A 57,671-nucleotide genomic window follows, 5' to 3' on the forward strand; every position below is an offset into this window, starting at 1 on the left:
ATGGATGCCTGGTCCCGTTGTCTCGAACGCCTTGAGGCGGAGTTCCCGCCCGAAGATGTTCACACCTGGTTGAAGCCGCTGCAGGCGGATCTGCGCGCGGACAGCCTGGTGCTTTATGCGCCAAATGCCTTCATCGTCGACCAGGTACGCGAACTGTACCTGCCGCGGATCAAGGAACTGTTGACGCACTTCGCCGGTTTCGGCGACGTTTTTCTTGAAATCGGCTCGCGCCCCCGCCCCGTAGAGGCGCAGATCGCGCCGAATCCGGGCGCTTACGCGCCGTCGGTGCCAGCCGGGCCGCTGGTGCCGTTTGCCGGCAACCTGGATTCGCACTACACCTTCACCAACTTCGTGGAAGGCCGCAGCAACCAGCTGGGCCTGGCCGCCGCGTTCCAGGCGGCGCAGAAACCGGGCGACCGCGCGCACAACCCGCTGTTGCTGTACGGCGGCACCGGGCTGGGCAAGACCCACCTGATGTTCGCGGCCGGCAATGCGATGCGTCAGGCCAATCCTGCGGCGAAGGTGCTGTACCTGCGATCCGAACAGTTCTTCAGCGCGATGATCCGTGCGCTGCAGGAAAAAACCATGGACCAGTTCAAGCGCCAGTTCCAGCAGGTGGACGCGCTGCTGATCGATGACATCCAGTTCTTCGCCGGCAAGGACCGTACCCAGGAAGAGTTCTTCCATACGTTCAATGCCCTGTTCGACGGCAAGCAGCAGATCATCCTGACGTGCGACCGGTACCCGCGCGAAGTCGAGGGCCTGGAAGCACGGCTGAAGTCGCGCCTGGCCTGGGGCCTGTCGGTGGCCATCGAACCGCCGGACTTCGAGACCCGCGCGGCGATCGTGCTGGCCAAGGCCCGTGAACGGGGTACCGATATCCCTGACGATGTCGCGTTCCTGATTGCCAAAAAAATGCGCTCCAATGTGCGCGACCTCGAGGGTGCGCTGAATACCCTGGCTGCGCGCGCCAATTTCACCGGCCGTGCAATCACCACTGACTTCGCCCAGGAAACCCTGCGCGATCTGCTGCGCGCCCAGCAGCAGGCCATCAGCATTCCGAACATCCAGAAAACCGTGGCCGACTACTACGGGCTGCAGATCAAGGATCTGCTGTCCAAGCGTCGGACCCGGTCGCTGGCCCGTCCGCGCCAGGTTGCCATGGCGCTGACCAAGGAACTGACCGAGCACAGCCTGCCTGAAATCGGCGATGCCTTTGCCGGCCGGGACCACACCACGGTGCTGCATGCCTGCCGGCAGATCCGGACATTGATGGAGGCGGACGGCAAGTTGCGGGAAGACTGGGACAAGCTGATCCGGAAGTTGAGCGAATAGTGCATGGTCGCCGCACAGGCGTCATCGCATAAAACGGTGCAGAATCCGGTAGTAAGCAGGGGACAGGATGTGGATAAAAAAGCCGGCTGTTTTCGCGGTAGATTTATCCACAACTTCCCCTCCCCCTTGGGGGCTGGTAGTGCAGAGGGTTTCGAGGCGTGAAATTCCTTTGTTTACAAAGACTTAGTTGAGTTTTCCCGCGAATCTGGCTCTACCATCACCACCAAGCTTTTGATTTATTCCTTATTTTTTTAAAGCATAGGGGCACGGAACCACATGCGTTTCACACTGCAGCGCGAAGCCTTTCTCAAGCCGTTGGCACAAGTCGTCAACGTGGTCGAACGCCGCCAGACCCTGCCGGTTCTGGCAAATTTCCTGGTCCAGGTGCAGAACGGGCAGCTGTCGCTGACCGGAACGGACCTGGAAGTGGAAATGGTGTCGCGGATCGCGGTGGAAGATGCCCAGGACGGCGAGACCACCATCCCCGCCCGCAAACTCTTCGAGATCATCCGCGCCCTGCCCGATGGCAGCCGGATCACCGTCTCCCAGACCGGTGACAAGATCACCGTGCAGGCCGGCCGTAGCCGCTTCACCCTGGCGACCCTGCCAGCCAACGACTTCCCGTCGGTGGACGAAGTGGAAGCCACCGAGCGTGTCACCATCGGCGAAGCCACCCTGAAGGAACTGATCGAGCGCACCGCGTTCGCCATGGCCCAGCAGGACGTGCGCTACTACCTCAACGGCCTGCTGTTCGACCTGCGCGGCGATGCCCTGCGTACCGTCGCCACCGATGGCCACCGCCTGGCGCTGTGCGAAACCGATCTGGAAAAGGCCAGTGGCGCCAAGCGCCAGATCATCGTGCCGCGCAAGGGTGTGACCGAACTGCAGCGTCTGCTGGAAAGCGGCGATCGCGAGATCGAGCTGGAAGTGGGCCGCAGCCATGTGCGGGTCAAGCGCGACGATGTGACCTTCACCTCGAAGCTGATTGACGGCCGTTTCCCGGATTACGAGGCAGTGATCCCGATCGGTGCCGACCGCGAGGTCAAGGTGGATCGTGAGGCCCTGCGTGCCTCGTTGCAGCGTGCGGCGATTCTGTCCAACGAGAAGTACCGCGGCATCCGGGTGGAAGTCTCGCCGGGCAACTTGAAGATCAGTGCGCACAACCCGGAGCAGGAAGAAGCCCAGGAAGAGATCGAGGCCGACACCACGGTCAGCGATCTGGCCATCGGCTTCAACGTGAACTACCTGCTGGACGCGTTGTCGGCATTGCGCGACGAACACGTGGTCATCCAGCTGCGTGATTCCAACTCCTCCGCGCTGGTGCGTGAAGCCAGCAGCGAGAAGTCGCGTCATGTGGTGATGCCGCTGCGCCTCTGACCAGGCGATGCGGTTCCACGTGGAACCGCAGCGATGAAGAAACCCGGCCTGGTGCCGGGTTTTCTTTTTCCGAGGTTTCAAACGTTCCACGTGGAGCATTCGCGCGGACGCTCGTTTTTCCCTGTCAGTCGGTTCCCGGGCTCGCATCGGAGCCAGCGCACAGATAGGCCCCGCCAGTGCCGCGCCCGCCGTCGGCTGTGATGCCCTGACGCGATCACCAACTGTGATCTGAGACTGGAGAGCTGTGCACTGCGCGATAGCGAAGTCAGCTGTTCGGTGTGATGTGGCGCGCATGGACTCGCGGTCTTGGATCTGCGTTGAATTGCACGGCGGAATCACAGCTCTATGCTTTAAAAACTGTATATAAATCTAAAGCTAGGTGGTGGTGGTAGGGCCAGATTTGGTTGAAAAGTACCTTATCTTGTTGAAATACATAGGGAAATAGGGGTTGAAACCCCCGGTAAAACAGGTGTTGAGCCTGGGGTTGAACCTGTGGATATCTCAAGAGTCATCCACAGGTCCTCCTTTTATCCACAGATTGCACATGGGTTGTGCATAAGTAATACAGAGTTGCTGTGGACAGTGAAAAAGACCCGCTGTGAAATGCTCGCTATCTGAATACGCCGCCTCCGCCCAGCCGCGCAGATTTCAAGAAATCGATGCCGTTTGCCGGCGGACGCCGGAGTCATACCGCGCAGAAACGCCTCGAATTCTTTGAAATCTGCACGGCTGCCCTGCTGCTGCCGCAACAGATTTCAAGAAATCCGACGCGATTTCTGTAGGAGTTACTGCGTCGGCTACCGGGTAGCTGCCAGGTGCATCACGCCGACCACGTGGAACCAGCCCAATGCAGTAAGCTGATCGGCTCCCCTTCCCCGACTGCCGCCCTTGGCGGTGCTGATCGAGCGCATGCACATTCGACGTTTGTCCCTGCACCAGGTTCGTCGCTTCGACAACGTGGAACTGGCCCCCCAGCCGGGCATCAATCTGATCACGGGTGACAACGGTGCCGGCAAGACCAGCGTGCTTGAAGCCCTGCATGTGATGGCCTATGGCCGTAGTTTCCGTGGCCGGGTACGTGATGGCCTGGTACGACAGGGGCATGAGGCGCTGGAAGTGTTCGTGGAATGGGACGAACAGCGCGAAGGTGCTGAAAGCCCCACGCGGCGCAAGGCCGGGCTTCGCCACAGCGGCCAGGAGTGGAAAGGCCGGCTGGATGGCGAGGACGTCGCCCAGCTCGGTAATCTCTGCGCGGCGTTGGCGGTGGTGACCTTCGAGCCGGGTAGCCATGCCCTGGTCAGCGGTGGTGGCGAACCCCGCCGTCGTTTCCTTGATTGGGGCTTGTTCCACGTGGAACCAGACTTTCTTGCGTTGTGGCGACGCTATTCCCGGGCGCTAAAGCAGCGCAACGCCCTGCTCAAGCAAGGCGGACATTCGCATGCCCTGGATGCCTGGGATCGGGAGCTGGCCGAGGCCGGCGAACCCTTGACCGCACGCCGCCAGCATTACCTGGAGCGCCTGCAGGACCGCGCCATCGCATTGGCCGCCTCACTGGCGCCAACGCTGGAGATACAGTCGCTGACCTTGAGTCCTGGTTGGCGAAAGCACGAAGTTTCCCTGTCGGATGCGCTGCTGCTGGCGCGTGAGCGTGACCGGATGGCGGGATATACCTCGGTGGGCCCGCATCGGGCCGACTGGAGCGTGGGTTTTGCCAGTATCCCCGGCCGCGATGCGCTGTCGCGCGGCCAGGCCAAGCTCACCGCCCTGACCTGCCTGTTGGCCCAGGCCGAGGACTATGCCGAACAACGCCGGGAGTGGCCGGTCATCGCGCTGGATGACATTACCTCCGAACTTGATCGTACCCATCAGGGGCGGGTGTTGGAGCGCCTGATGGCCGGCCCGGCGCAGATCTTCATTACTGCCACCGAGACGCCTGCCGCACTGCAGGACATTCGTGAAATCACCCGGTTCCACGTGGAACATGGCCAGATTCTGCCTGTGCCATAGTGTCGACGGGGCCGCCGTGCCCCGACTGGTATAATTGCGGTCGCAACCCCTTATTACTCGGCGCCCCGCCCTCCCGGCGGCGGCCCGACCTGCGGAGCCTATGGCAAGCGCAATGACTGAAGAACAGAACACCCCGGCAACGAACGGCAACTACGACGCCAACAGCATCACCGCACTGGAAGGCCTGGAGGCGGTTCGCAAGCGCCCGGGCATGTACATCGGTGACGTCCATGACGGCACGGGTCTGCACCACATGGTGTTCGAGGTGGTCGACAACTCGATCGATGAAGCCTTGGCTGGCCACGCCGACAACGTGTCGGTGATGATCCACGCCGATGGTTCGGTGTCGGTGTCGGACAACGGTCGCGGCATTCCAACCGGCAAGCACGAGCAGATGAGCAAGAAGCTCGATCGCGACGTCTCTGCGGCCGAAGTGGTGATGACTGTCCTGCACGCCGGCGGCAAGTTCGATGACAACAGCTACAAGGTTTCCGGCGGTCTCCACGGCGTCGGCGTCAGCGTGGTCAATGCGCTGTCGCAGAAGCTGGTCCTGGACATCTACCAGGGCGGTTTCCATTACCAGCAGGAATATGCCGACGGCGCGGCGGTGTACCCGCTGAAGCAGCTGGAAGCCAGCACCAAGCGCGGCACCACCCTGCGCTTCTGGCCGTCGGTGAAAGCGTTCCACGACAATGTCGAGTTCCACTACGACATCCTGGCGCGTCGCCTGCGCGAGCTGTCCTTCCTGAACTCCGGCGTCAAGATCGTCCTGGCCGACGAGCGCGGCGATGGCCGCCGTGACGACTTCCACTACGAAGGCGGCATCCGCAGCTTCGTGGAGCATCTGGCGCAGTTGAAGACGCCGCTGCACCCGAATGTGATCTCGGTAACCGGCGAGGCCAACGGCATCACCGTGGATGTGGCGCTGCAGTGGACCGATTCCTACCAGGAAACGATGTACTGCTTCACCAACAACATTCCGCAGAAGGATGGCGGTACCCACCTCGCCGGTTTCCGCGGCGCGCTCACCCGCGTGCTCAACAACTACATCGAACAGAACGGCATCGCCAAGCAGGCCAAGATCAACCTGACCGGCGATGACATGCGCGAAGGCATGATCGCGGTGCTGTCGGTCAAGGTGCCCGACCCGAGTTTCTCCAGCCAGACCAAGGAAAAACTGGTCAGCTCGGATGTGCGCCCGGCGGTGGAAAGTGCCTTTGGCCAGCGCCTGGAAGAGTTCCTGCAGGAAAACCCGAACGAAGCCAAGGCGATCGCCGGCAAGATCGTCGACGCGGCGCGTGCCCGTGAAGCGGCGCGCAAGGCGCGCGACCTGACCCGTCGCAAGGGTGCGCTGGATATCGCTGGTTTGCCGGGCAAACTGGCCGACTGCCAGGAAAAGGATCCGGCGCTGTCCGAGCTGTTCATCGTCGAGGGTGACTCGGCAGGTGGCTCGGCCAAGCAGGGCCGCAACCGCAAGAACCAGGCGGTGTTGCCGTTGCGCGGCAAGATCCTCAACGTGGAACGTGCGCGTTTCGACCGCATGCTGGCGTCGGACCAGGTTGGTACGCTGATCACCGCACTCGGCACCGGTATCGGGCGCGACGAGTACAACCCGGACAAGCTGCGCTACCACCGCATCATCATCATGACCGATGCCGACGTCGACGGTGCGCACATCCGTACGCTGCTGTTGACCTTCTTCTACCGGCAGATGCCGGAGCTGATCGAGCGTGGCCATATCTACATCGGCCTGCCGCCGCTGTACAAGATCAAGCAGGGCAAGCAGGAGCAGTACCTGAAGGATGACCCGGCGCTGGATGCTTACCTGGCCAGCAGCGCGGTGGAAAATGCGTCGTTGATTCCGGCCGAAGGTGAGCCGGGAATCGAAGGCATGAGTTTGGAGAAGCTGCTGCTGTCCTACGCTTCGGCGCAGGAAACCATCAGCCGCAACGTGCACCGCTATGATCGACAGGTGCTCGAAGCGCTGATCGATTTCACCCCGATGGACCTGGAACACCTGCGCAAGGCCGGTGCCGACGAGGGCTTGGCCGCGCTGGCCAAGCGCTTGAACCGGGGCAACCTGGGGTCGCCGCGTTTCAGCCTGGAACTGCAGGAGCCCACCGACGAGCGCCCGGCCGCGTTGCTGGTCACTCGCAAGCACATGGGCGAGGAGATGATCCAGGTACTGCCGTTGTCGGCGTTCGAAACCGGCGAACTGCGTGCGCTGCACCAATCCTCGCTGTTGCTGCATGGGCTGGTTCGTGGCGGTGCCAAGATCAGCCGGGGTGCCAAGTCCGCCGAGATCGAAAGCTTCTCCGAAGCACGCAACTGGTTGCTGGACGAAGCCAAGAAGGGCCGCCAGATCCAGCGCTTCAAGGGCCTGGGCGAAATGAATCCGGAACAGCTGTGGGACACCACCGTGAACCCGGAAACGCGCCGCCTGCTGCAGGTCCGCATCGAAGACGCGGTGGCGGCAGACCAGATCTTCAGCACCTTGATGGGTGACGTGGTCGAGCCGCGTCGTGACTTCATCGAAGACAATGCGCTGAAGGTCGCCAACCTGGATATCTGACACAATCGGGACAGTGTCGGCCGGTTGCTCCGCGCAACCTGGCCGGCCGTCGCCTCCCGATGTCAGGAATCCGATGTCCGCTACCGCTCCGGCGTCCAGCACGCCTCCTCTGCCTCCTGTCTCATCCTCGGCGTCCGGCAGGAAGCCGGGTTCACCGGTGGCAGGATTTTTCATCGACCTGGGTATCGCCGCGGTCGCGCTGTTTGGCATCAGCCTGATCAGCGGCTTGGCCTGGGGCGTCTATCGTGGTGCCGTGGTGGGTGCACAAGCCACACGCGAAGGCGCTGCGATCGATACGGCCACCCTGGCCCAGCAACTGGGCCAACCCGGTGCCCTGGCGCAGATCCTGATGGCGCTGGTGGCCACTGGCGGCGCCGCGCTGTTGCTGTACTTCCTGCGCCGCCGCGCCGACCGCGGCGAACGCCATGCGTCGCTGCAGGCCGCGCGACGTCCGTCCACCTGGGGTTGGACCCTGCTGGTGGCTGGCGGCGTGGTGATTGGCAGCAACCTGATCGCCTACCTGGCCAAACAGGCCGGGATCGAGCCGGTGCCGACCAACCTGGCCCTGATGGAACAAGCGCTCACCCGCTTCCCGTGGTTCCTGGCGGTGTTCGCGATCGTGTTGGCGCCCGCCTACGAAGAACTGTTGTTCCGCCGCGTGTTGTTCGGCCGCCTCTGGCAGGCCGGGCGCATGTGGCTGGGCATGCTGTTGAGCAGCCTGGCCTTCGCCCTGATCCATGAGATTCCCGGGACCAGCGCCAATGGCCCGTGGGAGATCGCCCAGCTGTGGCTGGTCTACGGCGGCATGGGGGCGGCGTTTGCCTGGTTGTACCAGCGCACCGGCACCTTGTGGGCGCCGATCGTGGCGCATGGCCTGAACAACGCGATCGCCTTGGCCGCCCTGGTGTTCCTTGGTCTTCACTGATCCTTGCCGCGCGCAGAAGAGACTGGCAAGGGCCGGCGGTTCCAGCCTGTCACCGCGCGGCGTTGATGTGGCGACAACAAAATTTTACGCACCGCAGTTCCACACTAGGCACATGAACACGGGGGGCTTGCCATGAAACCAGTGCTGTTCGGGGTTGCGCTTGCGCTGTTGGTCAGCGCGTGCGCCACCACCACCTCGCCGACCGGTCGGCGGCAGATGATCGGTGGTGTTTCCCAAGCCGAGCTGGACCAGCTTGGCGCCCAGGCGTTCAACGAGACCAAGCAGAAGGAAAAGCTCAGCACCGACGGCCGCCAGAACGGCTATGTGCAGTGCGTGGTCAATGCGCTGGTGGCGCAGCTGCCCCCACAGTACCGTGGCGTACGGTGGGAGACGGCGGTGTTCGTCGACAAGGAACCCAATGCGTTCGCCCTGCCTGGCGGCAAGGTCGGGGTCAACAGCGGCATCTTCACCGTGGCCAAGAACCAGGACCAGCTCGCCGCGGTGATCGGGCACGAGATAGGCCATGTGATCTCGCGCCACCACGAAGAGCGCCTGACCCGCCAGATGGGTGCGCAGACCGGCCTGTCCGTGCTGGGCGCGCTGGCCGGCGCCGCCTACGGCGATGGCGCGGCCAGCACCGTCAACCAGCTGGGGGGCATGACCGCGCAGACCGCCTTCCTGCTGCCCGGCTCACGGACCCAGGAAAGCGAGGCCGACGTGGTGGGCCAGCGGCTGATGGCCGAGGCCGGGTTTGACCCGGGCCAGGCGGTCAACCTGTGGCAGAACATGATGGCCGCCAGCGGCGGACGCTCGCCGCAGTGGCTCTCCACCCACCCCGACCCCGCCAACCGCATCCGTGAGCTGCAGCGCGACGCACCGGCGCTGGCCGGTGTCTATCAGCAGGCGCAGTCGGCCGGTCGCAAACCGAGGTGTGGTTGAGATGGCCGGTGACAGCTGCAATACGACCAAAGGATGCTGTATTGCAGCATCGGAAACGATTTCTCACGCCACCAGTTTCTGATACGTTTGGCGGCTCAGATTTTTCTGACAGTCCGTTTTGATGCCGCTACGGCGGTTCGATCGAGGTGAAAGATGATTTTCAGCAACCACAAGCAAGCCGTCCTTTCCGTCCTCATCGCGACCGCAATCGGTGGCGCCATGGTCACCGATGCCCTCGCGCAGTCCTCGCGCTCGGCTGAACGCTCCAATGAGCGCCGCGGCGGCAAGAACAAGGCCACCAAGGCCGAGCCGCTGTACCCGCAGGCCACCCGCCAGGAGCCCGAGGCCAAGTCCTCGCCGAAGCTGGGTGCCAAGCTGCAGAAAATGATTGACAGCTACAACGACCAGAAGTTCCCGGAAACCCGCGCGCTTGCCGACGAGATCCTGGCCAACAGCGCGGCCAACGAGTACGACAAGTCGCTGGCCGCCCAGCTGGCCTCGCAGGCCGCCTACCAGAGCGACGACACCGCCTCGGCCAAGAAGTACCTGCAGCAGGTGCTCCAGTTCAACGGCCTGGACAACAACGGTCACTACCAGTCGATGCTGATGCTCGGCCAGCTGCAGTTGCAGGATGACGAGACCGTCGCCGGCCTGGCCACGCTGGGCAAGTACTTCGCCGAAACCAAGTCGACCAAGCCCGAAGAGCTGGTGGCCAAGGGCCAGGCCCTGTACCAGGCCCAGCGCTACGCCGAGGCCATCCCGGTGCTGCAGCAGGCCATTGCCGGCGCCACCGAGCCCAAGGACAGCTGGAACCAGCTGCTGATGGCGGCCATGTCCGAAGCCGGCCAGACCGGTGAAGCGGTCAAGCAGGCCGAAGCCATCGCCGCGCGCAACCCCACCGACAAGAAAGCCCAGCTCAACCTGGCCAGCATGTACATGCAGGCCGACCAGATGGACAAGGCCGGCGCCGTGATGGCCAAGCTGTATACGGCCGGCCAGCTGACTGAAGAGCGTGAGTACAAGCAGCTGTACTCGATCTACGCCAACAGCGAGGGCAAAGAAAAGGAAGTTATTGCCGTTATCAATGAAGGGTTGCAGAAGGGCATCCTGAAGCCGGACTATCAGGTGTACCTGGCACAGGCCCAGGCGTACTACTACTCCGACCCGCAGCAGACGGACAAGGCAATTGAAGCGTGGCAGAACGCCGCCCCGCTCTCCAAGGACGGTGAAACCTACCTGAACCTGGCAAAGGTGCTGTATCAGGAAGGGCGTGTGCCGCAGGCCAAGGAAGCCGCCCGGCAGGCAAAATCCAAGGGTGTGAAGAACCCCAAGGATGCTGACAAAATCATCAACCTGAAGTAAGTAGGAATAACGCCTGAATGCCTGCACCAGTGATGCGCAGGCGCTCAGGATTGGTATAAGCTTGGAGGTTCCTGCGGTGTCATGCACCGCTGATCATGGGCTACCTGTCCCCGGGTATCCCGGCCCCACTATTGAGCTCTTGGCGCATGACGGAACAACTAGTCGTTCACAGGTACGAACAACGCGATGACACCGGCTTAAGCTGGCCGCGTATCGTGGGTATCGCTTTTGTAGTCGCACTGCATCTCGCCGCCTTCATGATGCTTCTGATTCCAGCCGTGGCCCCCAAGGCCGCGACGGAGAAGGAACGCAACATCATGGTGACCCTGGTGGACGCCCCGCCGCCGCCCCCACCGCCGCCGCCGCCGCCGCCGCCGACCGATACCCCACCGCCGCCGGTGAAGAATCTGTCGCCGCCGAAGCCGTCGCCGGTACCGCCGCCGCCGCAGGCCCCGGTCGTCGATATCCCGGACCCGCGTCCCACCGATATCGTCACGCCGCCATCGCCTCCGTCGCCGCCGGCACCGCCGAGCCAGATCGAGGCCAGTGTCGATATCTCCTCGAAGAACATGAACCCCCCGCGTTACCCGCCGGCAGCTTTCCGTGCAGGTATCCAGGGTGAAGTGATCCTGATCATTGATGTCGACGCCAATGGCAACGTCACCAATGTGTCGGTCGAACGGTCCAGCCGTAACCGTGACCTCGACCGCGCCGCGATGGAAGCAGCACGCAAGTGGAGCTTCCGTTCTGCGGAGTCGGGCGGGAAGAAGGTCGCAGGTCGCGTTCGCGTCCCGGTCAACTTTGCGCTGAACTGATGGTGCCGGTGGCCTGACGGCCACCGCTCCCTCGGTTATTCAAAGCAACATCATTCATCACCACACACAACAAAGGTAAGCGTCATGCTGCAGGAACTTTTCATCGCCGCTGCTGCCGGGGGCAACCCGTCGAACGCCCTCTCGCAGATGGGCTTCGAGCACTTGATCCACGAAATGACCACCAAGCCGGGTGATTTCGCCGTTTCCTGGGTCGTGCTGCTGACCCTGATCATCATGTCGGCCATGTCCTGGTACTGGACCGTCATCAACATCTTCCGTGCTACCCGCCTCAAGAGCGCTGCCGACAAGGTCGTGAGCCTGTTCTGGGATACCCCGAACGCCCAGGACGCCATCCGTGCGATGGAAGAACAGCCGGCTTCGGAGCCCTTCTCGAAGATCGCCCTTGACGCTGCCCAGGCAGCGGCCCATCACCAGCGTGCCGAAGGCGGCGCAACCGGTGGCGGCCTGGGTGAGAACCTGAGCCGTTCGGAGTTCGTCGATCGCGCCCTGCGTCAGGCCGTGACCCGCGAAAGCAACAACCTGCAGTCGGGCATGACCCTGCTGGCCACCGTCGGTGCAACCGCTCCGTTCGTCGGTCTGCTGGGTACCGTGTGGGGCATCTACGGCGCGCTGATCAAGATCGGTGCCACCGGTTCCGCCTCGATCGACGCCGTTGCTGGCCCGGTGGGTGAAGCACTGATCATGACCGCCATCGGTCTGTTCGTGGCTATCCCGGCCGTGTTCGCCTTCAACTTCTTCAGCAAGATCAACAGCGCCACGATCAGCAAGTTCGATACGTTCGCTCACGACCTGCACGACTTCTTCGCCACCGGCTCGCGCGTTCGCTAATTGCGACGCGCTTTCCCTGGCAAGAACGTAGTCAACACGATCTAGACGGAGCCCGTTATGGCTTTCAGTAGTGGTAACAGCGGCGGCCCCATGGCCGACATCAACGTTACGCCCCTCGTGGACGTGATGCTGGTGCTGCTGATCATCTTCATCATCACGGCGCCTCTGATGTCCCACAAGGTCAAGGTGGATCTGCCCGAGGCCAACCTGGTGCAGAACCCGGAAGACGCTGAAAAGCGTTCGGGCCCGATCACCCTGGCAGTCAAGGAAGACGGCTCGATCTACTGGAACGACGAGGAAATCGACAAGCAGACTCTCGAGTCGCGCTTGGCGACCGCCGCCCAGCAGACCCCCCAGCCCCCGCTCAATCTGCGTGGTGACCGCACCACCAAGATGCGCGTCATCAACGAAATGACGAAGATTGCGCAGGAGCAGGGCATGCTCGACGTTGGCTTTGTTGCCACCAAAGAGAAGGGGCAGTAAGCCATGGCATTCAGTACTGGTGGTGGCAAAGGCCCCATGGCCGACATCAACGTCACGCCCCTCGTGGACGTGATGCTGGTTCTGCTGATCATCTTCATCGTTACCGCGCCGATCATGACCTACCCGATCGCCGTTGACCTGCCGCAGCGCGTGATCAACCCACCGCCGCAGCTGGTCGAGCCGCCGCCGCCGATCGAGTTGAAGATCGACGCGAGCAACCAGGTCTCGTGGAACAACAGCCCGGTTGCCGTGGGTGAGCTGCAGCAGCGCATGGAGCAGGAAGTACAGCGTGATCCGACCAATCAGCCGGAGCTGCGCATCGACGCCAGCCCGGACTCCGAGTACGACGTGATGGCCAAGGTATTGGCTGCCGCGAAGAACTCGCAGATGAAGAAGATCGGCTTCGTACAGCAGTAAACCGCACTACGCAGTCATGACGCGACTGGAAAACGCCCCTGGAAACAGGGGCGTTTTTTTTGGCTCTGACCCGTCCTGAATTGAGTTGACACCTTTTCCCACAGGAAGAGGAATGTTCAATGAATTCAACAATCAGGCGCAGCCAGCGGGATTACTCGCTGGCCTTCAAGTTGTCGGTGGTGGACCAGGTCGAGCGTGGGGAGCTGACCTACAAGCAGGCCCAGGAGCGCTACGGAATCCAAGGACGGAGCACCGTGCTGTCGTGGCTTCGGCGACATGGTCGGCAAGACTGGTCAGGTGGGGCATCATCTGCCCCCATGACCACAGCTCCCAAGTCCGGAACGGCCAAGCCGCTGACACCGGAACAACAGATCAAAGTCCTGCAGGTTCAGCTGCGGGAGGCGACCGAGAAGGCGCAGCTTTTCGAGGCCATCGTGGATGTGCTCAAGGAAGACTACGGGGTGCGCATCGTAAAAAAGCCTTCCGGCAAGTCCTCACGCAAAGGCGCCTCCAAGGCGTAAGCGTGGCAAGGGCTTGCCGCCATTTTGGTATCAGTCGCCAAGCGTACTATCAGGCAGGCCATCGTCAGCAGCGGCAACTGGCCGACGGTGCTCGGGCGCTCGCGCTGGTAGGTGGCTATCGAGCGCGCCAGCCGCGCATCGGCACGCGCAAGCTGCATCATCTGATTGGACCGACGCTTCAAGCATCGGGAGTGGCAATGGGGCGCGACCGTCTGTTTGGCGTCCTTCGTGATGCCCGGCTGCTGGTCCCCATGCGGCGGGCGTACCACAAGACGACCGACAGCCATCACCGCTTCCGGCGGCACCCCAATCTTCTCAAGCCCGGCGAAGGGCGCGTGGTACCGACCGGCAGTGAGCAGGTCTGGGTAGCCGACATTACCTACCTGCCCACGCAGGGGAAATTTGTATACCTGAGCCTGATTACCGATGTGTGGTCGCGCAGGATCGTGGGCTGGAGCGTGCACGACACCCTGCAGACCGAACAGGTCGCCCAAGCACTGCAGATGGCGCTGAAGGAACGAAAAACGCGGCAGCAGCTGATCCATCACTCCGACCGGGGCATCCAGTACTGCTCGGACTACTACCAGAAGATCCACGCCAGGCATGGGGTGACCTGCTCGATGACCGATGGCTACGACTGCTACCAGAATGCGCTGGCCGAACGGGTAAATGGGATATTGAAGGGCGAGTTCCTGCTGCACCGGCCCCGGGACCTGCTGCAGGCACGCCAGATGGTCGCCGAGTCGGTGGGGATCTATAACGCCGAGCGGCCGCACCTGTCGCTTAAAATGCAAACGCCCGATGCGGTGCATCGGGCGTCTCTGGCCGCCTGACGGCGGCCAGATCATCCGCCACAGGTGTCAACCTATGGCAGGACGGGTCACTCTTCTCCAAACAAAGGAGTGCGCCCGCGTCATAGCGAAAGCCAAGACACACCCGGTTGCTTCTATCGCGCCCTGGGTGAACCTCTCCCCTCATGGGAGAAGAAACCTTCCTGCTGCGTGCCGGCTGCATCGACCCTGCGCAGGCGCGCGACGCGACGGCCCGTTATGATCCGCCCATGCTTGCCACTTACCCTGCCCTCGCGGCCTGGCTCGATGCCGTCCCCCACCTCCGGCCGCTACTCGTGGTCGCCTACCTGCTCTACCTGTTCTGGCTGATCGGTTGGATCATGCTGCAGAAGCGTGAGCCGGTGGCCACCCTGAGCTGGATACTGTCGCTGGCCGCCCTGCCCTACCTGGGCTTGTTCATCTACTACCTGCTCGGCCCACAGAAAGTAAAACGACAACGTCTGCGTCGCGGCCGCGCGCGCTCGGGCATGGAGCATTACAGCAGCGTGTGTCCACCCGACGCGGACTGCACCGAGCTGGCCAAGATCGCCCAGGCCACCACCGGCCTGGCACCCAGTTCGGCCACCGAAGTGGAGTGGCTCGTGGACGGCGCGGCCACCTATCGCGCGTTGCTTGCTGCCATCGCCCAGGCAGGCGACCACGTGCACGTGGAGTACTACATCTTCAACCCCGACCATGCCGGCACCGCCCTGCGCGATGCGCTGGTAGAGCGGGCCCGCACGGGCGTGCGGGTGCGCCTGCTGCTGGATGCGGTCGGGTCGTCGGCAATCCACAAGCGCTTCCTGCAGCCGCTGCTGGACGCCGGTGGCGAAGTGGCCTGGTTCCACCCGCGGCAACTGCTCAAGCCGTTCAAACGCCCGTGGTTGAACATGCGCACCCACCGCAAGCTGGTGGTGGTCGATGGCCGCGTCGCCTTCACCGGTGGCATCAACATCACCGACGAAGAAGACGAAAGCCGTCGCCCGGATGCCTACCGCGACCTGCACATGCGACTGGTTGGACACGTGGTGCGCAGCCTGCAGCTGGTTTTCATCGAGGACTGGATCTATGCGACCGGGCAGCCGCCCGAACGCTTCCAGATCGCCCAGCTGTGGCCGCACGAGATGCCCAGCCGCAGCGACGGCCCGATCAGCGCGCAGGTGCTGGTGTCCGGCCCGGATTCATCGTGGGAAACCATCCACCGGCTGCAGGTGGCGGCCATCCACGAAGCGCGCGAGCGCGTCTGGCTGGTCACGCCGTACTTCGTCCCCGGCGAGGCCGCCCGCATGGCCCTCACCTCCGCCGCGCTGGGCGGCCTGGACGTGCGCCTGCTGGTACCGAAGATGAGCGACTCGTGGTTCGTCACCCAGGCCGCGCGCTCCTACTTCGACGAGCTGCTGCAGGCGGGCGTGAAAATCTATGAGTACGGCCCGCGCATGCTGCACACCAAGGCCTTCATCGCCGACCACAACGTCTGCATTGTCGGCAGCGCCAACTTCGACCATCGCAGTTTCCGGCTCAATTTCGAGTTGTCGATGATGCTGGTCGACGCCGGTCGCGTGGCCGCGCTGGAGCAGATCCTGGCCGCCGAGTTCGCCGCTGCCACCCGCGTGCACAACGATCGCGGCCGCTCGCTGTGGCTGCACCGTGTGCCGGAGGCATTCGCCCGCCTGGCCTCGCCGTTGTTGTGACTGGCCACGTGGAACCGGGACAGCCAGCGGCGCTACACTGACCAGATCGACGGGGAGAATCACGATGCATTGGCTGTTCCTGCTGCTGGCGCTCGGCTGTTTCGCCTTGGCGCTCAACGTGTCCCACTGGGGGCTGATGCTGCTTGCCTTGCTGGCTTCCCTGCTGTTCCTGCTGGCCTGGGTGCGCGGGTTGTACGTCGCGCGCTTCGGCACTCTGCAGGGCGACATCTCCCGCGTGATCGACCCCACCGAACTGCGCCGGCTGCGCGAGCAGGGCGATGCCCGTCGCCAGCCGACCGCCGAAGACTCCGACCTCCCGTAGTGCCATGACCCAGCTCAGTGTCAACGTCAACAAGATCGCCGTCCTGCGCAATTCGCGCGGCGGTACCGACCCGGACGTAGTGCAGGCCGCGCGCGTCTGCCTGGAGGCCGGTGCGCATGGCATCACCGTGCACCCGCGCCCGGACCGCCGGCATATCCACGCCGAGGACGTGCTGGCGCTGTCGGCGCTGACCGTTGCCCACGGCGTGGAATTCAACATTGAAGGCAACCCGTTCGCCCCGCCGCGCGAGGGTTACCCGGGCCTGTTGCCGCTGTGCGCGCAGACCCGCCCGGCCCAGGCCACGCTGGTGCCCGACAGCGACGGCCAGCTCACCTCCGACCACGGCTTCGACTTTGCCCGCGACGGTGAGCGCCTGCGCCCGCTGATTGCCGAACTGAAGTCCTACGGTTGCCGGGTCAGCCTGTTCGTGGATGCCGGCAATCCGTTGCTGGAGCAGGCGGCCGCGGTGGGTGCCGATCGCATCGAGCTGTACACCGGCCCGTATGCCCAGGCCCATGCCGCCGGCGATGCGCGGGCCATGCTGGACCTGTTCGCCGGCGCAGCGCGCCGGGCCCAGGCGGTCGGGCTGGGGGTCAACGCCGGGCACGACCTGTCGCAGGGCAACCTGGGCGAATTCCTGGCGCACGTGCCCGACGTACTGGAGGTGTCGATCGGCCATGCGCTTATCAGTGAGGCGCTGTATGACGGGCTCGATGCCACCGTGAAGGGCTATCTGGCCCTGCTGTAATGCGCGTATCGACCAACGGTCGATACCTACCGGTGTTGATTGAACGGTAGGAGCCGGCCGTTGGTCGGTTCGGCGGCGCCCCGCATCCTGTGGATAACGCTGGGGGCCAAATGACCCGTTCAGCCCGCAAACCCTGTGGTGGCCGCGATTTCACTTCCCTCGCGGCCTGTGGTTAGTAATACTACTAATCCACCCGCGCGCGGTACCTGGCCATGACTTCCCTCCCCGTCGTCTCAACGACTGCGACACCCCGTCGATAGCCTTCGCCCATGGCAACTGCGATCAAAGGCCGAGGCTCGACCACCCACCTGGTAGGCCGTTTCGAGGTCACCGTCAGCCAAGCCGTGGACGATGGCTGGGACGCCGAGGAGTCCGAGGAATTCCTGGCGCCGCGGCTGCGCACCGAAGTGCGCGCGGAAACCGCGCGCAGCATCATCAGCCGCAACAAGTCGCCGGATGTGGGCTTCAGCCAATCGGTGAATCCCTACCGTGGCTGCGAGCATGGCTGCTCCTACTGCTTCGCCCGGCCCTCGCATGCCTACCTCAACCTGTCGCCCGGGCTGGACTTTGAAACCAAGCTGTTCGCCAAGACCAACGCGCCGCAGCTGCTGCGCAAGGAGCTCTCGCGCCCCGGCTACGTGCCGCAACCGATAGCGCTGGGCATCAATACCGACGCCTACCAGCCGATCGAGCGCAAGCTGAAACTCACCCGCCAGCTGATCGAGGTGATGCTGGAAACGCGGCACCCGTTCTCGTTGATCACCAAGAACGCGCTGGTAGAACGCGACATCGATCTGCTCGCGCCGTTGGCCGCGGAGAACCTGGTCAGCGTGCACTTCTCGGTGACCTCGCTGGACCCGCATCTGTCGGCCAGGCTGGAGCCGCGCGCATCGGCGCCGCACGCCCGCCTGCGCGCAATGCGGCGGCTGTCCGACGCTGGCATTCCGGTGGGAGTGATGGTCGCGCCGGTGATTCCGTGGATCAACGATGCCGAACTGGAAGCGGTGCTGGAAGCCGCGCGCGACGCCGGTGCCTGCTCCGCCGGCTACGTGCTGCTGCGCCTGCCGCTGGAAGTGGCACCCCTGTTCCGCGATTGGCTGGATACCCATCACCCCGACCGCGCCACCCACGTGATGAGCACCATCAACCAGCTGCGCGGTGGCAAGGATTACAACAGCGAGTTTGGCACCCGCATGCGCGGCCAGGGCGTGTATGCCGATCTGTTGTCGAGCCGCTTCAAGCTGGCCCGCAAGCGGTTGGGCTTCGATGCGCAGAACAGCCATTGGCCGAAACTGGATTGCACGAAGTTTCTGCGGCCGTTGCCGCCGAGAGTGGATTCGCCGCAGGGGTCGTTGTTCTAGGCAGTCACCGGACAGTTCGTCCCGGCTTGCGCAGACAAGCCGGTTGGGCGTCGATGATAGATGCCCCGGCTGACCTACGCCGCATTGGAATGAACGCCTGCAGCAATGACGTGTGCTGGGCGTTCGGGGCAAGAACCGCCCAATTGGCCAAACGGATAGGCGATCGATGAAGTTCACAGGGAAAGTTGTTGGATTGACTGCGCTATTTGTCGGAATTGCCGCATTGGCTGGGTGCAGCCCGTCGCCTACCGAACCGAAAGCTGCTTCTGGCCAAGCGCTTCCTGCTCCGGCTATGGAACTCATCGAGATTGTCGCGCGGCCTGCCGGCGAGCCTGTTGGCGCATTAGCCCGCCCCACCCATCCCACCGACCCGGTGGAGATTGCCATTCGTACCAAGGGCACAACGAAGGGGGCGGACTTGGCGGTCAAGATGATCGCTCTGGCCGATGACAGCACTGTCGATACAGGCAAGCTTCGACTCAACGCCGGCAATTCGGCCGCACCCAAGTTCCAGTTTGAGCCGCGCGGTATGTGGCTAACCGGTCGCTATCTCTTTGAGGTCACGCTGGATGGGAAACTGGCTGGCAGCCAAGAGCTGGAAATCTTCCCGGCCGACGATGGGGCTCCCGCGCAGTAAATGGTACCTATTCGCCTAGGGCGTGTTGAGCGTGGTGAGGAAGGCGGCCAGATCGCTGCGTTCCTCAACAGTCAAGCTGATTGGTTGCCCGCTGGTGAGTCCACGATAGTAGAGCTCATGCTCGATGGCCGCTTCGAGAGTCTGGATGCTGCCGTCGTGCATGTAAGGCGCTGTGCGCGCCACGTTGCGCAGGCTGGGTGTGCGGAACGCACCCATGTCCTGCGGATCGGACGTAATCGCGAATCGTCCCAGCTCCGCGATTTCGGCATCTGCGAGGATCATCCTACCAAGGGGCTCGCCAGAGCCTCGCGACCGTTCCAAGCGTGCCTGTAGCGAACGGATGTTGCCCGCGATGCGCTCAAATCCGACGCTGGCATGGTGAAACTGCTGATCGCTGAATGAGCTGGACTTGTCCATCAGATGGCAGCTGGCGCACTGGCCCTTGCCTTGGAAGAGCTGCATGTCGCGCTCGGCTCGCGCACCGAGGAGACTGTAGTCGGCGGATGCGTGAGCGCGGTCGAACAGGCTGACGCCGGTATCCAAGCTAGTAAGATAGCTGGAGAGCGCTGCCGATATGTCGGTTTCGCTGATGTCCTTACCAAAAAAGGCGCGGTATTCCGGCAGAGTGGCGATCTGCTCTATTGCAGCTGCCACCGTGTCGTGACCCATTTCCATGGGGTTGCCAAGAGGCTGCATGACAGCTTGGGGTAGCGCGTCCTCACGTCCATCCCAGAACTGCGGCCCCCGCTCAACAAGCCCAATCAGGCTCGGCGCATTACGCGTACCTTTGCGTCCGAATGCTCCTACCGAAACAGCGCGGGCATCGGTAAATGCATGCTCTGAAATGTGACATGTAGCGCAACTTATGCGCCCGTCAGCCCCCAGTCGAACGTCATTGAATAATGTCTCGCCAATCCCGGCAAGGCCGGATTCTTGAGCGGCTGAGGGTTCCTGGTCGCCTGCTGGTGATCTGACCGGCTTGGCTTGGCGTAAACCAGGTTGCGAGCAAATCGGAGCCATTGGGTTCGGGTACGACAACAACGGGCAGCTCATTGTTCAAAATGGGTCCTATGCCCCCAACGCCCTGCCTGCTGTAACTTCGCCGGGAAACGCGTACGACGATAATCAGCGTCAGACGCATCATCAAGGGCAAGTGCTCCATTATGACGAAAATGGCAATCTGGTTGCCGATGCAAATAAGACATATGAGTGGGGTGCTCGCAACGAGTTGCTACGCGTCCATGCGGATGGTCAGACTATCGCGGAGTACATCTACGATGGGTTGGGTCGGAGAGTCAACAGAAGCGAAAGTGGTAAATTCGTCACCTATCTCCATGATGGCTTCAATGTCATCCTGGAGACCACGGGTGGAATAGGCAATTCAATCCTGACGGGCCTTCATGTCGACGAGCGATATGCAATAGACGAACAGGGCGGTCGGACCTATCTGCTCACTGATCATCTTGGAAGCACTCGAGCACTGACCAATTCGGACGGGCAGGTCATAAACCGCTATGACTATGACCCGTACGGCGCTGCTACGGAGTCCGAGCCTGGTTTCACAAACCGGTACCAATACACTGGGAGGGAGCGTGACGACAACGGGCTTTACTAATGCCGGACTCGGTACTATCAGCCAAAGCTTGGGCGCTTTATTTCTGAAGATCCAGTTGGACTGGCGGCAGGAATAAATCCTTATGCATACGTCGGTGGTAACCCAATTTCATGGATGGATCCCTTTGGTCTTTCGGGAACGTTGGGCATCCATTCGCAAAATCAGGGCGGCACCCTCGGGCATAGCTGGTTGACTTACACTCCGGACGGTCCACAGAGGCCAGCAGGTCCAGAAGGCCCTGCTGGGCGCAACGGGCCTACGACTTCTTATGGTACTTGGGGCAATAATCCTCGTGGAAAGGGAAACGGTCTACACTCAAATCTAGAGGTGCGTGGTGGACACATTCCCGACGCGAGTAGGACGGCACATTTGAACGATGAGCAGGAGCGCAACCTCTTTGATAGGATTCAGAAGAAGCGAAACGAAGGTGAGGATGGCTGGGGTTATCTTTCTCCTTGCTCATCTTTCGCGGCCGATACATGGGAGGCGGTCACGGGCGAGTCGCTTTCCACCAGGACAGGATTTGCGCCCAGTGCTCCGTCGGGTCTATCCCAGTCGATAATCAGGGCGAATGGAGGAGCAGCTCATGGCCGCCGATAAAGAAATTGCGCACCCATATTTCAGGAAATGGAGACGCTGGATCTTATTGATTGTTGTCGGAGCGTTGGTGCAGGCTTGCAGTGGCTATTATGGCGAACAAACGATCAAGTTCGAACACGTGCAATTTTTTAATGTCAAGCAGACCCAGCCGGGAGAGCTGCGGATATCGGGAGTAGCCATACACAGTTCGCTTGCCATAGAGCGAATTGAGAGTGTGTTGGGGGACGAATCCATTCAGGTGAGAGTGGTGCTTGTTCCCGCTAGGAAGGGGTTGTCTGGAAGTTTCGCCTATGTTGTTGTCTTGAATGAAACCGCTGAGAAGGTGACGTTTGGAGATGAGCAGAACGTGATATGGACGCGGGAGGGAGGCGTTGTTCGACGCCTGTAGCGATATCGCCGCAATGGCTCGCAGTCTCCGCTGGACTTTGGGGCGGGAAGGATGGCTGGCTGAGCCTAGTGCTAGTTTCTGATGCCATTGCATGTGCCGAAATTGCTTGGGAAGGAATATGTCCATAGCAACTATGTTGTTGGAGGGGGTTCGGCCCCACAGTAGGACAAGCACGGTAATGTCGGCCGCTGTCCGGCTGCCTTTGAAGATGTTCCTAAGTGCGCTTTAGACGGGAATCGACTCGCTCTGGGCGTCGCGCACTCGGGCGTTGAGGATCACCAGCATCTTCCGCATCACGGCCACGATGGCCACTTTTACTTCCTTGCCGCATGCCTGCAGCGACCGGTAAAATTCCCGCAGTCGAGGTTCGTGCAGCAGCGTGGACGTGCTGGCGATGTAAAGCATCTGGCGGATCTCGGCTCGGCCGCCGCCGATGCGGCGTTTGCCCCGCATCGTCCCGCTGTCGCAGGACATAGGGGAGACTCTAATCAGCTTGGCGATGACTTTACCGCTTAGCTTGCCCAGCTCAGGCAGGTAATTAGCCGGCAAGCCTGCAATGCAGGGCCCACACCTTTGATCGACTTCAGTAGAGCCAGCTGTGCCTGCTTGCCGACTTGCTCGGCAAGCAGTTTTTCCAGACGTTTAGTGATAGCTTCCAGTCGATCAGTGTTGGCCTATAGGCGTAGTGTTTAAATTCTCGTGTTCGTCATGTGGGGCTGGTGGCCGTTGCAGCCGGCGCAATGCCGGGCTCACGTCGCGGTGAAAGCAATACCTGAGCTGGAACTCAGCGAGTCATTCCAACGGTGCGCTGATCTGGGCCGTGCGTTCGGCCAGAAACCGCTTGGGCGGTGCGCCAACTGACTTTCGGAACATGGTGACGAAGGCCCCCGAACTTTCGTAGCCGAGGTCGTCGGCAATGGCCTGGATCGTCAGCCCCTTCGCCAGCATCGGCAGGGAGGTGATCACATGCATCTGACGACGCCAACGGCTCACGCTCAAGCCCGTCTCGGCAGCGAACAGGCGCGACATGTTGCGTGTGCTCATGCCGATATGGAAGGCCCGTTGGTCGAGGGTGGCCTGGGCTGCCGGTGAAGCCAGCATCGCATCGGCGAGCTGGCGCAGGCGAGGATCGGAGGGCATCGGAAGATGCAACCACTCATGCGGCGCGGCGACGAGTTCATCCAGCAGTACCGCAATCAAGCGCTGCTGGGCGCCGTCCAGGTCGTAGTACTCAGGCAGTGCAGCAGTACGTCCCAGCAGGGCGCGCATGAACGGAGAAACGGAGATCGTGCAGCAGGTGTCGGGAAGCCCGGGGACGGCATCGGGTTCGACGAATGCAACGAACCCCTGCGGCTCACTGCTGCTGTAACCACGGTGGACAAGGCCGCCGGGAATCCAAACCGCGGCCTGTGGAGGAACCACCCACAGGCCCGCGTCGGCCTCCAGGGTGATCATTCCCGTGTCGGCAAACAGCAACTGTGCTTTGCGATGCTGGTGGAATGGGAATTCCCAGCCATCGGTGCTCGCGCCCAGTCCAATGACCGTAACGGGCCGATCGATCTGATCGGGGTAATCCGGCGCAAGGCCGCTCAAGCCAGTGAGAAACATCGTCGTTTCCTTGCGCGGTTTTCAGGCGTCCGCCAGCAGCGATCGGACCTTGGTCTGGCCTTCATCGATACTGGCGACAACGAACATGGGATAGCCCCAGAACCTGGAAAAAGCCGTCGAAAGTGCCTCCATGGCGGCATGCTTGGCCAGCTCGGGAACGATCTGCACGTGGCCTTTGATGAGCCGCTGGATCTCGCTCCTGTTGGCCTTCATCCACAGCGCAACCTGCCGGCGCTCCTCCACGTTGCCATTACCGTCCGCGTCGTCCGGCGCGCCCTCGCCGATGAACGCGAAGGGTCGACCACGGGCGAGCAGTGCCGAGATGTTCGCCAGGACAGCCTCCACTGGCATGGTGTCGCTGGCGTCGTTGCGCATCCATACGATGGGAAATTCACTCGCATCAATATTCATTCCAGGCTCCTGACGCATCGGCCATCCGATGCTTTGAATGAGACGCGTTATCGTATGCAGGAATGATTGATGCGTCATTGGAGAGCTCAGCCATAAAATTCTTCAATCCGGCCAGAACGGAATTGCCGACGTCAGTGCCGGTCAGCTCTCCCCGAACAGCTTCCGCGCACTCTGGAACAACACCCAGCTGGTCGCAATGAACTTGTCCCCCCCCTGCGGCCGGTTGCCACGATGGGTATGGGTGAACGCGGTCGGGGCGATCAGCAGGCTGCCGGTGCGCGGGGCGATCTTGCGCGCCTGGAACAGGAACTCGGTTTCGCCTTCCTCGAAATCATCGTTGAGGTAGAGCGTCCACAGCAGATGCCGATGCAGGGTCTCGGCGGCCGGATCACGCGGATACAGTTCGCAGTGCCAATAGGGATAGCCACCCTCGCCTGCCGCATACCATTGCAGGTTGATGGCACCGGGACGCAGGCAGGTGCGGGCCAGATCCGACAGCGCGGCATCGTCCATGCCGGGGAAATCATCGGCGGCCAATCGACGCGGCCTACCGTCGCTGTCTTGGATCTGCAACATCAGCGGCGAGATCAGTGCCTGTGGATAACGGCGTAGATAACTCAAAACGCCGCGAAAAACCGCCTGCTGCAGCTGCATGTCGACATCGCGCCAGGCCGGATCGCCGCTGATGCGAAGATCCTTGCTGTGCTTGAGTTCCGGGAACACACCGCTGCCTACTTCGCCAGGCCGCAACTGCGCACTGGATCGCATCCTGGCGTGTATAGCGGCACACACATCGGCGGGAACCGCGTTGTGGATTACTTCGATGAAGTCGTGCGGGGCATCGGCCGTCATGGGGTCATCCGTGGGCATCTGGTCCCGATGGTGACCGCTGCACTGGCCGATGTCACGCCGTTGCCACGTAAGGTTTCTTCATGGCCCAACGGGACCGGCAGCGCGCCGGTCCCGGGCGGTGCGATCAGCCCTGTGCGCTGTCGTGCTCGCGGTGATAGCGGGTGGCTTCGGCCACTTCGTTGCGCGAGCCAAGGAACACCGGCACGCGCTGGTGCAGCTGGTCGGGCTGGATGTCGAGGATGCGCTCGCGGCCGGTGGTGGCCGCGCCGCCGGCCTGTTCAACCAGCAGGCCCATCGGGTTGGCTTCGTACATCAGGCGCAGCTTGCCGGCCTTGGACGGGTCCTTCTTGTCCCACGGGTAGATGAAGATGCCGCCGCGGGTGAGGATGCGGTGCACGTCGGCGACCATGCTGGCGATCCAGCGCATGTTGAAGTTCTTGCCGCGCGCACCTTCCTTGCCGGCCAGCAGGTCCTGCACGTAGCCCTGCATGGGCGCTTCCCAATGGCGCTGGTTGGACATGTTGATGGCGAACTCCTGGGTGTCCTCGGGAATCTGCATGTCCGGGGTGGTCAGCACGAACTCGCCCTTTTCGCGGTCCAGGGTAAAGGCGTGGGTGCCGTGGCCGACGGTGAGCACCATCTGCGTGCTGGGGCCATAGATGCAGTAACCGGCGGCCACCTGGGCGGTACCGGGCTGCAGGAAGCTGTCGTCGTTGGGCTGTTCGGTGCCCGGCGGGCAGCGCAGCACCGAGAAGATGGTGCCGACCGAGACGTTGACGTCGATGTTGGAACTGCCGTCGAGGGGATCAAACAGCAGCAGGAAGTCGCCGCGCGGGTAGGTATCGGGCACCGGCTGGCAGTGGTCCATTTCCTCGGAGGCGCACGCGGCGAGGTGGCCACCCCAGGCATTGGCTTCGAGCAGGATCTCGTTGCTGATCACGTCGAGCTTCTTCTGCGCTTCGCCCTGTACGTTGCCGGTACCGGCTTCGCCGAGGACGCCACCGAGGGCACCCTTGCTGACCGCGATGGAGATGCTGGTGCAGGCGCGGGCGACGACGGCGATCAGCTGGCGCAGGTCGGCGTTGATGCGGCCGGCGTGCTGCTCTTCGATCAGGTACCGGGTAAGCGACGAACGGGACATGGGGTGGGCTGCCAAAGACATTCGGGGGCCATATTGTCGCCCGTTGCCGCTGGCATTACGAGGCAATGCGCAGGCGTAAGCGGTTATGCCTTGCGACCGGGAGCGCGGCGCGTTGCGCCGTCGCACGACCAACGGTCGTGCGCTACCACAGCACAGTGCCCGATCATGATGGCGCCGAGCACCGACGGCGCCGGTACGCTGTCAAATCGCGCGACCGCGTTGTGCCAGCGGCAGGCAGAAGAACGGCCGCACAGGGCGGCCGTTCTTCATGTCACCGATGCGGACCTTCAGCCCTTGGCGACGGTCGCCACGGCCTTGGCCACATAGGCCAGGTTGCCCTGGTTCAGTGCGGCCACGCAGATACGGCCGGTGCCGACGGCGTAGATGCCGAACTCGTCGCGCAGGCGGTCCACCTGCGGGCGGGTCAGGCCGGAGTAGGAGAACATGCCGGCCTGGTCGTTGATGAAGGCGAACTCGGGCGCGCCGGCGGCAATCAGGTTTTCCACCAGGCCGTGGCGCAGCGCGTGGATGCGTTCGCGCATCTCGGTCAGTTCCGCTTCCCACACCTGGCGCAGTTCGACGCTGTTGAGCACGCCGGCCACCAGCGCCGCGCCATGGTTGGACGGGCTGGAGTAGATGGTGCGGATGATGCGCTTGACCTGCGACTGCACGGCCTTGGCGGCGTTTGCATCCGGGGCCACCACCGACAGCGCGCCAATGCGCTCGCCATACAGCGAGAACGACTTGGAGTACGAGTTGGCGACCACGAAGCTGTCGATGCCGGCTTCGGCAATGATGCGCACCGCCGCGCCGTCTTCGCTGATGCCCTTGTCGAAGCCCTGGTAGGCCATGTCGATGAACGGGAACAGCTGGCGGTCCTTCAGCAGCTCGGCCACCTGCTTCCACTGCGCGACGGTGAGGTCGGCGCCGGTGGGGTTGTGGCAGCAGGCGTGCAGCAGCACCACGGTGCCCGGCTGCAGCTTGCCGAGGTCGGCGAGCATGGCGTCGAAGTCCACGCCGTGGGTGGCCGCATCGAAGTAGCTGTATTCCACGACCTCGAAGCCGGCGGCACCGAATACGGCACGGTGGTTTTCCCAGCTCGGGTTGCTGATGGCGATGGTGGCGTGCGGCAGCAGCTTGTGCAGCAGGTCCGCGCCGATACGCAGCGCACCGCTGCCGCCGATGGTCTGCGAGGTGGCCACGCGACCGGCGGCCAGCAGCGGCGACTCCTTGCCGAAGACCAGTTCGCGGGTGGCCTGGGTGTAGGCGGGCAGGCCGTCGATCGGCAGGTAGCCGCGCGGTTTGGCGTCCAGCGCCAGCTGCTGTTCGATCTTGTTCACGGCGCGAAGCAGCGGGATGCGGCCGCTTTCGTCGTAATAGATGCCCACGCCCAGGTTGACCTTGGTCGAGCGGCTGTCGGCGTTGTATGCCTCAGTCAGGCCCAGGATCGGGTCGCCTGGGACCAGTTCCACATTTGCAAAGAAGGACACGGCGGTACTCATTCGGATGACGGAAGGGGGAGGATGTCGCGACGCAGGTTGCGGCAGAATCAGCCGAAACCAGCCCATCGTAACAAAGCTGTGCCAAGGGCGCGGCGGCCACCGTCACGGTGGCTTCCGTACCATGGCGTGCGGCACACCCCACCGCCGAGGACGCCCCGACGCATGCATCGTTTTGCCCGCTTGAGCCTGCCCTTCAGTCTGTTTTCGGCGGCAGTACTGCCGACCCTGGCACAGGCCGCGCCGACCGCGCGGGCACCCACGCCCATCGAACGGCTGCCCATCGTTCAGGTGCAGGCCGCGCGCGTACAGCAGGTGGACGATGTGGACCTGCCCGCGTCGATCAGCACGGTATGGCTGGACGATGCGGCCAATGGCACCCTGGCGCAGGTGTCCGAGGCGCTGGGCGGCATACCCGGCGTGGTCGCGCGTGACCGCCAGAACTACGCGCAGGACACCCAGCTGTCGATCCGCGGCTTCGGCGCGCGCTCCACCTTCGGTGTGCGCGGGGTGCGGGTGCTGGTGGATGGCGTGCCGGCGACCATGCCCGACGGGCAGGGCCAGCTCTCGCATGCCAGCCTGCTCTCGGCCCAACGGGTGGAGGTGCTGCGTGGGCCGTTCTCGACGCTGTACGGCAACTCCTCCGGCGGCGTGGTGCAGGTCTGGAGCGCCGACGGTGCGACGGACGATCCGTGGCGGCTGCGGCTGGATGCCGGCCCTGACAACACGCTCAGCGCCGGCGCACAGCTGCGGGGCCAGCAAGGGCCGCTGCGCTACAACGTGGCGGCCAACCACTTCCGCACCGATGGCTGGCGCGACCACAGCCGGGCGCGCCGGGAGTCGGTCAATGCGCGGCTGGGCGCCGATGTCGGCGGCGGCACGCTGGATCTGGTGCTGAACTACTTCGATGCGCCTGATGCGCAGGACCCGTTGGGCCTGAGCCGCGCACAGGTGCGCGACAACCCGCGCCAGGCCACGGCGGTGGCCGAGCAGTACAACACGCGCAAATCGGTACGCCAGGCGCAGGCCGGGCTGGTCTTCACCCGCACCGACGGCGCCCACACCTGGCGGGCGATGGGTTATGCGGGGCAGCGCAGCGTGGAACAGTACCTGGCCATTCCGCCCGGACCGCAGGCCAACCCGCTGCATGCCGGCGGGGTGATCGACCTGGAGGGCGGCTACGGCGGCGTGGACGCGCGCTGGAGCTGGCATGGCCAATGGGCCGGGCGGCCGCTGGATCTGGTGATCGGTGCCAATGCCGACCGCCAGCAGCAGGATCGGCACGGGTATGAGAACTTCGTCGGCGATCAGGTCGGCATCAAGGGTCGTTTGCGTCGCGATCAGCGCGACCGGGTGCAGAACGTGGACCAGTTCGCCCAGGCCTGGTGGCAATGGGCCCCGCGCTGGTCGCTGCTGCTGGGCGTGCGCCACAGCACGGTGCAGTTCCGCTCGGCCGACCGCTACCGCACCGCGACCAATCCCGATGACAGCGGTTCGCGCCGCTACCAGGCCACCACGCCGGTGGCCGGGGTGGTGTTCCGCGCCAGCGAGGCGTGGCGGGTGTACGCCTCGGCCGGGCGTGGTTTTGAAACCCCCACCTTCAACGAGCTGGGCTATCGCGCCGACGGCCAGGCCGGGTTGGCGCTGGACCTGTCGGCCGCGCGCAGCCGCAACCTGGAACTGGGCAGCAAGTGGCGTGCGCAGAGCGGGGCGCAGCTTGACGCGGCACTGTTCCGCGCCGACACCGATGACGAACTGGCCGTGGCCAGCAACAGCGGCGGGCGCAGCACCTACCGCAATATCGGCCGCACCCGCCGGCAGGGCGCCGAGGCCAGCTACGTGCAGCCGCTGGGGGCGCAGGTCGATGTGGCATTGGCCTATACCTACCTCGAGGCGACCGTGCGCGACCCGTACCTGCTGTGTGCCACGGCCGGCTGCAGTCCGGTGGCGGCCGGCGCACGGCTGCCGGGCGTGCCGCAGCAGCAGTGGAACCTCCGCCTGCAGTACCGGCCCGGGCCATGGCAGTGGGCTGCCGAGCTGGTGGCCTCCAGCGATACCGTGGTCAACGACCTGGCCACCGAGAAAGCAGCCGGCTATGCCCTGTTGAACCTGGAGGCCGCACGGCGCTGGCAGATGGCGCAGGGCACGCTGCGTGCCTTCGCGCGGGTCGACAACGTGCTGGACCAGCGCTACATCGGTTCGGTCATCGTCAATGACGGCAACCAGCGCTACTTCGAGCCGGGCCCGGACCGACGGGTGAGCGTGGGTCTGCAGTGGCAGTGGGCGCCGTAGCGACGCCGCCGAGGGCTATCTGGGAATTTTGGCCGGAACGAACGGCGAGGTCGGGTCGCTGGCCGGGAAGGTCTCATCCAGCGCCTCGTCCTGGTTGTCGCTGGCGTGCGCCTTGCGGTCGCGGCGCTGCTGCTCGTTCTCGCGGCCGCCCGGATGGGGCGCGCCGGCCAGGTCCTTGCGGTCCCGGTAGCCGTGGCGGATCCCCGATTCGACCGGCAGGTGGTCGTCCGCGGCGGGCGCAGGCATGCCGGCACCGCGGTCCTCGGCGTCCTGGTTGTCATGTTTGGCGTGCTGTTCACCCGGGATGGGCGGGGTGGCATCGCGCAGGGGGTCGCGTGGCATGGGCGTGTCTCCAGGTGCGGGGCCACCACTACAGCGCGGCTGGGGTGAAGTCATCGCGAACCGCAACGAACGGATCTGTCACGGCCGGCTAACGGCGGCGGGACTATTCCTGCCTGCCCTGTACTGCCGGAGCCGTGCCATGCCCCGCCTGGACCGTCGAGCTGCCCCCGCGCTGTTCAACGCCTACCTGCAACCGGCGCGGACCGCGCGGCGGGCCCGTCGCGACCGCACCGAGGAAGCCCAGGCGGTGGCGCAGGATTACCTGCAGTACATGCGCAATGATTACGAGCAACGCCGGGGCCATGGCCACCGCAGCTGGCGCGACCTGTACCCGGCGTACGCCTTCGCACTGACCACCCATTACGCCGACTGGCCGCGCGGCAATGACGACGACACCGACGCTGAACTGGCCGAGCACTGGGAGCAGATGCGGGGGCAGTCGCGGCTGGGCTGGGTGCAGGCTCGCACGATCGTGGAGGATGCCTGGCTGGCGCTGGACCACATGCCGGCCGCGGCGGTGCACGGGTTGTTGCAGTAGCGCGGCCGTCAAGGCGGCCTGCACGGTGCGAACACGGTCGTTTCACGTTGGCCGCGCTAAAGCTGCCCTCCCCTTCTGCGTTGGAGTGGCGCGGCCATGGCCCGACCGATCTGGACCGGAACGCTGTCGTTCGGGCTGCTGAATGTGCCTGTCTCGCTGATGTCCGGTGAGCGCAAGGTCGACCTGCAGTTCCGCATGCTCGACGCACGTGATCGCAAGCCGATCCGCTTTGAGCGGGTCAACGCCGACACCGGCGAGGAAGTGCCGTGGAAGGACATCGTCAAAGCCTACGAGTACGACAAGGGCAGCTATGTGGTGCTGGAGCAGGACGACATCCGTTCGGCCGCGCCGGAAAGCCATGAGGCAGTGGAAGTGGAGACCTTCGTCGACGCTTCCACGATCGACCCGCGCTTCTATGAGAAGCCCTATCTGCTGGTGCCGGCCAAAAAGGCCGAAAAAGGCTACGTGCTGCTGCGCGAGACCCTGCGCCGAACCGGCAAGGTGGGCATCGCGCGCGTGGTAGTGCGCACCCGCGGGTATCTGTCTGCGGTGATACCGCACGGCGATGCGCTGGTGCTGATGATCCTGCGCTATCCCCAGGAGCTGGTGGATCCGCAAGACTACACGCTGCCGACCGGCAGCCTGGCCGACTACCGCATCAGCAGCAAGGAAACGGCCATGGCCGAGCAGCTGATCGAGTCGATGGCCGGCGACTGGAAGCCCGATGACTATCACGACGAGTTCCGCGAGCGCCTGCAGGCCCTGCTGACCAAGCGCATCAAGTCCAAAGGGGGCACCACCCAGGTCGAGGAGGAACCCGCCTCGCGCGAGGACGATGCCACCAACGTGGTGGACTTCATGTCGTTGCTGCAGAAGAGCCTGGATGCGAAAAAACGCACGCCAGCGAAGAAGACCGCTGCAAAGAAGGCCAAACCTGCAGCGAAGAAGACGGCCAGGAAAGCAGCCACGAAGAAGGCAGCCAGGCGGGCTACCCCGCGCAAGGCCGGGTGACCGCGGATGTCGCTGCAGGACTACCGCCGCAAGCGCCGCTTCGCCAGTACCCCGGAACCGGATGCGGATACGGAACGCCGTGGTACCCCTGCACGACGCCCGATGTTCGTGGTGCAGCTGCATCACGCCAGTTCGCGCCACTACGACGTCCGCCTGGAAGCCGATGGCGTGCTCAAGAGCTGGGCGGTGCCAAAAGGACCGTCGCTGCGCGTAGGCGAAAAGCGATTGGCGGTGGAGGTGGAAGACCATCCGCTGTCCTATGCGACCTTTGAGGGCGATATACCGCAAGGCCACTATGGCGCCGGCCATGTGGAGGTGTACGACCAGGGCAGCTGGGCCTGCGATGGCGATCCGCTGGAGGCGATCGCCGCGGGCAAGCTCGACTTCGTCCTGCAGGGCGCGCGCCTCAAGGGCGGCTGGAAACTGGTGCGCACCGCGATGAAGGGCAAGCAGCGCCAGTGGTTGTTGATCAAGCGCGATGACCATGGCGCGCGTGATGCCGAGGCTGACGATCTGCTGGCGGCCCCGTCGCGCGGTCGTGCTGTCGCTGCCGGCAGGACGCCGGAGCGGCCACGCAAGGTTGCCTCCGCGCGCAAGGCAGATGCGCGCTGGAAAAAGCGCGCGCTGGCACTGCACGCCGCGCGCGACACCCCGTACCGGCAGGACTTCAAGCCGCAGTTGACCGATCACCGGGCAACCGCCCCCGACGGCGCGGCCTGGTTGCACGAGATCAAATGGGATGGCTACCGGCTGCTGGCCAGCATGCGCGACGGCGTGGTGTCGCTGCGGTCGCGCGGTGGGTTGAACTGGACCGACGACTTCCCCGAGGTGGTCCAGGCCATTGCCGCGCTGCCGGTACGCGACCTGCGCCTGGACGGCGAGCTGGTGGTCCTGGATGCAATGGGACGCAGTGATTTCACCGCACTGCAGAAGGTGATCGACGGCACCGCGAAGCAACCGCTGCGCTACGTGGTGTTCGACATGCCGGGTATTGCCGGGGCGGATATCAGCGGCGCGGCGCTGCTGGCACGCAAGAAAATGTTGAAGGCGTTGCTCGGCGATACTCCCGGCACGCTGGCCTACAGCGACCATGTGGTCGACCACGGCCCGGAGGTGTTCGCCGCCAGCGCTGGCGCGGGGTTTGAAGGCATCATCAGCAAGCGCGTCGATGCAGCGTACGTCAACGCACGTTCGCCGGCCTGGATCAAGATCAAGCACGAGAACACCGACGAATTCCTCATCGTTGGCCATACCGATCCGAAGGGGTCACGCAGTGGCTTTGGCGCGTTGCTGATGGCTACGCCAGACAAAGGCGGGCTGCGTTACGTGGGCCGTGTGGGCACCGGTTTCGATGATGCACTGCTGCGGTCGATCAGCCGACAGCTGAAGCCGCTGGCGGTCAGCCACGCCCCGGTCGCATTGCCCGCGCACGTCCCGTTCAAGGCGCACAGCGTGCACTGGGTGAAACCGGTGCTGGTGGCCGAGGTTGCGTTCCGCGGCTGGGCCAAGGAGGGACTGCTGCGCCAGGCCAGCTTCAAGCGCCTGCGTGAGGACAAGGCGGCGACGGAGCTGGGGGCGGGCTCGTCGGCGCGCGCGAAGAACACCACGCGTCGGGCATCTGCCAACGCCGCCACCGACGTGGCGATCAGCCATCCCGAGCGCGTGGTATTTGCCAAGGCCCGGCTCAGCAAGGGCGACGTAGCGGACTACTACCGGCAGATGGCGCGCTGGATACTGCCCGAAGTGGCACGCCGGCCGTTGTCGCTGTTGCGCTGCCCCGACGGCGTGGATCACCCATGCTTCTTCCAGAAGCACCACGGCACCGCGCTGGGTACTGCGGTCAAGGCGATTGCACTGGAACAGAAAAGTGGCCGCGAGGACTATCTCTACATCGAGGACGTGCAGGGGCTGCTGCAGCTGGTACAGATGAACACCCTGGAGCTGCACCCGTGGGGGGCGACGGTGGAGGACCCCGAGCACCCGGACCGGCTGGTCTTCGACCTGGATCCGGGCGACGGGGTGAGCTGGGCCCAGGTCAAGACGGCGGCACGCGACATCCGCGACCGCCTGCTGGAAACCGGCCTGCGCAGCTTCGTACGGCTGTCCGGGGGCAAGGGCGTGCACGTGGTGGTGCCGCTGCAGCCCACCGTTGACTGGGCGCGGGCCAAGGACTTCTGCGAGGCGTTCGCCCAAGCCATGGCCGCACAGGCGCCGGACCGCTACGTGGCCACGATGAGCAAGGCCAAGCGTAACGGGGTGATCTTCATCGACTGGCTGCGCAATGCACGCGGTGCCACCAGCGTGTGTGCGTGGTCGTTGCGCGCGCGACCGGGTGCTGGCGTGGCGGTGCCGTTGCGCTGGGAGGAGCTGGCCCGGATCATCGCCGCCGATGCGTTCCCTCTGGCCAAGGCGCTGCAGCGCGCGCAACGCTTGAAGCGCGACCCCTGGGAAGAGATTGCGCAGGTGAAACAGACGCTGCCGGAGTGACCACGAGGGCCAGGGCAGTCAATGCGGGCGGTAGCGCGCCCCCAGCCACATGCCGCCGGCCTGCAACGGCAGCGACAGCAGCAGCACCAGCACGAACCAGAACGGAAAATCGTTGCCCAGGTCCCAGGCCGCGTACACCGACGCGGTCGCAATCAGCGCCCACACCACGCCGCCATGCACATACGGCCAGGCCGGCGCATAACGGCTGGCAAAGGCGGTGGCGGCGATGCCTGCGAGGATCGCCCAGGCCAGGTCCCAGGCCAGCCGCAGTTCATCGCTGCCGCCCAGCCCCACCCACGGCGCGATCCAGCCGGCCGCGCCGTTGATCATGCCCAGCACGAACAGCGCCACCACCACGCACAGCACGGACAGTACGACGGTCTTGGCGAGCGACAACGCGGACATGGCGATCAATGGGCAGCGGGGGTGCCGCCATTATGGCCCGTGGCCATCAGCCGACCAGCGCTGCCGAATCGCGGGCCAGCTGCTCGATCCCGGCCCAGTCGCGCGCCTGCAGCAGCGCCCGCGTGGTCAACCACGAGCCGCCCACGCACAGCACGTTGGGCAGGTGCAGGAAGTCGCGCGCGGTCTGTGCGCTGATCCCGCCGGTCGGGCAGAACCGCACGTCGCCGAACGGGCCATTCCACGCCGACAGCATCGCGGTGCCACCGGCCTGTACCGCCGGGAAGAACTTGAAGGTATCCAGGCCGTGCTCCAGCCCGAGCATCAGCTCGGAAGAGGTGGCCACGCCGGGCAGGAACGGCAGGTCGCTGTCGCGCGCGGCCGCATACAGCCGCGGGGTGGCCCCGGGCGACACGGCGAACCGCCCGCCGGCCTGCTTGAGCTGTTCCATCTGCGCGGCGTTCAATACGGTTCCGGCACCGACCACCGCATCGGGTACCGCCTCGACCATTGCCTTGATCGCGTCCATCGCCAGCGGCGTGCGCAGGGTCACTTCGATCACCGGCAACCCGCCGTTGAACAGAGCCCGTGCAACCTCGACCGCATCGTCCACGTTTTCGGGGGTGAACACCGGAATCACCGGGGCCAGTTTCAGGACTGCACGTACACGCGGATCAGCGCCGGACATCGAATCGCTCCTCGCCCACCAGGGCCATCACGTCAGCTTCGCCGACAGGGTTGAAGTCGCCCGGGATCGAGTGCTTGAGGCAGCCAGCGGCCAGCCCGAAGCGCACGATCGCCTCCGGTGCGAAGCCGCGCATCATGCCATGCAGGATGCCGGCGGCGAAGGCATCGCCGCCGCCGATGCGGTCGACGATGCCCTGCATCTCGCGCGTGGGGGCCAGTGCCCGGGTGCCGTCGCGGCCCAGCAGCATCGCGCCCAGCGCGTGGTTGTCCACGCTGTGCGGGGTGCGCTGGGTGCAGGCCATCCACTGCAGGCGCGGGAAGGCGGCGAAGGCCTGTACGGCGGCGGCATCCACGCGATCGGCCAGGTGCGGTTGGTTGAACGTGCCTCCCAGCACCACGCCGATATCGCGGTAGTCGGCAAACAGCACATCGGCGCAGGCAAACAACGCATGCAGGTGGGTGGCCGCATCGCCCTGCCAGCGCGCCCACAACGACGGCCGGAAGTTGCCATCGAAGGACACCCGCACGCCGCGCTGGCAGGCCGCATGCGCGGCGGCCAGGGTCGCCTCGGCCATCGCCGGATTCAGCGCCGGGCTCACCCCGGACAGGTGCAGCCACTCCGCGCCTTCCAGCAGTGCGTCCCAGTCGTAGTCGGTGCTGTTGCCACAGGCGAAGGCCGACCCGGCACGGTCGTAGACCACTTCGCTGGCGCGCTGCACCGCGCCGGTGGTGAGGAAGTACAGGCCCATGCGGCCGTCGCGCTGCTGCACGCCACGGGTGTCCACGCCATGCCGGCGCAGTTCGCCCAGCGCGAAGGCGCCCAGCGGGTTGGTCGGCACCGTGCTGACCATCGCCACGTCATGGCCCAGGTGGGCCAGCGACACCCCGACGTTGGCCTCGGCGCCCCCGGCATGCACCGCCAGCTGCCCCGTCTGCAGCAGCAGCTCGCGCCCCGGCGCGCTCATGCGCAGCAGCAGTTCTCCAAAACAAACGACACGACTCATGGTGTGGATCCTTGTGAAGGTACGGGCGGTGGCAGGCCCTATCGAGTTCAATGGCTAGCGGTGTCATTCTAGCCGTGGGAGCGCGGTCGTCCACTGTCCAGAATGTCGGAAGCATTGTCCCGCAAGCGTCTACGGGACATTCCAAATCTGTTGCGGTGCAAGATGCTCCATCCGGAACGGACTGTTAACGTCGGCTCTGACCAGCGGTGTCATTGCACTGACATGTCGCCGGATAGCTGTTTCATGTAGCACCTTGGGAGAGGGAAAACATGCAATCTCGAAACATCCAGAAAAAGACACCGGTTACCTTGCTCGCATTGTCGATCGGCCTGGCGCTGGGGGGTACCGCGCTGGCCCAGGACGCCGCCAACCCGGCCGCCACCGAACTGGACACCGTCACCGTCACCGGCTACCGCGCCAGCGTCGAGAAGGCGCTGGACATCAAGCGCGGCGAAGCCGGCGTGGTCGACGCGATCGTCGCCGAAGACATCGGCAAGTTCCCCGATCTGAACCTGGCCGAGTCGCTGCAGCGCATCCCCGGCGTGGTCATCACCCGCGAAGCCGGCGAAGGCCGCAACATCTCCGTGCGGGGCCTCGGCCCGGACTTCACCCGTGTGCGCATCAATGGCATGGAAGCGCTGACCACCGTCGGCGCCGGCGACCAGAGCGGCGGCACCAACCGTGGCCGCGGCTTCGACTTCAACGTGTTCGCCTCGGACCTGTTCTCGCAGCTGATCGTGCGCAAGACCGCCTCGGCTGACGTGGAAGAAGGCTCGCTCGGGGCCACCGTGGACCTGCGCACCGGCCGCCCGTTCGACTATGACGGCTTCACCTTCGCCGCCAGTGGCCAGGCCGGCTACAACGCGATGGCCGAAAAAGCCGACCCGCGCCTGGCCGCACTGATCTCCAACACCTTTGCCGATGGCACGTTCGGTGCGCTGATGTCGGTGGCCTACTCCGAGCGCCAGGCGCTGGAAGAAGGCTCCAACACCGGGCGCTGGGCCAATGGCCCGAGCAACGGCAATTTTGCCGCGTCCTCGCCGTTTGCCGAGGCCCGCAGCGCCAGCGTGTTCCACCCGCGCTTCCCGCGTTATGTGCAGATGGAACACGAGCAGAAGCGCCTGGGCGTGACCGGCACCCTGCAATGGAAACCCAACGACGCCACCGAAGTGTCGCTGGACGCGCTGTACTCCAAGATCGACGCCACCCGCGACGAGCACTACATCGAGGCGATCTCCTTCAGCCGTGGCGCCAACACCACCACCCCGCGCCTGGCCGGCAAGCCGGCGATGATCGTCAAGAACGGGGTGATCGAAAACAACGCGTTGGTCTACGGTGAATTCGACAACGTCGACATCCGCAGCGAGAACCGCCACGACGAGTGGAGCACCGAGTTCAAGCAGCTCAGCCTGAATGGCCAGCACCGCTTCGGCGACGACTTCACCCTGTCCGGCAAGGTCGGTGTTTCGCGCTCCAGGCACGAGAACCCGGTCCAGACCACCATCATCATGGACAAGTACGACGTCGACGGATACAGCTACGACTACCGTGGCAACAGCCGCGCGCCGATCCTCAACTACGGCATCGACCCGACCAATCCCAACGGCTGGGAGCTGGCTGAAATCCGCATGCGTCCGCAGTACGTCGACAACGACTTCGACACCGGCCAGATCGATTTCAACTGGAACATCAGCCCCGGCTTCCGCCTCAAGGGCGGCGTGCTGGCCAAGAACTACACCTTCAAGACCACCGAACTGCGCCGCGCCAGCGAACTGGCCGTGCCCAACTTCGCCGACGGCAGCAAGATCGTGCCGGGCGACCTGACCAGCCAGGCCGGCTTGAAGGGAACCAGCGGCAACCCGTCCAACTGGGTGGTGCCAGACCTCAATGCCATCGCCGACCAGTTCGACATCTACAGCAACAGCGGCACCTTCGCCGTCGCCCCACGCGCCAACAATGTACGCAGTGTCGAGGAAGAAGACCGCGGCGTGTACCTGATGGGCGAGTTCTCCACCGAACTGGGCGCGCTGCCGCTGTCGGGCAACGTCGGCGTGCGCTACGTGCGCACCAAGCAGTCGTCCACCGGCCTGTCCACGCTGGCCACCGGGACCACCTCAACCACCGTTGAACGCACCTACGACGACACCCTGCCCTCGTTCAACCTGGTAGCCGAAGTCAGCCCGGACTTCCTGATCCGCCTCGGTGCGGCCAAGGTGATGACCCGTCCCGGCCTGGGCAGCCTGACCCCCGGTGCGACGGTGGCCGTCGCCGGCGGCGCGCGCACCATCTCCAGCGGCAATCCGATGCTGGACCCGACCCGCGCCACCAACGTCGATCTCGGTTTCGAGTGGTACTTCAGCGAAGGCGCGATGGCCGGCCTGGGCCTGTTCTACAAGGACATCGAGTCCTCGGTGCAGACCCTGCGCGAAGTGCACCCCTACACCGACAGCGGCCTGCCGGCCTCGTTGCTGGATGGCACCGGCGCCTCACCCACCGATGACTTCACCTATACGCGCCCGGTCAACACCCCCGGCGGTGAACTGTTCGGCGTCGAAGCCAACTACACCCAGCCGTTTACCTTCCTGCCGGGCAAGTGGTCCAACCTGGGCGTGCAGTTGAACTACACCTGGGTGGATTCCAAGATCCAGTACATCAACGCCGCCGGCCAGCCGGTGATGAAGAACGATCTGCTCGGCCTGTCGCGGTCGTCCTGGAACGCCACGCTGTTCTACGAAGGCAAGGTGTTCTCCGGTCGTGTTTCGGCGACCAACCGCGACGACTACCTGACCCAGGTACCGGGGACGGAAACCGGCTTCAACCTGGACGGCTACCACGGCATGACCGGCACCACCGTTCTGGATGCATCGATCCGCTATGCGATCAGCGCCAAACTGGAGCTGAGCCTGGAAGGCAACAACCTCACCAACGAAGCCTCCGACGAATGGGTGTACTCGCCGACCACCGGCCAGCTGCCGCTGCAGTACACCGAAACCGGCCGCCAGTTCCTGCTGGGCGTGCGCTACAAGTTCTGATGGACCTGCACGGTGGCGACGCGGACAACCGCGTCGCCACTGCTGCGACGCAAGATGTTGCCTTCCCCTCGCTTTGCTAGCGTGCATTGCCGGCCACAGCCTGCGCAGCGGGGAGCTGCGTGCCTGCCGTGCCGTTGTGCTGTCGAAAGGAACCTGCCATGCCGTTGCACGCTGTCTGTTCGCTCCGTCGCCCCCGCCTGTCGGCCAGCCTGATCCTGCTGCTGATGGGCGGCAGCGCCGGCGCCTGGGCACAGCCGCCGCAGCTGTTGTTCCATGTATCGGCCGACACCGGCCTGGATGCCGATACCGCACAAGGCGATGCGGTTCCCAATTTCCTGGACAAGGTCACGCGCGTGCCAGATGGCGTGCGCGGCGCGGCGATCCAGTGGGAAGACGACGGCGTGCTGTCGTGGAACGCCCCGGGCAACATCCAGGCCCAACGCGGCACGCTGGGTTTCTTCTGGCGCTCGCGCTATGCCGTGGGGGAAGCGCCGTTCGTGATCTTCCGGGTCGGCTATGCCGATCACAGCAGCTGGGACATGGCCTGGCTGCGCATCGACTGGAACGGGCACGGCTTCGATGCGTTCGTGACCGATGCCAACCTGGCCCGCACCCGTGTGTCATTCACACTTGACCACCTGCCCTCGCCGCAGCAGTGGCAGCACATCGCCTTCGGCTGGGACGAAGACCACGGCGTACGCCTGTATGTGGACGGCAAGGAAGTCGCGCGGCAGGACACCACCGCCGACTACGACGCTGCATTGGATCAGCTCGGCCTGGCCGGGCGGGTGATGGCGCCTTACCAGGTGCAGAGCCGTTACAACTTCCTGCGCGGCAGCGACCTGGACGAGATCCGCGTCTACGACCGCTTGCTGGACCCTGCGGGCATGGCGGCGCTGGCGCGCAATGCAACGCCGACCACGGCGTTGGCCGTACCGGACCCGCTGCGTGCGTGGCGGCACCGCTTCGGTTGGGACAACGCGGCACCGCCGCTGCTGGCCAGTGCCACCACCGGCATCCGCAAGATTGAATTTGCCGATGCCAAAGACCACCAGCAATGGATGTGGAAGGCCACCGATGGTATTGCTGAAACCACCTGGCCGGGCGTCTACAACCGCTCGCGCCTGCCCGGCCGCAACGATTACTTCCAGCTGCCGGACTGGAACACCTACGTGGATGGCGGCCAGCAGCTGGACCTGACCTTGCCGGACAACGAACACGTCAACCGCATCGAAATACGCGGCGCGGCGTTCGGCTCGCTCAGCCACAGCAGTGGCGGCGAAGCGCCGCGCCCGCTGCTGCAGCGCCCGCAGGGCGTGGTGCGCAGCGTCGATGACATCCCCACCCGGACCGGGGGCGTGCTGCACTTCCGCAACACCGAACAGGAAACCCCGATCCAGGAAATCTGGGCCTACCAGGCCAGCGACGCACCCGAGCCGGCCGGCACGGTCAAGCAGCGCTATCTGATCGACAGCCAGGCGCTGCCGGATTACCTCAACATCGCCACCTTGCGGCAGTACATCGACGGCCGCTATCCGGCCGCCGAACGCAGCACGGTGATGGCCCTGCCCAAGGGCGCCGGCTCGCGCCGCCGTACCGCCGATACCCTGCCGGCGCAGCCGCTGCCCATCGTGCACGTGCTGATTCCTTCCGGGGTTGGCGACGCGCCCGCTGCGCAGCCGTTGATCCGCAGCTGGGCGCACAGCTGGGAAAACATGCATGACGGCCTGGACGGCGTGGCCATCGACCTGCCCGCCCTGGACCTGCCGGCCACCCACGAGGGCCTGATCCCGCTCAACATCCGCATCAAGGACCCGATCTGGCCAGCGCGCGACATGATCGACGTGTCGGTCTCGGTCCGCCCGGGCGAAAAGCACACGCTGTGGCTGGACCTGCGCGACCGCATCCTCACGGCCGACAGCCTGTGGATCTCCATCGCCTCGGCCGCCCCCGGGTTCAATGCCAGCGCGCTGGACGGGGCGGAAATCCGCATGGTCTACAAGGACCGCGAGGACGCGAAGAAAGAACACGTCGCCGACCGCTTCAACCAGGCCCGCGACAACTGGGGCTTCCTGGTTGAAGAGCACACCACCTCCAAGCGCCAACGCCTGTACGCCCGTGTGTACGCCGACCTCAGCGACCTGCTGCGGGTCGACCCGGACCACGCGCTGGGCCGGCTGTACTGGAACTACATCAGCTACAACAGCCAGGGCCGGCCGCCGTTCGCGCAGCCCGAGCCGCCCCAGGGCGTGCCGCTGTGGGCCTTCCGGCAGACCGAAGACCTCAAGTACGTGCGCCGTTTCGTCGACTGGTGGATCGACCACCGGCAGATCGCCTACGGCGATTTCGGCGGCGGCATCTCCGACGATTCCGATCTCACCCAGCAGTGGCCGGGCCTGGCACTGATGGGCGTGCAGCCGGACAAGCTCAATGCCTCACTGACCGCGCTGTCCGATGCGGTGTACCGCAATGGCATGTTCAGCAACGGCCTGAGCAGCATCGAAACCGACGAACTGCATGCCTACGAAGAAGGCATCAACACCAACAGCGCGATGCTCTACCTCAACTGGGGCGACCCGCTCACGCTGGAGCGGCTGATGGAAACGGTGAAGGCCTTCGACGAACGCATCGTCCTGCCCAACCCGCAGGGCCAGCTGCTGTTCTCCAGCAACTGGTATGGCGGCAACAAGGTGTATCGCGAGCCGAACTGGCAGTGGCAGAAACCGTATTCGTTCCCGGTGCTGCACCCGGCGTTCCTGATGGGCCAGTACAACAGCGATGCCACCAGCCGCAAACTGGTCATCGGCCTGGCCGACAGCTACCTGGCCCATGCCTACACCGACGACAAGGGGCGCTGGGCACTGCCCAACGAGATCCACTGGGCCACCGGCAAGACCCGCGGCGGCGAGCTCAACAACGGCTCCGGCGGCGGCGATGTCATGCACACCTTCTGGGCCGCATGGCGCTGGACCGACGATGACAAGTATCTCAAGGCGCTGGACTATCGCGTGGTGCGCGGCGGGCCGGGCGCGTTGTCCAACCTTGGCGAGAACTACGTGGAGGTGCTGGGCCGCAGCGCCGAGTGGAACCCGCGCCTGATCGCCGACGCCGATGCGGGCAATACCGGTTTCGCCAGCCTGATGGCCTGGCAGGCCACCGGCAACAAGGCGTACCTGGAGGCACTGCATGCCGACGGCATCCAGGCCAAGGCGCAACGCGACTACATGAATACCGAAGGGCACTGGTGGTCGGACCGGGTCGAAGCGCCCAGCGAGTTCCTGCAGCGCGCGCGCCTGGGCGGCATCGCGCTCAAGCGCAACCAGAGCTGGCCCGGGCACACCGTGAGCTGGCGCTTCGTCCAGCCCGATGCCGCCGAACAGGTGGCGTTGCTGGTGCATGCGCCCTCGCCGGAGCGCTTCAAGGTGATTGCCTACAACCTGGGCACGCGCGCGCTGGATGCGCAGATGACCACGTGGAATGTCACCGCCGGGCAATGGCGGGTCACCGCCGGTGTCGACCGCGATGGCGACGACCGTATCGATGGCAGGAGCAGCGTGCGCGAGCTGGCACTGGAGCGCAGTGCTTCCACGTCGCTGCGTTTCCTGCCGGGACAGGCGCAGGTGTTCGAGTTTGAACTGCTGCAGGCCGGCGCGCCGGTCGAGCAACGCCCGGACCTGGGCATCGGCCGCGGCGATCTGCGCGTGGATGGCCGCCAGGTGCAGGTGACCGTGCACAGCCTGGGGCATGTGGGCAGCGGCGAGGGTATCGCGATACTGGAAGATGCCCATGGCCGCGAGATCGCGCGCACCGCCATCCCCGCGCTGGCCGCCCCCAGCGACCTGCTGCCCAAGACCACCGTGGTGAGCCTGCCATTGCCAGCGGGCAACCGCCATGGCCTGCGGGTGCGCGTGCAGCTGGCCGACGACGGCGCCGAAGTAACCCGGCTGAACAACAGCCTCGCCCTGTAGAGCGGGGCTCTGCCCCGCTGCCGCTGCCGCTGCCCTGCCCTGCCCCGCTGCCGCTGTCCCGCTGTCGGGCAACATCCCGTCCGCCGGGTAGAACCCGGCGCTACAGGGTCACCGTGCCTTCGATGCAGGTCACGCACGCCCCACCGATCCACAACCCCTCGCCTACCCGCTCCACCTGCAGCCGCCCGGCACGCCCCAACGCGGTCCCCTGGCTGATCACATAGCGGTCGGGCGCCTCACCGGTGGCCAGCAGCCATTGCGCGATGCCCGCGTTGAGACTGCCGGTGGCCGGATCTTCCGGCGCGCCGTCGCCGGCAATGAAGGCGCGGCTTTCAAACTGCGCCGCATCGCCATCCGCTGCCCGCCACGGGCCGAACACGCCCACCTTCAACCCATCCAGCTGTGCGTAATCAGGCTGCAGCGCCAGCACCGCTGCCCGATCGCGCAGGCGCAGCGCCAGCCAGCCGGTGCCGTTGTCCACCCAGCGTGCATCCATCACATCGTCGGCGCGCGCCCCCAGCCCGGCGCGCACGCGTTCGCGCAAGGCAGGTTCCAGTGCTTCGCCCCGCCGCAGTGGCGGCGCCAGGAACGCCAGCCTGTCCTCATCGCGGCGGATGTGTACCAACCCGATCCCGCACTCCTGCACCACGTGCTCGCCCTTGGGCACGCCGCCGTGCGCCAGCCACGCATGGCAGCTGCCCAGCGTGGGATGCCCGGCAAACGGCAGTTCTTCCAGCGTGGTGAAAATGCGCACCCGGTAATCCGCACGTGGATCGAGGGGCGGCAGCACGAAGGTGGTTTCGCTCAGGTTGGTCCAGCGCGCAAACGCGGCCATGCGCGCGTCGCTGAGGCCGGTGGCGTCAAGCACGACCGCCAGCGGATTGCCCAGCAGCGGGTCGGTGCTGAATACGTTGATCTGGTGGAACGGATGGGTGGACATCGACAACTCCCGGAAGGCACGGAAATTATGCATAACGGCCGTATACCCGGTCAGGCCGCGTCGGTCTCCATCACCTGCAGGTGCCGCGCGTACCAATCACTGCCGGTTGGCGCGAAGATCGCGCTTTGGGTCATCTCGCCTTCGTACACATGCACCGAGATCGCCAACTGGTCAGCGCTGGTGTTGCGGATGGTGTGGTACTCGTGCGGCGGAATCAGGCTGCCGGCACTGCCGCAGTCGCCCAGGATCGGCGGCTGGGCACGGAAGCGGAAACGGTCGCCATCACGCTCCAGCAGCTGGTACTGGGTGATTTCCAGCTGGCCCAGCCACACCCCTTCCACGCACCACAGGCCACTGTGGTCGTGCAGCGGTGTGCCCTGCCCCGGCCCCCAGCTCATCGCCACCACGCTGTAGCCGTGCGCGGCGCTGCGGTACAGCTCGCGACGGGCGTAGTGGTCGGCAATCGGATGGTGCACGCAGGCCGGCAGCTGGATGCGGCTGTCGGCGATGGCCTCGCGCAGCGCATGCCGCAGCGTGGCGGCGATCTGGTGGGCATCGTCGTGCTGGACCGCGTGGTCGACGGCGGCGATCAATCGATCACGGCCATGGAACGGCGGAAACGGGTCGCAGGGTGCTTGCATGACACCAGTCTAGGCGATCGTGGTGAACAGCATGTTTGACCGGATTCACGACGAACGCGCCTGCGATACTGAAAATGCCAATCAAAATCTGCGAAAGGGTTGCTAAAAACTATCAATCGCAGGTGACGGCGGCGACAGCTCGCACCGATGGCCACACTCAGAATGTCCCGCGCTGCACGAAGGGCACCTGCTGGTACAGCACGCGCTCGCCGCCGCGGGGGTCATCTGCCTGGTGCGATGCCTGATCGAACAGCATCGTCTGGCGGCGGGCCAGTGCGTACCGCTCCCATCGTGCCAGGCCGCCGTGGTTGGGGTCGCCGTGGCGGGCGAAGGCGATCAGCGCCCCACTCATCACCCCGGCCAACTGCACCGCATCGTCGCCCTCACCGGTGCGCGATCCCGGACGAGCGGTGTTGTTGAACACCAAGGGGATGTCCAGGGTGTGGAAAGCACCGAACCGGCCACCGCCCAGCGGCGAGCCCCAATCGAGCTGATACGCCCAGGTCGGTGCACCCTGGCGTGCGCGTGCTTCCAGTTCCTCCACCGCGCCGCGCCATGAGCGCCCGGCGGTGGTGGCGGCGAAGAACACCTGCGACGGCGTGTACTGCGGGTACAGTTGCCGATAGCGTGCGATCACCACTGACGGCAGCAGGTCCACGAATTGTTCTTTCTGCAGTTTCGCCGGCAGGCTGTCCCAGTCCAGCGCGAAGTTGGCCGGGTCGTTGCCGAGGAACGCGCGGGTTTCATCGTGCGTAGTGCCGATCACCATCGGGATGTGCGCCGATTGTGCGGGCGCCTGCGGCCAGAACGGATGCACCGGCAGCACGCCGCCGTCCATCACCGGGCCGAAGTACAGGCCGGTGTCTTCCACCGGCGAGGGATCGCGTGCGCGCGTGGCGGCCAACAATGCCTCGGTCGGCAGTGCGCGCAACGCATCCACGTCGCGCGCGGCGACCGCGTCCATCGCAATGCGCGCACGCTGCGTGGCCGCACGCGGGCCGGCGGCGGTGACCTGCTGCCCGCTCATGGTCCAGGCGCGCTGGAACAGCCCGCGCGCGGCCGGCATCGCCATCAGCGTGGCGATCTTGGCGCCCCCACCGGACTGGCCGAACACGGTGATGTTGCCCGCATCGCCACCGAACTCCGCGGCATGCTGGCGCACCCACTGCAAGGCCTGCACCAGGTCCAGCTGGCCGACATTGCCGGCGTCGGCAAAGCGCGCATCGCCGGTGCCACCCAGGTACAGGTAGCCGAACACGTTGAGCCGGTGGTTCACCGTCACCACCACCACATCGCCCTGCCGGCACAGCGCGCTGCCGTCATACAGCGGATTGCTGCCGGAGCCGTTGTTGTAGGCACCGCCATGGATGTAGAACAGGATCGGCCGCTTGCCGCCATCGCGCAGTGCGGGGGTCCACACGTTGAGGTACAGGCAGTCTTCGCTGCCGGGGCCGTCGCTGCCGGTCTGCGGTGCGGACGCCCCGTAGTGGCTGGCATCGCGGATACCCGGCCAGGGCAATTCGGGCAGCGCAGGCTGGAAACGCCGCGTGCGCGTGTCCGCGCCGTACGGGATGCCGCGAAACGTATGCACGCCCTGCTGCCATTGCCCGCGCAGCCGGCCACTGCGTCCGCGTGCCACCGGGGCGGCATCGTGGCGCGGGCCCGGCACGGCGGCGCCGGCGGTCATCAGCAGCGGCAGGCTGCCAGCGGCCAGCAGCGTGGCGTAGCGCGCGCTGTCGCCCAGGAAGCGGCGGCGTTGCAGGTCGGCCGGTGAATCGCTCATCGGCGCTCGCCGATGTGCTGCGCGGCCATCCACTGCAGCGCCAGCGTCGGCCACTGCGCCACCGTCAGCCCCGGCCGGATGCGGACGCCGAAGCCATGGCCACCCTGTGGGAACAGGTGCATCTCGCTGGCAACACCGGCCTGCACCAGCGCCCGGTAGTACACCAGGCTGTTGTCCACCGCCACCACCTTGTCGTCCTGCGCGTGCACCAGGAAGGTCGGCGGCATGTCCGCACGGACCTGCTCCTGCATCGAGAACTGCTGTACCAGCGCGGCATCGGGATGCTCGCCCAGCAACCGCTTGCGCGAACCGCTGTGCGCATGCGGACCCATGTCGATCACCGGGTACAGCAACAGCGAGAAGTCGGGGCGCGCGGACCGCGTGTCGATCGCATCGCGCGGCGGATACACCGGCAGGTCGAAGCCGGTGCTCAGGCGGGCGGCGACATGGCCCCCGGCAGAGAAGCCGATCACCCCGATGCGGCCGGGGTCCAGCTGCCAGCGCCCGGCCCCGGCGCGGATCAGCCGCAACGCGCGCTGTGCATCGGCCAGGGCGGCCTGGCGGTCGCTGCGCCCGGCAGGCAGCCGGTAGCGCAGCACGAACAGCGTTACCCCGCCCTGGTCAACGAACGCCGGCACCAGTGCGGTGCCTTCCTTGTCCAGCACGATGCGCTCGTAGCCGCCGCCGGGGATCACCAGCAGGGCGGTGCCGTTGGGGCGCTTGGGCCGGTAAGCGACCAGGTAGGGCGCGTCGACATCGTCGATGTAGCGGTCCGGCAGCGCGGGGGTATCGCTGCGTTCGATCACGTGGGGCACGCGCGTCGGTCCGTGCTCGCCGGGCACCTGCCCGTCCGGCCACAGCGCGATGCGGTCGGGGTTACCGGGCGCCGGCTCGGTGGCCGGCACGCTGCGCTCGGCAGCCTGCGCAGACGACAGGGGGCCGATCAGCAGCAGGCTGGCCAGCAGGGGCAGCAGAGTGGCGCGGCGCATGGGCGGAAGGTCCTTCAGAAGACGGGGTGGGAACGGCCATCGTGCCTCAACCGTGCCGCGTCTGACGCGCTGCACATTGCCAATGACACCGGTTTACCATATACAGCTCATCCAGACGCTGTCGATGCGCAGCGCAACATCCACCGGGAGACCCGCTTGAGCAACGATCACGGCACACATGACCTGCCAGACCAGGGGTTGGGCGAGATCGCCCACGCCTTCGTCAGTGCCCGCCAGCAGGGCAAGGCCCTACCCGGCTTCCCCGGCGAGGTCCCGCCGGACCTGGTGACCGCCTACCGCGTGCAGGACCAGGCCATCGGCCTGTGGGACGATCAGGTGGTGGGCTGGAAGGTCGGCTACATTGCCGCCGAGCGCCGCGACGCGTCCGGCGATGACCGCCTGCTGGGCCCGATCTTCTCCCGGCGGCTCTGGAATGCTACCGGTGGAACAGTAGACATCCCGGTGTTCGTCGGCGGCTTTGGGGCGGTCGAGGCCGAGTTCGTGATCCAACTGCTCCAGGACGCCCCGGCCGACAAGCTGCACTGGACCGCCGAAGAAGCCCAGGCCCTGCCGGCCCGGCTGTTCATCGGCGTGGAGGTGGCCAGCAGCCCGTTGGCCACCATCAACCAGCTTGGCCCGCGTGTGGTGGTCTCTGATTTCGGCAACAACAACGGCCTGGTGCTTGGCGCGGAGATTGCCGACTGGACGCGCCTGGACGATGCCGACCTGCGTGCGGAAACCCACATCGAAGGGCAGGTGGTGGGCACCGGCGGCGCCACCCTGCTGCCGGGCGGGCTGCGCACCGCGTATGCCTTCGCGCTGGCGCGTTCGGCGCAACGCGGCCGCCCATTGAAGGCCGGCGACCTGATCGCCAGCGGCAACGCCACCGGCATCCATGACATCGCCGTAGGCCAACAGGCACTGATCCGTTTCGCCGGCTACGGCGACATTACCTGCAAGGCCATTGCCGCCGGATAAGTCTGGGGGACATGGCGAGCACGCTTGGGAGGGCGCAGATGATTACTCGCAGAAGTTTCCTTGCCACCGGTGTGGGCGCGCTTGGCGTGCCCCTGCTGTCGGCATGTTCGCGGCAGCCGGGCGGCCTGCCGGCAGGGGGGCACCTGCTGACCGCCACCGACGTCCACGTGGCCGACTACCCCACCGTCACCGCGGTGAAGTGGATCGGCAGGACGCTGGAAGAAAAAACCGGCGGCCGCCTCACGCTGCGCCAGTACCATTCCGGCCAGCTGGGCCGTGAATCCGAAGCCATCGACATGGCGCGCTTCGGGGCGATCGACATCACCCGGGTCTATTCCGGTGCGCTCAACAACGCGTTTCCGCTGACCCAGGCGCTGTGCCTGCCCTACGTATTCGACTCGGTGGCGCACATGCGCCGTGCACTGGATGGTGGCATCAGCGAGGCGGTGCTGGCTGGGTTTGAACGCCGCGACCTGGTCGGCCTGGCCATCTACGATTCCGGCGCGCGCTGTTTCTACAACACCAAGCATCCCATCGTCGAACCCAAGGACCTGCACGGCCTGAAGCTGCGCGTGGCCTCCTCGGACATCTTCATCCAGCTGATGCGCCTGCTGGGTGCCAACCCCACGCCGATGTCGCTGGGCGACACCTTCTCGGGCATGGAAACGCACATGATCGACGGGGCCGAGAACAACCTGCGCAGCTTCCACTCCAGCCGCCACTTCGAGGCCGCGCATTACTGGTCGCAGAGCGAACATTCCTACGCTCCGGACGTGCTGCTGATGTCGCGCAGCAGCTTCGATGCGCTGCGCCCGGCTGACCGCCAGCTGCTGCTGGAAACCGCGCGCGAATCGGTGCAGGTGATGCGCCAGCAGTGGGATGCCTCGGAAAGTACCGCCCGGCAGGCGGTCACCGATTTTGGCATCCGCTTCAACGAGGTCGATATGCCGGCCTTCCGCAAGGCCGCCGCCCCCTTGCTGCAGCACTACCTGCAGCAACCCGCGCTGGCCGCCCTCACCCGTCGCATCCGCGACTTCGCCTGAGGCCCGACACGCATGTCCGATCCCACTTCCGAACCGTCTGCAGCGCACCTGAGCGGCGCACAGCGCCTGCTCAACCGCATCGCCGACTTCGCTATCCACATTGCCGTACTGGCGTTGCTGGGGCTGGTGGTCGTCCAGGGCTGGCAGGTGTTCGCCCGTTACGTCATCAACGACTCGCCCAGCTGGACCGAGCCGGTCACCCTGCTGCTGCTGGCCACCGCGATGAGCCTGGGCGCGGCCACCGGCGTACATACCCGCCGCCATTTCGGCTTTTTCCTGCTGGCCGCGTACATGGCCCCGGGCCTGCGCCGTGCAGTGGATGCCTTTGCCGCGCTGGTGGTGGCGGTGCTGGGCGCGGTGATCGCCTGGTGGGCCGCGGTGCTGCTGCTGGACGGGCTGGACATCAAGACCGCCGGGGCCAACCTGCCGCAGAGCATCAACTACCTGCCGCTGTCGATCGGCGGCGCGCTGATGGCGATATTCGCCGTGAACCAGATGGTGCAGGCCGCGCGACCGGCCGCTGTCGTCGCCGAGGGAGACCGCTGAACCATGGGCATCACGATCCTGTTCGTTGTTTTTGCTGCGTTGCTGCTGCTTGGCGTACCGGTGGCCTATGCACTCGGTGCGGCCGCGCTGGCCACGCTGTGGTACCTGGACCTGCCCACGCTGGTGCTGGTGCAACAGATTTCCGCCGGCACCGGGTCGGCGTCGTTGATTGCGATTCCGCTGTTCATTTTCGCCGGTGAAATCATGATGCGCGGCGGCATCTCCGAACGCCTGATCTCACTGGCCTCCTCGCTGGTCGGGCGCATGCGCGGCGGCCTGGGCCAGGTCTCGATCCTGTCCTCGCTGTTCTTCGGCGGCGTCTCCGGCTCGGCCATCGCCGATGTCTCGGCGGTGGGCGGCACGATGATTCCGCAGATGGTCAAGCGCGGCTACGACCGTGATTTCGCGGTCAACGTCAGCATCACCGCCGCACTGGTGGCGCTGCTGGTGCCGCCCTCGCACAACCTGATCCTGTTCTCGGCGGCGGCCGGTGGTGGTTTGTCCATCGCCGACCTGTTCGCCGCCGGCATCGTACCGGCGCTGCTGATGACGCTGGCGCTGATGGTCACCGGCTATGCGGTCGCGCGCCATCGCGGCTACGGCGTGGAAGTGTTCCCGGGCTGGCGTGCGGTGCTGCTGCGGATCATCTCCGCCCTGCCCGGCTTGGGCCTGGTCGCACTGATCTTCGTCGGTATCCGTGCCGGCATCTTCACCGCCGTGGAAAGCGCGGCGATCGCGGTGGTCTACGCGCTGCTGGTCACCACCGTGCTGTACCGCCAACTCGACTGGCGCCAGTTCCTTGGCACGGTTACCCATGCCGCACGCAGCACCGGGGTGATCCTGTTCGTGATCGCCACCGCCGCGGTGTTCGGCTGGCTGCTGGCCTACCTGCAGGTGCCCACCGCTGCGGTCGACTTCCTGCAGTCTTTCGCGCACAGCCGCTTCATGGTGCTGCTGATGATCGTGGTGATGTTGCTGCTGCTGGGGACCTTCATGGACCTGGCGCCGATGATCCTGATCTGCACGCCGATCTTCCTGCCGGTCGCCAAGGCCTACGGCATCGACCCGATCCACTTCGGCCTGGTGCTGGTACTGACCGGCGGCCTGGGCCTGGTGACCCCACCGGTGGGCTCGGTGCTGTTCATCGGGACAGCCATCGGCAAGATCAGCGTCGGCGAAAGCATGCGTTCGATCTGGCCGTTCTGGTTCGCCGCGCTGGGCGTGCTGATGATCGTCACCTTCTTCCCCGAACTGTCGCTGTGGCTGCCCGCGCTGCTGCGCGCCTGAGCCTGGACCTGGCCGGGATGTGGCTTGCACGCGCACGTCCCGCGCCGCAACACGGAGCATTGCGATGCGCATGAGCAAGACCCTGGCCGCCATGGCCACCGCGTGCCTGTTGTTGGCCGGCCGTTGCCCCGCCGCCGAACCGGTCAGCTGGACACGTGGCATCGAACACCAGCGCCAGGCCGATCTGGGCAACGGCACCTTCCTCAACCCGGTGCTGGCCGGCGACCGCCCGGATCCTTCGGTGCTCAAGGATGGCCAGGACTACTACCTCACCCTGTCCTCGTTCGACGCCTACCCCGGCCTGCCGATCTGGCACTCGCGCGACCTGGTCAACTGGCAGCCGCTGGGCCATGCGATCACCCGCAATGTCGGTGCGATCTGGGCGCCGGACATCGTCAAGCACCAGGGCCGCTACTACATCTACTTCCCGGCCCGCACCGCCGAAGCGCGCAGCAACTTCGTGCTCTGGGCCGATCGCATCGAGGGCCCGTGGAGCGACCCGATCGACATCGGCCTGGGCGGCTACATCGACCCTGGCCATGCGGTTGGCGAAGACGGCAAGCGCTACCTGTTCCTCAGCGGCGGCGCCTATGTGCAGCTGGCCGATGACGGGTTGAGCGTGGTCGGCACGCCAACGCACGTCTACGATGGCTGGAAGTATCCGCAAGACTGGGACGTGGAGGCCTACGCGCAGGAAGGCCCGAAGATCCACTTCCGCGATGGCTGGTACTACATGACCACCGCCGTGGGCGGCACCGCCGGCCCGCCGACCGGGCACATGGTGATCACCGCGCGCTCGCGCTCGATCCATGGGCCGTGGATGAACGCACCGAACAATCCGATCGTACGCACCGCGTCCGCCGCCGAGCCGTGGTGGTCGCGGGGCCATGCCACCGTGATCGAAGGCACCGACGGACGCTGGTGGATGATGTACCACGGCTACGAGAACGGGTATTGGACGCTGGGGCGGCAGGCGCTGCTGGAACCGATCGAGTGGACCGCCGACGGCTGGTTCGTGGCCAAGGGCGGCGACCTCGGCCAGCCGTTGGCCAAGCCCTCCGGCAGCGTGGTCGGCGCGCATGGGATGGCGCTGTCGGACGACTTCAAGGGCCCGGCCCTGGGCGCGCAATGGGCCTTCTTCAACCCGACCCGGGACGAGTACCGCCGGCTGGACTTCAGCGGCGACGGCCTGCTGCTGCAGGGCAAGGGCCAGACGCCGAAGGACAGCTCGCCGTTGACCGCCATCGCCGGCGACACCGCCTACCAGTTCGAGGTCGAGATGGAGATCGCCCCCGGCGCGGTCGGTGGCGCCCTGCTGTTCTACAGCGACCGCCTGTACGTGGGCGTGGGCAGCAACGGCGAGGCCATGGTCATGCACCGCTATGGCGAGGAGCGCCCGACCCGGCTGGCGCCAAGCGCCAAGGGCGGCCGGCTCTGGCTGCGGGTCACCAACAACCGCCATATCGTCACCCTTCACACCAGCGGCGATGGCAGAAACTGGCAGAAGTACCCGGTTCAGATGGAAGTCTCCGGCTACCATCACAATGTGGCCGGCAAGTTCCTCGCCCTCAAGCCGGCCCTGTACGCTGCCGGTGACGGCAAGGTGCGGTTCCGCCATTTCCGCTATCGGGCCCTGGATTGAACGGCCCGGTGGACTCCTTCGACTCATCGCCGGTTTGAACGACATGTCATTGCGCAGCAAAACCGATCCGTCACCACCGTACGGATTGACCAAGGGCAAGGCCGCCACGATCAATGACATCGCGCGCCTGTCCGGGGTATCCAAGAAGACCGTCTCGCGGATCATCAACAACTCGCCGCTGGTGCGCAAAGACACCCGTGACAAGGTCGAGGCGCTGATGCGCGAGGTCGGCTACACGCCTGATCCGCTGGCGCGTGGGCTGGCGTTCCGGCGCTCGTTCCTGATCGGCATGGTCTACGACAATCCCACCGCGCAGTACATCGTGGACATGCAGTACGGCGCGCTCGACGCGCTGCGTGGCTCCAGCTTCGAGCTGGTGGTGCACCCCTGTGATTCGCGCAGCCCCGGTTACATCGACGGCGTGCGTCGCTTCGTGCAGCAGCAGAAGCTGCACGGGGTGATCCTGGTACCGCGTGCGTCCGAAGACCAGGCGCTTGTGGACATGCTCGACGAGATTGGCTGCCGCTTCACCCGTATCGCCTCGTTGCCGCTGGACGAGACCTCGCAGATGGTGGTCACCCATGACCGCGACGGCGCGGCCGAAGCGGCCGACTACCTGCTGTCGCTCGGCCATCGTGACATCGCCCTGGTCACCGGCCCCAGCGCCTACCGCTCGGCGCACGAACGCACCGCCGGTTTCATCGACGCGCTGGCCCAGCGTGGCATCGAGCTGCCGCCGGGCCGCATCGTCGAAGCCGGTTATACCTTCGAATCCGGCGTGGCCGCTGCGGAAAAGCTGCTGCTGGGCAAGCAGCGCCCGACCGCCATCTTCACCGGCAACGACGAAATGGCTGCCGGCATCTACAAGGTGGCCCTGCGCGCGGGTATCAACATCCCGCGCCAGCTGTCGATCATCGGCTACGACGACAGCCCGCTGGCCTCGCGCCTGTGGCCGTCGCTGACCTCGGTACGCCGCCACACCCGTGACACCGGGCGTACTGCAGCGGCCATGCTGATCCAGCCAGACGGCCAGGCCGTGATGCAGCACGCCAGCGTGCGCCCGCACCTGATCGTGCGCGACTCCTGCCAGCCGCCCGAGGACTGACCCGCGCCGCGATGGCAACAACGCGCATTGACGATCAACGCGTCGCCACGCGCCGGGACAACCGGTTACCGATCGCACCGCTTTTCTGACACGTCCATGGGTCGGGACGCCTCACCCCTACTGCACCGCAAAATGACACCGGTTTCCTTCCGGGCTAGAATCCCCTCAACTCGCGCCGGGGCCGACCCGTCGGCCCACCCCTGCTCTGGAGACGCCATGTACTGCAAGACCCACTACGCCACCCATCCCGACGCCATCAAGGGCGCCAGCAACGACGACCTGCGCGAGCTGTACCTGCTCGACGGCCTGTTCAACGCCGATGCGGTGACGCTGAAGTACACCCACTACGAGCGCTTCGTGCTCGGCGGCGCGGCGCCGGTCAACGGCCCGCTGGCCCTGCCGGTGCAGACCGAGCCCGCCTCGGCCGCCGGCCACCCGTTCCTGGAGCGCCGCGAACTGGGCGTGATCAACGTCGGTGCCGGCAGCGGCACCGTCACCGTGGATGGCAGCGTATTCGCGCTCGGCCCGAAGGATGGCCTGTACGTGGCGATGGGCAGCAAGGAAGTGCTGTTCGCCTCGGACGATGCCGCCACCCCGGCGCAGTTCTACCTGGCCTCTACCCCGGCCCACGCGCGCTTTGAAACCAAGCAGCTGTCGATCAAGGATGCCGTCGCGCTGGACCGTGGCGCGCTGGAAACCAGCAACGAGCGCACCATCTACCAGTACATCGTGCCGGCCACCTGCCAGTCCTCGCAGCTGCTGCTGGGGCTGACCGTGCTCAAGCCGGGCAGCGTCTGGAACACCATGCCGCCGCACCTGCACGACCGTCGCAGCGAGGTCTATTTCTACTTCGATCTCGGCGCCAACGACCGCGTGTACCACTTCATGGGCGAGCCTCACGCGCAGCGCCACATCGTCATGGCCAACAACGAAGCGGTGGTGTCCCCGCCGTGGTCGATCCACATGGGCGCCGGTACCAGCAACTACGCCTTCATCTGGGCGATGGGCGGCGAAAACCTGGATTACACCGACATGCACGTGCTGGACATCTGCCAGCTCAAGTAACCCCCGCGCGCCGCCCGCCATGTGCGGGCGGCCTCTGTGCCGCATTGGAAAAGGACCGCATACGCAATGGCTAATCCGTTCAGTCTGGAAGGCAAGGTCGCCCTGGTCACCGGTGGCAATACCGGCCTGGGGCAGGGCATCGCGGTGGCATTGGCGCAGGCCGGTGCCGACGTTGCCGTGGCCGGCATCCAGCCGCCCACCGAGACCATCGCCCGAATCACCTCGCTGGGCCGCCGCTGCCTGGCCATCGAAGCCAATCTGATCAGCATCGAACCGGTGGAGCGGGTCATCCGCGAAACCGTCGAAGGCCTGGGCGGGCTGGATATCCTGGTCAACAACGCCGGCCTGATCCGTCGTGCCGATGCAGTGGATTTCAGCGAGCAGGACTGGGATGACGTGATGAACGTCAACATCAAGTCCGCGTTCTTCATCTCCCAGGCAGCCGGTCGGCATTTCATCGCCCAGGGCCGCGGCAAGATCATCAACATCGCCTCGATGCTGTCCTTCCAGGGCGGTATCCGCGTGCCGTCGTACACCGCCAGCAAGAGTGGTATCGCCGGCATCACCCGGTTGCTGGCCAACGAGTGGGCGGCCAAGGGCATCAACGTCAACGCGATCGCGCCGGGCTACATGGCCACCGACAACACCGCCGCGCTGCGCGCCGACGAGGACCGTAACGCGTCGATCCTTGCGCGGATTCCGGCTGCGCGCTGGGGCACGCCGGAAGATCTGGGCGGGACGGCGGTGTTCCTGGCATCGAGTGCATCGGACTATGTGAACGGTGCGGTGTTGCCGGTTGATGGTGGTTGGCTCGCCCGGTAACACCATCGTTACGCGCTGGCGCTCCCACGATCTGCGCTGCAGATCGTGGGCCCCGAGCAATCGTTGCATCCAGACCCCCACCGCTTCGCGGTCGCCCCCTGACTCAGGGGGCTTTCCGCCAGATGCACTCCGGTAGTGCCGGCCGCTGGCCGGCAGCTCTCCACCCAGGAGCACGACCATGCTGCGTTTGCTGTTGTCCCTGTCGTTCCTGCTCGCCCCCCCCAGCGCGCTGTGCGCCCCACACCGCATCTTCATTGCCGGGGATTCCACCGCGGCCGAGTACGGCCCGGAGCGCGCGCCGCAGGCCGGCTGGGGCCAGGCCCTGCAGAGCTATCTGGATCCTGCCGTGTGGGAGGTCCGCAACCACGCCAGGGGCGGCCGCAGCACGCGCAGTTTCATCGATGAAAAACGCCTGGATGCGATCGCCCGCGATCTCCAGCCTGGCGATGTACTGCTCATCCAGTTCGGCCACAACGACGCCAAGCGCGAAGATCCCACGCGCTACACCAACCCGGCCACCGAGTACCCGCAGTACCTGCTGCGCTACGTGCAGCTGGCCCGTGACAAGGGCGCCACGCCGGTATTGATCACCCCGGTGGCGCGGTTGCTGTATGACTTCGGCGCGCTGCTGGACACGCACGCGTTGTACACCCAGGCCGTGAAGCAACTGGCCACACGCGAGCAGGTGGCGCTGATCGACCTCAACGACAGCTCCACGCGCTGGATCCGCGCGCTGGGCGAGCAGGGCGCGCGGCCGTACTTCCTGTTCGTGCCTGAGCAGGGCAAGGCCGATGGCACGCACTTCAGCATCGCCGGGGCGAATGCGGTGGCCTGTCTTGTGATGCGGGAGTGGGCGTCGCTGCGCCCGGAGCTCAAGACCGTACTGAAGCGTGATATCGACTGCGAGGTACGCGCAGGGCAGGGCAGCAAGGCGGCGACACCCTCACGCGTCATCCATGAACGCGACATCGCGGTGACCCAGCCGGGCCCGCACGGCGGGGCGGGGCCTACCACGGCGTATCCGTTCTTTGCCGACGACATCGACCTGCCGTTCGTGCTGCGCAAGCGCGTGTTGCACAAGGGGGCGGGCATCGGCCTGCATCCGCAGCACAAGGATGAGATCTACTACATCGTCAGTGGGCAGGGTTGGTACGTGCTGGACGGGAAGCAGTACGAGGTTGCCGCAGGTGATGCCTTGCTGACCCGCGCCGGCAGCACGCATGCGTTGCAGCAACGCGGCGACGACGACCTGGTGGTGCTGCTGGCGTATCCACGCACCGCTGTGCCCACCCAACCGTAGCGCCGACCGTTGGTCGGCGGTTTCCCGCGCGATCCAAGGGGCACGGGCGTCCCGTTGGCCCGTGGCCGTTACACGTCGCCGCCGTCCGCCCAGCCTTCACCGGTGCCCTTCTGGAACACCGTGTCGCCGTCCTGCACATCGCCGGCCGGCAGGTGCTCCAGTTGCTCCAGCGCCGCATAGATCGGGGTGAAGTCCGGATCGGTGGCCTGCATCAGCTGCTCGAAGCTGTCGATGACGAAGTAGGTCTTCTGGAAGGTATCGATGCGGTACTTCGTGCGCATGATCCGCGCCAGGTCGAAACCGATGCGGTTCGGCGCGGGCGATTCCAGCGAGTACAGCGACTCGCCCTTGGACGACACGATGCCAGCGCCGTAGATGCGCAGGCCTTCGTCGGTGTTGATCAGCCCGAACTCCACCGTGTACCAGTACAGGCGCGTCAGGTGCTGCAGCGCCTCCGGCCCG

49 protein-coding genes and 2 pseudogenes (1 of these 51 running past the window's edge) are annotated in these 57,671 nt (G+C 65.3%); 35 read left to right on the forward strand and 16 right to left on the reverse strand.

The window, feature by feature from the left end:
- The 17 genes from dnaA (at position 1) to AC3IR9_RS00085 (ending at position 19,191) form a co-directional block, all read left to right on the forward strand.
- Positions 1–1,335, forward strand: coding sequence for a chromosomal replication initiator protein DnaA (gene dnaA / locus AC3IR9_RS00005; RefSeq protein ID WP_489293187.1), 1,335 nt, complete (start codon positions 1–3; stop codon positions 1,333–1,335).
- Positions 1,336–1,611: 276 nt separating this feature from the next.
- Positions 1,612–2,712 carry a DNA polymerase III subunit beta gene (dnaN, locus tag AC3IR9_RS00010; protein ID WP_489293188.1) on the forward strand — a complete coding sequence of 367 codons (1,101 nt, stop codon included), beginning with the start codon at positions 1,612–1,614 and terminating at the stop codon, positions 2,710–2,712.
- Between the two features lie 909 nt (positions 2,713–3,621).
- Positions 3,622–4,719: a DNA replication/repair protein RecF gene (gene recF, locus AC3IR9_RS00015; RefSeq protein WP_489293190.1), complete on the forward strand. Its 1,098-nt coding sequence runs from the start codon at positions 3,622–3,624 to the stop codon at positions 4,717–4,719.
- A 112-nt stretch (positions 4,720–4,831) separates the two neighbouring features.
- Positions 4,832–7,291, forward strand: coding sequence for a DNA topoisomerase (ATP-hydrolyzing) subunit B (gyrB, locus tag AC3IR9_RS00020; RefSeq protein ID WP_489293191.1), 2,460 nt, complete (start codon positions 4,832–4,834; stop codon positions 7,289–7,291).
- A 73-nt stretch (positions 7,292–7,364) separates the two neighbouring features.
- The gene (locus AC3IR9_RS00025; protein ID WP_489293193.1) at positions 7,365–8,216 is read left to right on the forward strand and encodes a CPBP family glutamic-type intramembrane protease; all 852 of its coding nucleotides are present in this window, start codon (positions 7,365–7,367) and stop codon (positions 8,214–8,216) included.
- A 132-nt stretch (positions 8,217–8,348) separates the two neighbouring features.
- The gene (locus AC3IR9_RS00030; protein ID WP_489293194.1) at positions 8,349–9,155 is read left to right on the forward strand and encodes a M48 family metallopeptidase; all 807 of its coding nucleotides are present in this window, start codon (positions 8,349–8,351) and stop codon (positions 9,153–9,155) included.
- Positions 9,156–9,308: 153 nt separating this feature from the next.
- Positions 9,309–10,517, forward strand: a complete 1,209-nt coding sequence (locus AC3IR9_RS00035; protein ID WP_489293195.1) for a tetratricopeptide repeat protein — start codon at positions 9,309–9,311, stop codon at positions 10,515–10,517.
- Positions 10,518–10,663: 146 nt separating this feature from the next.
- On the forward strand, positions 10,664–11,332 hold the full coding sequence (locus AC3IR9_RS00040) for an energy transducer TonB (protein ID WP_489293196.1): 669 nt from the start codon (positions 10,664–10,666) through the stop codon (positions 11,330–11,332).
- 84 nt (positions 11,333–11,416) lie between these two features.
- Positions 11,417–12,181: a TonB-system energizer ExbB gene (gene exbB / locus AC3IR9_RS00045; protein WP_228884824.1), complete on the forward strand. Its 765-nt coding sequence runs from the start codon at positions 11,417–11,419 to the stop codon at positions 12,179–12,181.
- A gap of 57 nt (positions 12,182–12,238) precedes the next feature.
- A complete protein-coding gene (locus AC3IR9_RS00050) occupies positions 12,239–12,664 on the forward strand; it encodes an ExbD/TolR family protein (protein WP_489293198.1) in 426 nt (141 codons plus the stop codon).
- A 3-nt stretch (positions 12,665–12,667) separates the two neighbouring features.
- On the forward strand, positions 12,668–13,081 hold the full coding sequence (locus AC3IR9_RS00055) for an ExbD/TolR family protein (RefSeq protein ID WP_489293200.1): 414 nt from the start codon (positions 12,668–12,670) through the stop codon (positions 13,079–13,081).
- Positions 13,082–13,200: 119 nt separating this feature from the next.
- A protein-coding gene (locus AC3IR9_RS00060; protein ID WP_489291031.1) for an IS3 family transposase occupies positions 13,201–14,435 on the forward strand; the annotation gives its coding sequence in 2 pieces (ribosomal slippage) (positions 13,201–13,552 and positions 13,552–14,435; 1,236 coding nt in all).
- A gap of 227 nt (positions 14,436–14,662) precedes the next feature.
- Complete coding sequence (cls, locus tag AC3IR9_RS00065) at positions 14,663–16,123, forward strand: cardiolipin synthase (RefSeq protein WP_489295936.1); 1,461 nt, start codon at positions 14,663–14,665, stop codon at positions 16,121–16,123.
- A 64-nt stretch (positions 16,124–16,187) separates the two neighbouring features.
- Positions 16,188–16,445, forward strand: coding sequence for a hypothetical protein (locus tag AC3IR9_RS00070; protein ID WP_489293201.1), 258 nt, complete (start codon positions 16,188–16,190; stop codon positions 16,443–16,445).
- Positions 16,446–16,449: 4 nt separating this feature from the next.
- Complete coding sequence (locus AC3IR9_RS00075; protein ID WP_489293202.1) at positions 16,450–17,193, forward strand: pyridoxine 5'-phosphate synthase; 744 nt, start codon at positions 16,450–16,452, stop codon at positions 17,191–17,193.
- 269 nt (positions 17,194–17,462) lie between these two features.
- A complete protein-coding gene (locus AC3IR9_RS00080; protein ID WP_489293203.1) occupies positions 17,463–18,554 on the forward strand; it encodes a PA0069 family radical SAM protein in 1,092 nt (363 codons plus the stop codon).
- A 166-nt stretch (positions 18,555–18,720) separates the two neighbouring features.
- Positions 18,721–19,191 carry a hypothetical protein gene (locus AC3IR9_RS00085; protein WP_489293205.1) on the forward strand — a complete coding sequence of 157 codons (471 nt, stop codon included), beginning with the start codon at positions 18,721–18,723 and terminating at the stop codon, positions 19,189–19,191.
- Positions 19,192–19,206: 15 nt separating this feature from the next.
- Here the strand turns inward: AC3IR9_RS00085 and AC3IR9_RS00090 are convergent, their stop codons facing one another.
- Positions 19,207–20,244 carry a cytochrome-c peroxidase gene (locus AC3IR9_RS00090; RefSeq protein ID WP_489293206.1) on the reverse strand — a complete coding sequence of 346 codons (1,038 nt, stop codon included), beginning with the start codon at positions 20,242–20,244 and terminating at the stop codon, positions 19,207–19,209.
- Here AC3IR9_RS00090 and AC3IR9_RS00095 point away from each other — a divergent pair.
- The 3 genes and pseudogenes from AC3IR9_RS00095 to AC3IR9_RS00105 all read left to right on the forward strand — a co-directional run bounded on the left by AC3IR9_RS00095 (position 20,171) and on the right by AC3IR9_RS00105 (position 21,794).
- Complete coding sequence (locus tag AC3IR9_RS00095; RefSeq protein ID WP_489293207.1) at positions 20,171–20,806, forward strand: hypothetical protein; 636 nt, start codon at positions 20,171–20,173, stop codon at positions 20,804–20,806. The two genes, AC3IR9_RS00090 and AC3IR9_RS00095, sit on opposite strands and share 74 nt — an antisense overlap.
- 15 nt (positions 20,807–20,821) lie before the next feature.
- Positions 20,822–21,406 (forward strand): annotated as a pseudogene (locus tag AC3IR9_RS00100) (RHS repeat-associated core domain-containing protein); the annotation flags it as partial.
- Entirely contained in the window at positions 21,393–21,794 is a 402-nt protein-coding gene (locus tag AC3IR9_RS00105) for a hypothetical protein (RefSeq protein ID WP_489293209.1), read from the forward strand. The pseudogene AC3IR9_RS00100 and the gene AC3IR9_RS00105, both read left to right, overlap by 14 nt.
- A 225-nt stretch (positions 21,795–22,019) precedes the next feature.
- Here the strand turns inward: AC3IR9_RS00105 and AC3IR9_RS00110 are convergent.
- The 6 genes and pseudogenes from AC3IR9_RS00110 to AC3IR9_RS00135 all read right to left on the reverse strand — a co-directional run.
- Positions 22,020–22,465, reverse strand: a pseudogene (locus AC3IR9_RS00110) (transposase); the annotation flags it as partial.
- A 121-nt stretch (positions 22,466–22,586) separates the two neighbouring features.
- Entirely contained in the window at positions 22,587–23,402 is an 816-nt protein-coding gene (locus AC3IR9_RS00115; RefSeq protein WP_489293210.1) for an AraC family transcriptional regulator, read from the reverse strand.
- A gap of 21 nt (positions 23,403–23,423) precedes the next feature.
- Positions 23,424–23,813 carry a hypothetical protein gene (locus AC3IR9_RS00120; RefSeq protein WP_489293211.1) on the reverse strand — a complete coding sequence of 130 codons (390 nt, stop codon included), beginning with the start codon at positions 23,811–23,813 and terminating at the stop codon, positions 23,424–23,426.
- 141 nt (positions 23,814–23,954) lie between these two features.
- A complete protein-coding gene (locus AC3IR9_RS00125; protein ID WP_489293212.1) occupies positions 23,955–24,665 on the reverse strand; it encodes a 2OG-Fe(II) oxygenase in 711 nt (236 codons plus the stop codon).
- A gap of 124 nt (positions 24,666–24,789) precedes the next feature.
- On the reverse strand, positions 24,790–25,806 hold the full coding sequence (locus AC3IR9_RS00130; protein ID WP_489293213.1) for a class 1 fructose-bisphosphatase: 1,017 nt from the start codon (positions 25,804–25,806) through the stop codon (positions 24,790–24,792).
- A 287-nt stretch (positions 25,807–26,093) separates the two neighbouring features.
- Entirely contained in the window at positions 26,094–27,296 is a 1,203-nt protein-coding gene (locus AC3IR9_RS00135) for an amino acid aminotransferase (RefSeq protein ID WP_489293215.1), read from the reverse strand.
- 174 nt (positions 27,297–27,470) lie between these two features.
- Between AC3IR9_RS00135 and AC3IR9_RS00140 the strand changes: the two genes are divergently transcribed.
- Complete coding sequence (locus AC3IR9_RS00140) at positions 27,471–29,597, forward strand: TonB-dependent receptor family protein (protein ID WP_489293216.1); 2,127 nt, start codon at positions 27,471–27,473, stop codon at positions 29,595–29,597.
- Positions 29,598–29,612: 15 nt separating this feature from the next.
- On the opposite strand, the gene AC3IR9_RS00145 is transcribed toward AC3IR9_RS00140, so the two are convergent.
- Positions 29,613–29,939, reverse strand: coding sequence for a hypothetical protein (locus AC3IR9_RS00145; protein WP_489293217.1), 327 nt, complete (start codon positions 29,937–29,939; stop codon positions 29,613–29,615).
- Positions 29,940–30,078: 139 nt separating this feature from the next.
- On the opposite strand from AC3IR9_RS00145, the gene AC3IR9_RS00150 reads away from it, so the two are divergent.
- From AC3IR9_RS00150 to ligD, 3 genes are all read left to right on the forward strand, one after another.
- The gene (locus tag AC3IR9_RS00150) at positions 30,079–30,477 is read left to right on the forward strand and encodes a hypothetical protein (RefSeq protein ID WP_489293218.1); all 399 of its coding nucleotides are present in this window, start codon (positions 30,079–30,081) and stop codon (positions 30,475–30,477) included.
- Between the two features lie 96 nt (positions 30,478–30,573).
- A complete protein-coding gene (gene ku, locus AC3IR9_RS00155) occupies positions 30,574–31,488 on the forward strand; it encodes a non-homologous end joining protein Ku (RefSeq protein ID WP_489293219.1) in 915 nt (304 codons plus the stop codon).
- Between the two features lie 6 nt (positions 31,489–31,494).
- Positions 31,495–33,975, forward strand: coding sequence for a DNA ligase D (ligD, locus tag AC3IR9_RS00160; protein ID WP_489293221.1), 2,481 nt, complete (start codon positions 31,495–31,497; stop codon positions 33,973–33,975).
- Between the two features lie 18 nt (positions 33,976–33,993).
- Here ligD and AC3IR9_RS00165 read toward each other — a convergent pair whose 3' ends face one another.
- Genes AC3IR9_RS00165 through AC3IR9_RS00175 form a run of 3 tightly spaced genes read right to left on the reverse strand, consistent with a single transcriptional unit; the run spans position 33,994 to position 36,068 of the window.
- Positions 33,994–34,380: a hypothetical protein gene (locus tag AC3IR9_RS00165; protein WP_489293222.1), complete on the reverse strand. Its 387-nt coding sequence runs from the start codon at positions 34,378–34,380 to the stop codon at positions 33,994–33,996.
- Between the two features lie 46 nt (positions 34,381–34,426).
- A complete protein-coding gene (locus AC3IR9_RS00170; RefSeq protein ID WP_489293224.1) occupies positions 34,427–35,065 on the reverse strand; it encodes a bifunctional 4-hydroxy-2-oxoglutarate aldolase/2-dehydro-3-deoxy-phosphogluconate aldolase in 639 nt (212 codons plus the stop codon).
- Positions 35,052–36,068 carry a sugar kinase gene (locus AC3IR9_RS00175; RefSeq protein WP_489293226.1) on the reverse strand — a complete coding sequence of 339 codons (1,017 nt, stop codon included), beginning with the start codon at positions 36,066–36,068 and terminating at the stop codon, positions 35,052–35,054. Before AC3IR9_RS00175 ends, AC3IR9_RS00170 begins: the two co-directional genes overlap by 14 nt.
- Before the next feature lie 269 nt (positions 36,069–36,337).
- Here AC3IR9_RS00175 and AC3IR9_RS00180 point away from each other — a divergent pair, with 269 nt between their 5' ends.
- Together AC3IR9_RS00180 and AC3IR9_RS00185 are read left to right on the forward strand one after the other, a co-directional pair.
- Entirely contained in the window at positions 36,338–39,100 is a 2,763-nt protein-coding gene (locus AC3IR9_RS00180; RefSeq protein WP_489293227.1) for a TonB-dependent receptor, read from the forward strand.
- Positions 39,101–39,324: 224 nt separating this feature from the next.
- Entirely contained in the window at positions 39,325–43,068 is a 3,744-nt protein-coding gene (locus AC3IR9_RS00185; protein ID WP_489295938.1) for a LamG-like jellyroll fold domain-containing protein, read from the forward strand.
- A gap of 100 nt (positions 43,069–43,168) precedes the next feature.
- Here AC3IR9_RS00185 and AC3IR9_RS00190 read toward each other — a convergent pair whose 3' ends face one another.
- From AC3IR9_RS00190 to AC3IR9_RS00205, 4 genes are all read right to left on the reverse strand, one after another.
- Positions 43,169–44,008, reverse strand: coding sequence for a PhzF family phenazine biosynthesis protein (locus AC3IR9_RS00190; RefSeq protein ID WP_489293228.1), 840 nt, complete (start codon positions 44,006–44,008; stop codon positions 43,169–43,171).
- Positions 44,009–44,058: 50 nt separating this feature from the next.
- Complete coding sequence (locus tag AC3IR9_RS00195; protein WP_489293229.1) at positions 44,059–44,649, reverse strand: cysteine dioxygenase family protein; 591 nt, start codon at positions 44,647–44,649, stop codon at positions 44,059–44,061.
- Positions 44,650–44,806: 157 nt separating this feature from the next.
- Positions 44,807–46,432: a carboxylesterase/lipase family protein gene (locus AC3IR9_RS00200; protein WP_489293230.1), complete on the reverse strand. Its 1,626-nt coding sequence runs from the start codon at positions 46,430–46,432 to the stop codon at positions 44,807–44,809.
- Positions 46,429–47,421, reverse strand: a complete 993-nt coding sequence (locus AC3IR9_RS00205; RefSeq protein ID WP_489293232.1) for an alpha/beta hydrolase — start codon at positions 47,419–47,421, stop codon at positions 46,429–46,431. Before AC3IR9_RS00205 ends, AC3IR9_RS00200 begins: the two co-directional genes overlap by 4 nt.
- Before the next feature lie 156 nt (positions 47,422–47,577).
- On the opposite strand from AC3IR9_RS00205, the gene AC3IR9_RS00210 reads away from it, so the two are divergent.
- The 9 genes from AC3IR9_RS00210 (at position 47,578) to AC3IR9_RS00250 (ending at position 57,209) form a co-directional block, all read left to right on the forward strand.
- Entirely contained in the window at positions 47,578–48,399 is an 822-nt protein-coding gene (locus AC3IR9_RS00210) for a 2-keto-4-pentenoate hydratase (protein WP_489293233.1), read from the forward strand.
- Positions 48,400–48,437: 38 nt separating this feature from the next.
- Positions 48,438–49,442, forward strand: coding sequence for a TRAP transporter substrate-binding protein (locus tag AC3IR9_RS00215; protein WP_489293234.1), 1,005 nt, complete (start codon positions 48,438–48,440; stop codon positions 49,440–49,442).
- Between the two features lie 12 nt (positions 49,443–49,454).
- On the forward strand, positions 49,455–49,988 hold the full coding sequence (locus AC3IR9_RS00220; RefSeq protein ID WP_489293235.1) for a TRAP transporter small permease: 534 nt from the start codon (positions 49,455–49,457) through the stop codon (positions 49,986–49,988).
- 3 nt (positions 49,989–49,991) lie between these two features.
- On the forward strand, positions 49,992–51,275 hold the full coding sequence (locus AC3IR9_RS00225; protein ID WP_489293236.1) for a TRAP transporter large permease: 1,284 nt from the start codon (positions 49,992–49,994) through the stop codon (positions 51,273–51,275).
- 64 nt (positions 51,276–51,339) lie between these two features.
- On the forward strand, positions 51,340–52,917 hold the full coding sequence (locus AC3IR9_RS00230) for a family 43 glycosylhydrolase (protein ID WP_489293238.1): 1,578 nt from the start codon (positions 51,340–51,342) through the stop codon (positions 52,915–52,917).
- Positions 52,918–52,960: 43 nt separating this feature from the next.
- Positions 52,961–54,022, forward strand: coding sequence for a LacI family DNA-binding transcriptional regulator (locus AC3IR9_RS00235; protein ID WP_489293239.1), 1,062 nt, complete (start codon positions 52,961–52,963; stop codon positions 54,020–54,022).
- Between the two features lie 216 nt (positions 54,023–54,238).
- The gene (kduI, locus tag AC3IR9_RS00240; RefSeq protein WP_489293240.1) at positions 54,239–55,087 is read left to right on the forward strand and encodes a 5-dehydro-4-deoxy-D-glucuronate isomerase; all 849 of its coding nucleotides are present in this window, start codon (positions 54,239–54,241) and stop codon (positions 55,085–55,087) included.
- A 66-nt stretch (positions 55,088–55,153) separates the two neighbouring features.
- On the forward strand, positions 55,154–55,909 hold the full coding sequence (gene kduD / locus AC3IR9_RS00245; RefSeq protein ID WP_489293242.1) for a 2-dehydro-3-deoxy-D-gluconate 5-dehydrogenase KduD: 756 nt from the start codon (positions 55,154–55,156) through the stop codon (positions 55,907–55,909).
- Between the two features lie 178 nt (positions 55,910–56,087).
- Positions 56,088–57,209, forward strand: coding sequence for a GDSL-type esterase/lipase family protein (locus AC3IR9_RS00250; protein WP_489293244.1), 1,122 nt, complete (start codon positions 56,088–56,090; stop codon positions 57,207–57,209).
- Positions 57,210–57,277: 68 nt separating this feature from the next.
- Here AC3IR9_RS00250 and phhA read toward each other — a convergent pair whose 3' ends face one another.
- Positions 57,278–57,671: the 3' portion of a phenylalanine 4-monooxygenase gene (phhA, locus tag AC3IR9_RS00255; RefSeq protein ID WP_489295940.1), read on the reverse strand. Its footprint extends 503 nt past the window's final position; the window shows 394 of its 897 coding nt (coding positions 504–897); its start codon lies off the right edge, out of view; its stop codon occupies positions 57,278–57,280.

The sequence above is a fragment of the Stenotrophomonas sp. GL_101 genome (assembly GCF_057835675.1).

Coding starts and splice junctions, on each gene's coding strand:
- dnaA (WP_489293187.1), top strand. CDS start 1: ATGGATGCCTGGTCCCGTTGTCTCGAACGCCTTGAGGCGGAGTTCCCG.
- dnaN (WP_489293188.1), top strand. CDS start 1,612: ATGCGTTTCACACTGCAGCGCGAAGCCTTTCTCAAGCCGTTGGCACAA.
- recF (WP_489293190.1), top strand. CDS start 3,622: ATGCACATTCGACGTTTGTCCCTGCACCAGGTTCGTCGCTTCGACAAC.
- gyrB (WP_489293191.1), top strand. CDS start 4,832: ATGACTGAAGAACAGAACACCCCGGCAACGAACGGCAACTACGACGCC.
- AC3IR9_RS00025 (WP_489293193.1), top strand. CDS start 7,365: ATGTCCGCTACCGCTCCGGCGTCCAGCACGCCTCCTCTGCCTCCTGTC.
- AC3IR9_RS00030 (WP_489293194.1), top strand. CDS start 8,349: ATGAAACCAGTGCTGTTCGGGGTTGCGCTTGCGCTGTTGGTCAGCGCG.
- AC3IR9_RS00035 (WP_489293195.1), top strand. CDS start 9,309: ATGATTTTCAGCAACCACAAGCAAGCCGTCCTTTCCGTCCTCATCGCG.
- AC3IR9_RS00040 (WP_489293196.1), top strand. CDS start 10,664: ATGACGGAACAACTAGTCGTTCACAGGTACGAACAACGCGATGACACC.
- exbB (WP_228884824.1), top strand. CDS start 11,417: ATGCTGCAGGAACTTTTCATCGCCGCTGCTGCCGGGGGCAACCCGTCG.
- AC3IR9_RS00050 (WP_489293198.1), top strand. CDS start 12,239: ATGGCTTTCAGTAGTGGTAACAGCGGCGGCCCCATGGCCGACATCAAC.
- AC3IR9_RS00055 (WP_489293200.1), top strand. CDS start 12,668: ATGGCATTCAGTACTGGTGGTGGCAAAGGCCCCATGGCCGACATCAAC.
- cls (WP_489295936.1), top strand. CDS start 14,663: ATGCTTGCCACTTACCCTGCCCTCGCGGCCTGGCTCGATGCCGTCCCC.
- AC3IR9_RS00070 (WP_489293201.1), top strand. CDS start 16,188: ATGCATTGGCTGTTCCTGCTGCTGGCGCTCGGCTGTTTCGCCTTGGCG.
- AC3IR9_RS00075 (WP_489293202.1), top strand. CDS start 16,450: ATGACCCAGCTCAGTGTCAACGTCAACAAGATCGCCGTCCTGCGCAAT.
- AC3IR9_RS00080 (WP_489293203.1), top strand. CDS start 17,463: ATGGCAACTGCGATCAAAGGCCGAGGCTCGACCACCCACCTGGTAGGC.
- AC3IR9_RS00085 (WP_489293205.1), top strand. CDS start 18,721: ATGAAGTTCACAGGGAAAGTTGTTGGATTGACTGCGCTATTTGTCGGA.
- AC3IR9_RS00090 (WP_489293206.1), bottom strand. CDS start 20,244: ATGAGCTGCCCGTTGTTGTCGTACCCGAACCCAATGGCTCCGATTTGC.
- AC3IR9_RS00105 (WP_489293209.1), top strand. CDS start 21,393: ATGGCCGCCGATAAAGAAATTGCGCACCCATATTTCAGGAAATGGAGA.
- AC3IR9_RS00115 (WP_489293210.1), bottom strand. CDS start 23,402: ATGTTTCTCACTGGCTTGAGCGGCCTTGCGCCGGATTACCCCGATCAG.
- AC3IR9_RS00120 (WP_489293211.1), bottom strand. CDS start 23,813: ATGAATATTGATGCGAGTGAATTTCCCATCGTATGGATGCGCAACGAC.
- AC3IR9_RS00125 (WP_489293212.1), bottom strand. CDS start 24,665: ATGACGGCCGATGCCCCGCACGACTTCATCGAAGTAATCCACAACGCG.
- AC3IR9_RS00130 (WP_489293213.1), bottom strand. CDS start 25,806: ATGTCCCGTTCGTCGCTTACCCGGTACCTGATCGAAGAGCAGCACGCC.
- AC3IR9_RS00140 (WP_489293216.1), top strand. CDS start 27,471: ATGCATCGTTTTGCCCGCTTGAGCCTGCCCTTCAGTCTGTTTTCGGCG.
- AC3IR9_RS00145 (WP_489293217.1), bottom strand. CDS start 29,939: ATGCCACGCGACCCCCTGCGCGATGCCACCCCGCCCATCCCGGGTGAA.
- AC3IR9_RS00150 (WP_489293218.1), top strand. CDS start 30,079: ATGCCCCGCCTGGACCGTCGAGCTGCCCCCGCGCTGTTCAACGCCTAC.
- ku (WP_489293219.1), top strand. CDS start 30,574: ATGGCCCGACCGATCTGGACCGGAACGCTGTCGTTCGGGCTGCTGAAT.
- ligD (WP_489293221.1), top strand. CDS start 31,495: ATGTCGCTGCAGGACTACCGCCGCAAGCGCCGCTTCGCCAGTACCCCG.
- AC3IR9_RS00165 (WP_489293222.1), bottom strand. CDS start 34,380: ATGTCCGCGTTGTCGCTCGCCAAGACCGTCGTACTGTCCGTGCTGTGC.
- AC3IR9_RS00170 (WP_489293224.1), bottom strand. CDS start 35,065: ATGTCCGGCGCTGATCCGCGTGTACGTGCAGTCCTGAAACTGGCCCCG.
- AC3IR9_RS00175 (WP_489293226.1), bottom strand. CDS start 36,068: ATGAGTCGTGTCGTTTGTTTTGGAGAACTGCTGCTGCGCATGAGCGCG.
- AC3IR9_RS00180 (WP_489293227.1), top strand. CDS start 36,338: ATGCAATCTCGAAACATCCAGAAAAAGACACCGGTTACCTTGCTCGCA.
- AC3IR9_RS00185 (WP_489295938.1), top strand. CDS start 39,325: ATGGGCGGCAGCGCCGGCGCCTGGGCACAGCCGCCGCAGCTGTTGTTC.
- AC3IR9_RS00190 (WP_489293228.1), bottom strand. CDS start 44,008: ATGTCCACCCATCCGTTCCACCAGATCAACGTATTCAGCACCGACCCG.
- AC3IR9_RS00195 (WP_489293229.1), bottom strand. CDS start 44,649: ATGCAAGCACCCTGCGACCCGTTTCCGCCGTTCCATGGCCGTGATCGA.
- AC3IR9_RS00200 (WP_489293230.1), bottom strand. CDS start 46,432: ATGAGCGATTCACCGGCCGACCTGCAACGCCGCCGCTTCCTGGGCGAC.
- AC3IR9_RS00205 (WP_489293232.1), bottom strand. CDS start 47,421: ATGCGCCGCGCCACTCTGCTGCCCCTGCTGGCCAGCCTGCTGCTGATC.
- AC3IR9_RS00215 (WP_489293234.1), top strand. CDS start 48,438: ATGATTACTCGCAGAAGTTTCCTTGCCACCGGTGTGGGCGCGCTTGGC.
- AC3IR9_RS00220 (WP_489293235.1), top strand. CDS start 49,455: ATGTCCGATCCCACTTCCGAACCGTCTGCAGCGCACCTGAGCGGCGCA.
- AC3IR9_RS00225 (WP_489293236.1), top strand. CDS start 49,992: ATGGGCATCACGATCCTGTTCGTTGTTTTTGCTGCGTTGCTGCTGCTT.
- AC3IR9_RS00230 (WP_489293238.1), top strand. CDS start 51,340: ATGCGCATGAGCAAGACCCTGGCCGCCATGGCCACCGCGTGCCTGTTG.
- AC3IR9_RS00235 (WP_489293239.1), top strand. CDS start 52,961: ATGTCATTGCGCAGCAAAACCGATCCGTCACCACCGTACGGATTGACC.
- kduI (WP_489293240.1), top strand. CDS start 54,239: ATGTACTGCAAGACCCACTACGCCACCCATCCCGACGCCATCAAGGGC.
- kduD (WP_489293242.1), top strand. CDS start 55,154: ATGGCTAATCCGTTCAGTCTGGAAGGCAAGGTCGCCCTGGTCACCGGT.
- AC3IR9_RS00250 (WP_489293244.1), top strand. CDS start 56,088: ATGCTGCGTTTGCTGTTGTCCCTGTCGTTCCTGCTCGCCCCCCCCAGC.